The following is a 57,671-nucleotide window of genomic DNA, read 5'->3' as shown; positions in this document are numbered from 1 at the left end:
ACTCTCCCATAGATAAAGAAAAAGGTAGTGAACTCACTACCTTTTTTAATGCCTTGAGCTTATCACTCTAACGGCTCTGTCGGAGCTTGATTCCCCGGTTTTGCCGCAGCGAAGGGAATATGATCAAGTTGATTGGCGTTGCCGTCAATCAGCTCGCCAAAATGAAGAATACCGTATTCTCCCGGTTTCATTCGATGCCATTGCTCATTGTCGGTCAGTGGTTGTGTGGCTATAACGGAAACCACATCTCTTGGTGTCGTCTCTTCTTGAAAGTTGATTGTGACATCTTCATCAATCAAGGTCGCCTTTCCAAAAGGTGCACGGCGTGTTATCCAGTAAAGGTGATTGGTGCAATAGGTCATCACATACTCACCGTCTGACAGCAGCATGTTAAATACACCCAACTCTTTGAGTTCATCACAACACTGAGCGATAAAACGAAAAACACCGACCATGTCCTGCGGTGGCTCTGGGTATTGCTGCTCCATCTTGTTTAATAACCAACAAAATGACAGCTCACTGTCTGTTTGCCCTACAGGTCTATGGCGTCCCGTTTGCAACCCTTGAAAATTACTCAGTTGCCCGTTATGAGCAAATGTCCAATATCGCCCCCACAACTCTCGGGTAAACGGATGGGTATTTTCTAGGTTCACTCCGCCACGGTTAGCCTGACGAATATGGCTGATAACCGCGCAACTCTTGATCGGATAGTTTTGTACCAACTCGGCAATTTTCGACTCACTACTCGGGTTAGGATCTTTAAAGTTACGAAACCCTTTACCTTCATAAAAAGTGATACCCCACCCGTCTCGGTGCGGGCCAGTATTGCCACCACGTTGCATCAATCCTGTAAAACTAAAACAGATATCTGTTGGCACATTTGCGCTCATGCCGAGCAGTTCACACATGGTTCAATTGACTCCTTTACTCAAACCCTTGCGACGACCTAGTGGAAACTGATTAAGCTTCCATCTCCTTTTCGATCAGTTGAATCACGATGTGAATGATCTTGATATGGATTTCTTGGATGCGATCAGCATAACCAAAGTGAGGAACACGAATTTCAATATCCGCAGCACCTGCCATTTTACCGCCATCTTTACCAGTTAGCGCAATCGTCTTCATGCCTTTTGCTTGCGCCGCTTCGATCGCTTTTAGAATGTTTCCAGAATTACCCGATGTCGACAAACCAAATAAAACATCACCTGTCGAACCTACCGCTTCCACGTAGCGAGAGAACACATAGTCGTATCCAAAGTCATTACTCACGCACGATAGGTGGCTAGGATCAGAAATCGCAATGCCAGCATAGCCAGGGCGGTTTTCACGGTAACGTCCAGTCAACTCTTCGGCAAAGTGCATTGCATCACAGTGAGAGCCACCGTTACCACACGAAAGCACCTTACCACCCTGCTTGAATGAGTCTGCGATCATTTTTGCTGCCGCTTCAATCTGAGCAATATTGTGATCGTCACTAAGGAACTTGTTGAGTACGTCTGCCGCTTCGGTCAATTCGCTTTTAATTAGATCCTGGTACATAGGCTATCTCTTCATTGTTATTTGTTGCCGCCACCTTGGCGTTTCTTTCGAGTTTACTCACTCAAAACGTTCTGTCGATAGCATAGGCGAAAGAATGGGCGAATAAGTGACATGTTCGTGCTCTGCTGGACAAAAATACGCCAGCCTAATTTTACTATTTGGAGTAAAGGCTCGATTTAGATCACTTTTTATTCAATTCTGACTTGAGCAAGATGTTAACAAAATGTTTAACTATAATTACCATTACTGGTTAGACCAGTAATTAAAATAATACGTATAAACCAACATGTGCCTCTGTAAGGAAACATTATGGAACTCTTGCTCTCTACACTCGTCATCCTCTTTGCGGTCAGTTACGCCCTCTATCAAAGACTCTCTTTGATGACAGGACTCATAACAACCGCAGCTGCAATGCTTGTCACCACACTTTTTGGTTCAACCGGTAGTATCACTTGGATTGTATTTGCGGCTATTGCAGCAGTACTGACAGTACCCAGCATTCGCTACTCACTATTTTCTCGTAAAGCACTGTCGGTTTTTCGCAAGGTTCTGCCAGCGATGTCTCAAACAGAAAAAGAGGCACTCGCCGCAGGCACGGTCTGGTGGGAGGCCGAACTATTCAAAGGCAAACCGAAGTGGGATGACCTACACAGTATTTCTGCTCCGCAATTGACCGCTGAAGAGCAAGCCTTTCTTGATGGTCCTGTCAATGAAGTGTGTGCAATGGTGAATGATTTTGAGGTGACTCATGAGCTGGCGGATTTACCTCCTCATGTATGGCAATACTTAAAGGACAATAAGTTCTTTGCCATGATCATCAAGAAAAAATACGGTGGCTTAGAATTTTCAGCGTACGCCCAATCTTTAGTACTGCAAAAACTCAGCGGCGTGTCTGCTGTGCTTTCATCTACTGTTGGCGTACCAAACTCTCTCGGCCCTGGTGAGTTACTGCAGCACTACGGCACAAAAGAACAACAAGACCACTACCTACCACGATTAGCTGAAGGTAAAGAGATCCCTTGTTTCGCTCTAACTAGCCCAGAGGCAGGTTCTGATGCGGGTGCCATCCCTGATTTTGGCATTGTGTGCAAAGGCCAATGGGAAGGGAAAGAAGTTTTGGGTATGCGCCTAACTTGGAATAAGCGATATATCACTCTAGCGCCTGTTGCCACTGTGCTTGGTCTCGCCTTTAAGCTGCGCGATCCTGAAGGATTATTGGGTGACACTGAAGATCTTGGCATCACTTGTGCGCTAATTCCGACTCACCTTAAAGGAGTTGAGATAGGTAACCGCCACTTCCCACTGAATGTCCCCTTCCAAAATGGCCCTACCCGTGCCAACGACCTTTTCGTACCAATGGATTACATCATCGGTGGCCCTAAAATGGCAGGACAAGGTTGGCGTATGCTGGTGGAGTGTCTCTCTGTAGGACGCGGCATTACACTGCCATCCAACAGCACCGGAGCACTAAAAACCGCAGCAATGGCCACTGGCGCTTATGCGCGCATTCGTCGACAGTTCAAACAACCAATCGGTCATATGGAAGGTATCGAAGCGCCACTGTCACGTATCGCGGGTAACGCCTATGTGATGGACGCGGCGAGTAACCTTACCGTTGCAGGTATCGATCTAGGCCAGAAACCGTCGGTTATTTCTGCCATTGTCAAATACCACTGTACTCACCGAGGTCAACAAAGTGTGATTGACGCGATGGATATTGTTGGAGGTAAAGGTATCTGTATGGGGCCTGCAAACTTCCTTGCGCGTGGCTATCAAGGAGCACCAATTGCCATAACGGTCGAGGGCGCGAATATCTTAACTCGCTCAATGATCATCTATGGCCAAGGCGCGATTCGTTGCCACCCATATGTATTAAGTGAAATGGAAGCGGCCCATTCACAGCACAACAATGCTCTTGACCAATTTGACCATGCGCTAATGGGTCACGTTGGATTTACCATGAGTAACCTTGTTCGCAGCCTGTGGCTCGGCCTGACCGATGGTTATGGTAGTGCTAGCCCAATCAATGACAGTACTAAGCGCTACTATCAAAAACTCAATCGCTACAGCGCCAACCTTGCGTTACTCTCTGATATTTCAATGGCGGTACTCGGCGGCTCTCTGAAACGCAAAGAGCGCTTATCAGCGCGGCTTGGTGATATTCTAAGCCAACTCTACCTAAGCTCTGCGACATTAAAACGCTTCGATCAAGAAGGACGTAAAACAGAAGACTTACCACTACTGGAATGGGGTTTACAAGACAGCTTGTATCAAGCCGAAGTCGCAATTGATGAGTTCTTGGCAAACTTCCCTAATCGAGTTACTGGTCGAGCGCTGCGTGTATTGCTGCTGCCATTCGGGCGTGTTCGTCGCTTACCAAGCGATAAGCTTGATCACAAAGTCGCGCAGTTGATGCAAACACCGAATGAATCGAGAGATCGTATCGGGCGCTTCCAATACCTAGAGCCAACACGCAATAACCCAGCCGGCCGTATCAACGACACACTAAGTCTGATATTACAAGTAGAGCCTCTTTTCGACAAAGTGTGTAAAGCGCGCAAAGAGCGTCGTCCCTTTACTCAGCTTGATACGGTTGCAGAACTTGGTCTTGCTGAAGGGATTTTAACCTCTGAGGAAGCAGATTTATTACGTAAAGCCGAAGCTCGTCGACTTGAAACCATTAACGTCGATGATTTTGAACCTGACTACCTCGCCGCCAAAAAAAGCCCAGCTAAACTGGTAGAGGTCGCATAGTGCCCTGTGCTAATTTGGTACTGGATCTTTAAGTAACCCCCCAAGTAAAAAGCCCAGCAAGTTTACGTTGCTGGGCTTCTATTATTCTTCACATTCAAGTCTATTTCGGCAGGTCTAATTGCATTTCAGGTAACTCTGCTTTTTTCGCTTTGCGTCTGCGTAATAAGAACCACGTCAGTAACCCAATAACAATAACCGCAATGTTCCCCACAATCACCCATATCACTGCACGCTTACGCACCTCGGCTCGGTGTGCCATAAGGTGTTGCTCTTGCTGGCGTTTAAGTTGTTCTTGTCGCTCTAGCTCTTGTAAACGACGAGTTTCCTCAAGATCAATTTCTTCCGCGACAGAATAACTGCGGTTGGCGAAACGAAACTGCAAAGAACGCTTACTGGCCAAGTCGGTCGCAAACACCGTGGTGTCCCAAGTGTAATTACCCAGCGCTCCTTGATAAGGAATTGCCAAGTTGAGCTCAGTCTCATCTGGTTTTGCGACTAACTCAACATGGTTGACTTCTTTGCTAGGGTTTACGTGATCCACTTTAGCAGCCAGCGAGCCGGGCTCAATCATGCCGGACTCACCAGATACCCGCACCTGATGACTTTTCCCTGGCTCTCTGGATTGCTCAAGTGTGACACTCACAGGGGTTGGATACACCAACACCTCTTGCTCAATCGCACGCAAAAAGACACCGTTTCCTGAGGTAATACGCACGCGGTACTTACCCGGCACTGGTGTGATAGGTAGGGCAACGGTAAACCGCCCATCGCCAGCCACTTCATCTAAACCCTGGCCATCATCAGCAAACTCACCGACAACTTCTGGAACGGGTTTTGCTTGTGCGAGCAATTCAGACTCATTCTCGACGTACTTAGTGAAGGTGACTCGCAAGTTCACCCTGTCGAGAAAATCTCGTAACACCAGAGGATCACCATCTGAGGTTAATTCTGCCGTGAACTTAATCTCTTCCCCTTGATAAAGACGGGAGGGCAGTGTATCCGCTCTCAGCTCTAGATGGGAAATCAGCAGAATCTTGTTCTTTGGTGTGACTTTACCCACCGCTTGCCATGGGCCGGGCATTGGGTTGTCAATCGACACAATGTCCATCGCTGACTCTTGATACCAACGAACATTGTCTTCATTTTTCCATGCATAGTATTTTTTACCGTCAGGCCTCACCAACACAACCGGTTGAGAGCGCTCTGCGCGGTAAATTACAAACGTGATCTGCTCGATAGAAGGATCAACACGAAAACGGTTGTCGAGTAGTGACATTGCGCTCTCTTGAGAGGCAAAGCTTATACTACTAAACAGAACTAAAAATAGAGCTATCACCGCCGTTTTCATGAACTCTCCTACTGACGCCAAAGACAAGCACCACCTTTTTCAACGATATCCAATCGAGATTGGTGCGCTTCTAACTCATCGGCAGAAGCATGCAAAACCTTTAGCGGTTTTCGACCAACTAGACGGCGAATCTCTTCGCCTCCTTGCTCGCCATTATCATTGTTGGCATTAAACTGCAGTGCGGTTTGCCCACCAGTCATCGCCAGATAAACATCCGCGAGGATCTCAGCATCGAGCAATGCCCCGTGAAGAACACGCGCAGAGGTATCAATCGTGTAGTGTTTAGCGAGAGAGTCTAGGTTCTTCCTCGCTGGCATGTTGGCCATTTTCTTAGCCATTGCCAGCGTATCGGTCACTTTACATAAGTCAGCCGTAGTCGCGTTCGATGGGTCGAGCTTTGCAAACTCATGGTCCATAAAGCCCACATCGAAGGGCGCGTTATGGGCAATCAGCTCTGCACCACGAATGAAATCAACAAACTCTTGGTGAATCTCATTATATTGCGGCTTATCACGCAAAAACTCGTCCGTGATGCCGTGAACCTCGATTGCATCGGGTTGAATTTCACGGTCTGGCTTAATGTAGACATGGTAGTGACGGCCAGTCAGCTTTCGGTTAATGATCTCTACCGCACCAATTTCGATGATGCGATGTCCTTCATAGTGTGGGCCGCCTTCGCGGTTCATACCTGTGGTTTCTGTATCGAGAACCACGATTCTGTGTGTCGTAGAATTGTCGCTAGTATTCATATCAAATATTGTGTCAGACTATATACTTAGATGAGTCTGCACCAGTCTCTTTTAATCAACGCTGAAACTATAGTATCAAATCATGACAAAACTCGTGGAAATTTTCACTGATGGATCTTGCCTTGGCAACCCAGGTCCAGGGGGCTATGGCATTGTCCTACGCTATAAGCAAACTGAGAAGACTCTCGCTAAGGGATATACCCTCACCACGAACAATCGCATGGAGATGCTTGCTGCGGTTGTGGCGCTGCAAACCCTCAAGCAGCCGTGCCAAGTTATATTAACCACAGACAGTCAATATGTCCGCCAAGGTATTACCCAATGGATTCACAACTGGAAAAAACGCGATTGGAAAACGGCGGATAAGAAACCAGTAAAAAATGCCGACCTATGGAAAGCGCTTGATACTGAAACTCAGCGTCACCAAGTCGATTGGCGTTGGGTGAAAGGCCATGCTGGGCATCGCGAAAACGAAATGTGTGACGAACTGGCACGAACTGCTGCAGAAAACCCAACCGAGGTTGATGAGGGCTACCAAGCTTCTTAACTGTAACCGAGCTTTTTAACCATAACAGGCCCTATCGAGGCCTGTTTTCTTTAATCGTTACGTTATCTTTGATGCTCACGCCCACTTGGGTTATCACGTTCACTCTGGTAATAGTGACGATGCTTGCTGCGATACATATTGTCATCCGCCACTTGAAACATGTCATCTAAGTCAGTATCACAACTGTGCACGGTACCGATTGACAGACTGACCGCATGGGCTTGCCCCTGCACATCGAAGATCACTGTATTTTCTTGTCTGGTCGACATATCTGCTTCAAGAGCCGCGAGTTCGGAATAAGTGATACCAGGCAGCAGCAGAACAAACTCGTCACCACCGACTCGATAAATATTGGACATAAGTTTTGCAGAGCTAATATGAAGTAGTTCACTACACTTGATAATCAGCTTGTCACCTAATTCATGGCCATACTGATCATTGATTGGCTTTAAGCCATTAATATCCACCACTATCAGACCAAGTTGTTGCTCTTTACCTTTCTCAAACTGCTGCTTTAGATAAGCAAAGTCATCATCAAAGGCAAGACGATTAAAGCTATTGGTTAAGCCATCACAACGGGTAATACGCTCTAACTCTACCCAAGAGGCTAGCTGCTGGCAGTAAATATCCATTAGAAGCTGTTCTTCATCCGATAAAATCAATGGATAGTAAGATAAATACCCCTGCACCTTATCTACTGAAGAGAGCAGTTCAACATGGCTACGTTCATGAGGCTGATAAGTAAATGTCACTCGCTCAAACCCAAACAGAGATTTAAGCTGTTGCTCGACTAAGCCGGGTAAACCTCGATAACCAACATGGGAAAAGCGACTAATATGAGAGAGGATGCTATCGAGCAACTTGCGGTGTTTTTCTACCCGAGAGAGTGTTTTCTGCAACACTTGAGTCTTATCAGCCACTTGCTCCTCAAGGCGGGCATTGAAGCTCTCTAGCTGACGGTTTTTTTCCGCGATAGTGATATTCGCATCTTCAAGTTTAACGTTTGAAGCCTCTAACTCAGCGACTTGCATGCCGATACGTTGGCGCTGTGCCTTGATAAGTCGGTCGATATCCCGCAGTTCGGTAAACACAAACTTGAATGGCCTCGCTACGCCGATGACTTCATCACGGGACAGAGCCATCACAACTTGGCTAATACGAGAAAATTGCAGATTAAAGAGACGGTTGACCGCCCATACCACCAGCAAGGTCACTAGTAGGACAACGCCAATCACCCTGCGCATCTGGTATTGGTACTCATTTAATTGAGCGGTTCGTGCACTGTTTGAAAGGTAATAATCCACTTGAACCTCAAAAGGCTGTTCAAGTAACCGATGACTAACACTCAGCGTTCGAGAGAACCCATGCTGAATGTCTAGCCCAACATTTTCCAATTGCTGATGAAAAACGATTGACTCTCCTTCGAGCAATAGCGGGGCGACGCGGGCACTAATGCTACTATAATCTAGTAGTACAACAATATAGCCTTGTGGCTCATATAGGCTGACTTCCTCTAACGTAAATGGCAACAGTGGAGCAATAATTGCCACACCAGCGCCCGCCCCTGTTTTGACCAACTGTGCCTCATTATAAGTCACTGTTAACCCTAGACCCTTAGAGAGGGTTGGCTGCATTGTTTTAAGAACGGAAATCAATGTGCTGTTTTCAAACTGATATAGATTACCGCCAGCCTCATAAGCAATGTCCCAATCACGATCTATAAAATACACCGCTGCATCAATATCCGTGAGATCGACGAAATCGTGAATTTTTCGCTCCATCGGCGCTGAGAACATAATGTTGTTCGCAGCCTGAATAACAAAGCGATCTGATGAATAGAGTGCGATGGTGTCGAGCAAACGTGTTACATCACTGCGAATTGTCGTTATCACCGCGGTTTCGGTGTTGTTCAGCTGACGCTCTTTTTGATCATGCAGGAAAGAAATTTGGTTATTCGTGAAGTAATGACTCACATAGAGCATTGGCAACAATGCGCAACAAGCGACGACGATATACAACGCGAGCTTAATACTAATGGTTGGAAAACGTCGCTTCATTACAATCTCTGTTGATACTTAACGAAAAAGGTTTCAAAGAACGTCGCCGCCTCATCAACGGGCATTCCTTCATTGATGCGCTGTAGAGTTCGAGCAAGCGACTCCCATGCAATACTGAGGCGAGGGTCAACCGGCATCGGCTGAGCTGATAAATATTGTTGATAGAGTGCGTGTTCGAGTTCGGTACGGTTTAAATGGTTCTGATTGAAGCTTGAGTTTGCCGACACATGATATGTCTCTTGCTGCAGTCGACTCAAAAATGCTGGTTGCTGCATCAACTCAATAAAACGCTGTAATGCCGCTTTTTTGTCTTGGTCTGCCATTGCCATTTCAGTCAATGCTACCACCTTCCCCCCAGAAAAAGATTGCATTGCTTTGCCCTGCCAAGTGGGCAAAAGTGGCGCAATGGCAAGGTGTTGCTCAATGTATTCTGCTGGGAAAAGACTCAATGCCCAATCACCGTCAATGAGGTAGTCCACCTCACCACTCACCAACCTATCGCGCCCACACTGATGAGCACAGTTGTCAGCAAGTACACCACTTTGCAATAGTGACTGCACAAAATGGATCGTTTGTGCAGTCGCATCTTGGTTAAACTCAAAACTGACCATAGGTGAGGAGTCGTAAAAAAGTGAGAAAAACGAGCTGAAGAAATAGGCATCTTCCACGCCCATTGCTACAACGGCGTTTGGGGATTCTTGATCGAGCGCTTGCTCAAGCGAGATAAGTTGCTCCCACGTTAACAGTGGTTCACTCACTCTGCGCTTGTCGTAATAGAGCATCAAGTGATTACCTAAAGACAAAGGTAGACCATAAACTTGCTCATCAATCATCAGGGACTCTAAGCTTTTTGGCTCAAAACTCGATTTGTCTACCCATTCAACAGGTAATGCAGCTAGTCCTATGTATTCATGCAGGCCGAGAAAGTCGGAAGGCACCCAAACCATATCGGGCACATAGGTGCCAAACATCTTGGCAATCAGCAGCTCTGAACGGATATCAAACGTTGAGCTGAACTGACGAATAGCGAGTTTATGTCCAGTCTCCTGCTCAAAATGCTGAGCAGCAGTTTGTAACAAATCGCCATGAAACGAAGACCAGACCTCAATGGTCACTCTGGGTTCACGGGCATCAGGAAACTCTCTCGCTTGGCTCGAAAATGCCAACAAGCACGCTATTAGGATGAAAGAAATACGAAAGGGATTTAACAAAAAGACTTACTCAGTTTACCAACTCAACCCTTGTTAGCATCATGTTATGCACACGCACACGTACCGCAAAAAAGATCCAGTAAAGTAACACGTCATTGATGTATTGCCATTAGAATTTTCACCACAATAGTGATGCAACTCAAAGTTACTTACAATTGTGGTCTGGTGTTGACTCGTATACCCACTTTTGAGTAATTGACCAAAGGCGATAAGCGACGTTTTAGCTGCCAATGAGGCTTTATCGGTTTGAGCGGACAGGTACGCTTTCGGGCCACGATAAAGTATAAACTGCCCATCGGGCGACACCATTGACCAAGGCTATTTTCAAGCCAAGTCCAAAAGGTGCGATTGTACTGATAAGGAAACACAGCATAGCTATCGCACTCAATCACCTCGTAATTCAGCACCCCTAACCAGTCTTTGATACGTGATGGCGTAAACATACGTCCACTCCAAGGTAGGTTATGTTTGCGCCAAGGCAATAGGCTCGATATCCCCGTGAGGCTTAAAGGGTTAAACCCCGTAAGGATCAAGTAACCATCATCAATCATCACGCGGTCGATTTCTCGCAGCAATCGATGTGGGTCATCACAAAAGTCTAATTGATGAGCTAAAATCACCGCATCGAAGCTTTTTTCGACAAAAGGCAACTCGTAAGAGTCAGCAATGACGCTCGCAATCGGATTATCGCGATCAAGATTAACTTGATGTTGAATATTACAAAAACAACTGGCAAGCTCACTGCTTAAGCCACCAAGTTTAAGCAAATGATAACCAAACAATTTTGGGCACCATTCATCTAAGCGAAGTTGAATTGACTCACTCACCCAGTGACCATTTTGTAGTTCACTCCATGTGGTGGGTTTATTAAGTTCCTTTTTACTACGAGCTGGCTTCATTCGTAACCTACATCATCTAGAGATTCAACTATGTTACATGTCAAAAGCATACCTGCATTTAACGATAATTACATCTGGCTAATTCAAAATAGCCAACAAGGATGTGCCGTGGTTGACCCCGGTGATGCTCAACCTGTGATCGACTACTTAACGCAACATAATCTTGAATTAGAAGTCATTTTAATTACTCATCACCACAATGATCACATTGGTGGTGTTGCGGAACTGGTGCGTCAGTTCCCACATGTTGATGTGTTTGGCCCGTTGAATGAACCTATTCCTACCGTGACACAAACACTGCAAGGTGGCGACCAGTTTGAGCTGTTTGGTGAACGCTTTTTAGTCCTCGATCTTGAAGGTCATACCGCCGGTCATATTGGTTTTGTCGGGGATGGTAAACTATTTTGTGGTGATGTCCTCTTTTCTGCGGGTTGTGGGCGCGTATTTGAAGGTACTATGGAGCAGATGTGGCGCTCTCTCGATAAAATCGCTAAGCTGCCGATTGAGACTGAGGTCTACTGCGCTCATGAGTACACACTCAGTAATATCGCTTTTGCTTTAGCGGTTGAACCAGAAAACCCACACCTTCTTGACTATCGTGATGAAGTAATTCGTTTACGCGGTATGGCGCAACCAACGCTGCCAACGACTATTGAGCAAGAAAAGCGCATTAACCCTTTTTTGCGACTTGAAGAGACCGGTGTGATGAAATCCGTGACAAACCGCACTGTTGCAAGCGATCCACTCGCCATTTTTACCGCATTACGTGAGTGGAAAAACGAATTTTGACAATCCTACCCTTGCCTAGTGGATATTGACGAAAGTATTATCAGCAGCCGAATATTAAAAAGGCTGTATTTATGCGCATTATCGTATGTGGTTTGTTAGGAACGATCTTAGTAGGTTGTCAGATCGCTCCCAACGCCGACTCTGACTCACAACCTAAAGAAACATCAAAAGGCGAAGTGAGCCAAGTGGAACCATCCACTGCGCAACAGCCTGTAAAAGAGACCATCAGCGAACCTGAAACGGTTGAAGAGCTGCCAGTTATCACGCCTCAATCTCAAGAAGACGTTTGGCAACGCATTGCGATGCAACTGGAAATGCCGATACCTGAGCACAAAACGGTGGATTACTACCGCACATGGTATCTAAAGCACCCGAGCCACCTACGCACGGTTTCTCAGCGTGCGCAGCCATTTATGTACCTCATTGTAGAGAAAATTGAAGAGCGTGGCCTGCCTATGGAGTTAGCGCTTCTTCCTATCGTAGAGAGCTCATTTGATGCCTTTGCCTACTCTCATGGTCGTGCCGCAGGTCTTTGGCAATTTGTGCCTGCAACAGGCGAAGCGATGGGTCTAGAGCAAAACTTCTGGTATGACGGTCGTCGTGACGTTTCTGCATCAACCGATGCCGCTCTTGATTATCTGACTCAGCAAAGCCAACGCTTTGATGGCGATTGGTCACATGCCATTGCTGCCTATAACAGTGGTGGTGGCCGTGTAAACAGTGCCATACGTCAAAATCGTAATGCAGGCAAGCCAACCGACTTCTTCTCTTTAAACCTGCCTAAAGAGACCAGCGGCTACGTACCAAAGCTACTCGCACTTGCTGACATCATTGCTAATCAAGAAAAATACGGTATTGAGATCCCGTCTATCCCGAATAAGAAAGTCGTTACACAGGTCGACCCACAAGAGCAGCTTGATCTTGCTGTCGCTGCGGAATACGCCGGCATTACCGTCAAAGAGCTGCAGAGCCTTAACCCGGCGTATAACCAGTGGTCAACAGCACCAGAAACACATCACCAACTTTTGCTACCGACAGCCTCGGTTGAACAGTTCAATAAGAATGTCGCTGACAACCGTGGCAAAGGGGTTCGCTTAGTCCGCTACCAAGTCAAATCGGGAGACAGCTTAAGTGTGATTGCACAGCGTCACAACACCACTAGTCAAGTGATTCGCACAGCGAATGGGTTGAGTAATGACAATATTCGAGTTGGCCAACACCTGATGGTGCCTAACTCGGTTAAAGATGATAAGGCTTACGCATTAACCGCTAGTAACCGCCTCAAGAGCACTCAGGCGCAATCACGCGGCCAATACAAGCTTAATCACCAAGTGCAAAGTGGCGAAAGCCTCTGGACTATCGCTAAATCACACAATGTCTCTTACCGCTCACTCGCACAGTGGAATGGCATGGCGCCAAATGACACCCTGCGCGTAGGTCAAAGCCTTGTAGTGTGGAAAGATGGTAAAGAGGGTTCGATTATCCGTACTGTCATCTACAACGTACGCTCAGGTGACACCATTAGCGGAATTGCTGATAAGTTTAAGGTGAAAAGTCGTGACGTGGTGAAATGGAACGAACTGCATAACCAAAAATACCTTCAGCCAGGCCAGCGCCTAAAACTGTATGTTGATGTCACTAAGGTAAGCGTGTAATGACTGGTTCAAGTAATCCACTAACCATGGTGGTCGATATCTTTCGAGCACCTTCTGCCGCCTTCTTAGCTCTGTATCAACGCAGTGCTTGGGGCTGGCAACCTTATATCCTATTGGTTCTAAGCCCGTTCCTGTTCTGGGGCGCGTATTTTGACCTGGCTGACTTTGACACCATGCAACAAGTACTTATTGCGCAATTGTCAAACGCGACACCAGAACAACTCGCGCAACTCGATGCGAACACATTAATGGCCAGTGAGATCATTAGCGATATTGCCGGGCGTACACTAACCATCATTATGCTGGCATTCTGGTTTAACTTGGCCACCAAGAATAACCAGCTTCAGTTGGGTTTCTGGAAGTGGTTTGCCGCAGCATCAGTGATGATCTTCCCTGCGGTCATTGGCGACTTAGCTAGCTATGTGAGTGTGTTACTCAAGCACGGCGACGTGATGATTTATGCCGCAGACCTAAATAGCCTGAACGGCCTGATTAAGCTGCCACTCGACCACAGTTGGTCACAATTTGCCAGCTCGTTCCCACTGCTGATGCCATGGTACATCGTATTAGGCTTTGCAGCGCTTGGCACTTGGACACAACTAGAACGTGGCCCAGCATTGGTGATCGCCACGCTCCCGTGGGTTGCCTTTTATACTATCTGGGCGCTGTTTATTATCATTGCCGGTTAAAGCTGAAATTGCGCGATGAGAGGGTTATGGTCAGAGGCGTCCGTTTTGGGCGCCTTTGCTGTTTTTAGGGTTAAACCTCGATAATAAATATGATCGAGGGGTAAGCCATTGACGAACTGTTTACGATAATCTGGCTCAAACAAAGCTGGCTTCAAGCCGACTTTGTTCAGTGCTTGTTGCATCACTTCGACGCGATCGGCACTCCAACTATTAAAGTCGCCAGCGGCAATAATCGGCCCTTGATGCTTTTGCAGTTGTGCCACCAACCTAGACAGCTGACGATGATACTCTTGAGTGCCGTAGGTGAAGTTCACAGAGTGGATATTGACCACGGCCAAACGCTCTCCATTGGAGAGCGTATACTCAGCATAAAGTGCCGATTTAGGTAGCCTTAACCATGGTTCAAGCTCGATATACGCACACGCCTTTGCAGGTAGCTCTTTAGCGACATTCAACACCCCCGCAGAAACATCAAACGCCTTAAAGGCGTCCACAGCATTGCCATTCCAATGCCCTTGACCAATCCAACCTTGTAGTTCTTTGGTTAAACTTGCCTCTTGTAGCAACACAAGGTGACTATCTCGGCTTAAGCGATCTAGTGTCACCTTCCAGTTATGGCGGTTTTGTTTATAGATGTTCCACACTAAGACATCAATTTGCCCATCGTTGTCCAAAACCTCTGGGGCATGGTTGTTATAGCATTGAATATCAGGAGCGGGCTCTACGGTTTTATCGAATACCACCAACTGCGGCTTTTCTGGAGCAGAAAAAATCATTTCAAAGCCAGCGACGACTGCCGTTCCAGCTAACGCGAACATCACCAAACCAATCGACAAAAATCGCTTCAAAATCATCACTCCATCACTATCAATCTCTTCGAGTATAAACCGAACCTATCAATAGGCACAAAAAAAGGAGCAACTGCTCCTTTTTGTAAACCATCACGATGCAAAGAGGTGGTTAGATCGCCTCTTCGTCCTCTTCACCTGTGCGAATACGAACGATACGTTCGATGTCAGTGACAAAGATTTTACCATCACCAATCTTACCCGTTTGCGCCGTTTCAATAATGGTATCAACGCATTGATCAGCGACATCTGCACTAACAACGATCTCAAGCTTCACTTTAGGCAGAAAGTCAACCATGTACTCTGCCCCACGATAGAGCTCAGTGTGGCCTTTTTGACGACCAAAGCCTTTTACCTCAGAAACCGTCATACCCGTGATACCGACTTCTGCTAGCGCTTCACGCACATCATCAAGTTTGAATGGCTTGATAATCGCTTCAATTTTTTTCATGTTAATCCCTTGAGCCTATTCACTTTAGGGGCATTATATACCACTTGTTTGCGCAAGATGCAGCTCTGTTGCAGAATAAATGTAACGAAGGGGAACAAGATCGCACTCCTGGCATTTAATCGTTTGCGCAAAAGCCCCCTAACGAACAGGTAACTGTGGTTAACATGCTAATTTGCCTCTTATTGGTTACTTTAAGTTGGCGTAGTAGGCCGCTAGGTTGGCAATATCTTGGTCACTCAGCATCGCCGCTTGCGCCTGCATCACTGCAGCAAGGCCGCCTTGACGTTCTTTGTTTTTATAGGCTTTGACTGAAGATATAAGGTATTGTTCGTTTTGACCCTTGAGGTTTGGATAACCCGGAATGGTGGCAATACCATCTGCACCATGACACGCTGCACAAATTGCCGCTTTTGCTTTACCAGCTTCTGCATCGCCAGCAGCCATAACATTCATGCTCATCATCGCTAAGCCCGCGACTACACCTACCATTACTTTTTTCATTGCGCTTCCTTATTGCTTTTAAATTTGCTTCACACGTTTTTTCTATGCTTACTTTTTTACGAATTCTGCTTGAAATTGGATGACTTTAGCCAAGTTAAAGTCAGTGCCTGTCCAGAAAACTGCCGGTCAACGAACAAGTCACCGACAGCAACCACACGCTGTTCCGTTACAATAATCGGGATACGTCGTCGTTGCCAGCTTGGTACGCCATATTCTTGAAATAGCTTCTTTAATTTACGACTATGTTGGCGCGATTCTGGATGAGCAGACAACCCCGTTGGGTCAAATATCACCCGATAACACTCACCCGAGCTAGGCGCTCGCAGAGTTTGAATTCCAATGCGAGTCTCTGAATTATCAACTTGGTTATCACATAAAGATAGCTCACCCAACTCATCAGGAAGCTGGACCGGGGTATTAATGGTTAAAGTTTGTGACCAATGTGAAACATCTACGTGCTCCGCCACCCAATAGAGTGCCCCTTGAAAGCGCCTCACGATTCCGTTCGCTAGTTTCAGCTCTGGGTTGGCATCCACTTTTGCACATGCGACGTTGTGCCAAAGCTGCTGCATTTGAGCCTGTGATGGCATCAGCTCTTGCTGCGTGGCAAGCCACATACGAAGTAGTCTATTTCGATACACTTCTGACTGGGAGCTCAAAGTATCAATCTGCAAGCCTCCAAATTCATTGATGGCCTCTTTAAGCTTGTCACTCATCAGCTCATCAAGCAGACTCTCCTGTTCAGCGCACAAGGTTGCCGTTCTGAGCGTGGACTGAAGTATCGTTGGCCAGCGCTCCTTCAAAGTCGGTGTCACGCTATGACGCAGAAAGTTTCGGTCAAAGCGTTGATCATGATTACTTTCATCTTCCACCCATTCGAGCTTGTGCTCACAAGCCCATGATTCAAGTTCACAACGAGAAAGCCCCAACAATGGGCGAACTTTCAATCCACTCGCAAAATAGGATACGGCCGCCATGGACGCTAAACCTTTCGGCCCGCTTCCGCGTTTCAGAGCAAGCAAAAAGGTCTCTAACTGATCATCACCATGTTGACCCGTCAGTAGAATAGAACGTGGCGTCATCCACTTCGTCAAGGCTTGATAACGTGCTTGGCGTGCAACTTGCTCGATACTCTCACCCTGAGACAAGTCGAGTGTTACTTTTATCACCTCCAGAGGGGTTTCAAGCGCCTCACACCACTTTTGACATGAGCTTGCCCAAGCATCGGCATTGTCACTCAGACCATGATGAACATGAACTGCCCGACAAGCCAAGCCCTGTTGCTGAGCATAACGCACAGACAAATTCAGTAAAGCAACAGAATCAAGCCCTCCGCTTAGCGCAACAACCAACTCGCTATCGGTTGTCACAACAGGCTCTATGACAGTTTGAAATTCAGTTTCGACACGGCTCATTGAGTTAAAAATATCCTAGCAAAGACAACAAAGGGCTGGCATAGCCAACCCTCCATCATCATAACCTGTTTGTTTAAAGAGACAACAGCGCTGAATTAACAGTAACCGTAGCTCATTAGGCGCTGGTAACGGCGCTCTAGTAGCGCTTCATTATCAAATTGCTCGAGCTCTGCCAGTTGCTTCAGCAGCATCTCTTTCATTGAGCCTGAAATTGCTACGTAGTCACGATGCGCGCCACCCAGTGGCTCTTCAATGACTTCATCAATCAGCTCCAGTTCTTTGAGGCGTGGTGCCGTTAAGCCCATAGCTTCAGCTGCTTGTGGTGCTTTCTCTGCATCACGCCACAAAATGGAAGCGCAGCCCTCAGGGGAGATAACTGAATACGTCGAGTATTGCAGCATATTCACATAATCACCCACTCCGATAGCCAATGCACCACCAGAACCACCTTCACCGATAACGTTACAGATAACAGGCACTTTAAGCCCCGCCATCACTTTAAGGTTGGTGGCAATCGCTTCAGATTGACCGCGTTCTTCGGCTCCAACGCCAGGGTAGGCACCTGCAGTATCAATGAATGTCACGATAGGCATGTTAAAGCGCTCAGCCATTTTCATTAGGCGCAGTGCCTTACGGTAACCTTCAGGCTTAGGCATACCAAAGTTACGCTTTACTTTCTCTTTAGTTTCACGACCTTTCTGATGGCCAATCACCATCACAGGGCGGCCCTCAAGACGAGCAATACCACCGACAATCGCTTTGTCATCTGCGTACGCACGATCGCCTGCCAGTTCATCAAACTCTGTGAACACATGCTCTAGATAGTCAAGAGTGTATGGACGCTGTGGATGACGAGCAAGTTGAGCTGTCTGCCATGCGCTCAAATCGCTGAATGTTTTCTGCTTTAGTTCTAAGCTCTTTTTCTCTAGCTGTTTGATCTCTTTGTCTAGATCAACAGTGCTGTCGCCGCCGTGGCGAGTAACATCACGTAGCGCTTCAATTTTTGCTTCTAATTCTGCAATCGGCTTTTCAAATTCTAAAAAAGTTAGGCTCATCTATGGATCCTTGTTTACTCGATTTACCGCAACGAATTCCGTGACAGTCGAGGTTAGTGAAATTCGAGTTCTACCTGGCGTTTGCCAAGTAGCTGTTTTAATTCATCTAGTAGTGTATCGCTTGGGGTCACTCGCCATTGAGTGCCCATCGTAATACGGGTTCGCGCATCTGACCTTTGATAGTATACATGCACAGGCACACTACCGGCCCTATGTGGCTCTAATATCTGACTAAATCGCTCAAAAAATGTTTCATTTATTTGAGATTCATTAATGGAAATGGATAACCCGCGTGCAAATTTCTCTCGCGCCGCGCCCAAATCCATAACTTCGCGCGCCGACATTTTAAGGCCGCCGTTAAAGTCATCAAAGCTGACCTGTCCAGAAACGACCAATATTTTGTCTTTTTCTAGCAATTCTGCGTATTTTTCTAGTGCATCTGAGAATAACATCACCTCAATACGCGCGCTGCGATCATCTAAGGTCATGATTCCGATACGTGTACCGCGCTTGGTAGTCATCACTCGCGCGGCTATCACCAAACCCGATAATGTCACCGTTTGATCTCGACGAGTTGGGGTGGCGTCTTTCAAGCGGCAACTAGTGTACTTACCCAACTCTTTAATATACTCGTTGATTGGGTGGCCAGTGAGATACAAGCCAAGCGTATCACGCTCCCCTTCCAACCATACTTTTTCAGGCCAAGGCGGCACTTGAATGTACTTGTGCTCAACCTCTTCTGGTGCGTCTGTCAACACACCAAACATATCACTCTGACCAAAGGCCTCAGCTTGGTGATGCTGAGCCGCCGCTTTGACGGCATCATCTAACGAAGCCATCAGCGCCGCACGATGTGGGCCTAAGCGATCTAACGCACCTGCATAAATCAGCTTTTCGATAACGCGCTTGTTCACTTTTTTCAGGTCAATACGCGCACAAAAATCGAAGAGATCTTTAAAGTGGCCGTCTTTCTCACGTGATTCAAGAATGGCATCGATTGGGCCTTCACCCACCCCTTTAATCGCACCGATACCATAGACAATCGCGCCTTTCTCATCAACGTTAAAGCGATAGAGGCCCGCATTGATATCAGGTGGCAATACCGTGAGTTTCATGCGCAAGCACTCATCCACTAGGCCAACAACCTTCTCGGTATTATCCATATCCGCGGTCATTACCGCCGCCATAAATTCGGCTGGGTAATGGGTTTTCAACCATAATGTCTGATAAGAAACGAGAGCGTATGCCGCTGAGTGAGATTTGTTAAAACCATAACCGGCAAACTTCTCAACCAAGTCGAAGATTTTCATCGCCAACTCGCCATCGACACCATTGGCAACCGCACCTTCCTCAAAGGTGGCACGCTGCTTGGCCATCTCTTCTGGCTTTTTCTTACCCATCGCACGACGCAGCATATCCGCTCCGCCCAGCGTATAACCAGACAGAACCTGCGCGATCTGCATGACCTGCTCTTGATAAAGGATAATGCCGTAGGTCGGTTCGAGTATCTCTTTAAGTGAGTCGTGCTGCCACTTTTCGTCTGGGTAAGAGACCGCCTCTCGACCATGCTTACGGTCGATAAAGTTATCTACCATGCCCGATTGCAACGGGCCGGGACGGAACAGCGCCACCAATGCGATGATATCTTCAAAACAGTCTGGCTGAAGACGCTTAATCAGCTCCTTCATCCCACGAGATTCAAGCTGGAATACCGCGGTGGTTTCCGAATTTTGTAGCAATCGGAACGATGATTCATCTTCGAGTGGGATAGACTCGATGCGAACTGGCGCAAGCCCTTCACGCTCGAGGCGTGGGTTAATCAAACCCAATGCCCAGTCAATAATGGTCAGCGTACGCAGGCCCAAGAAGTCAAACTTGACCAAACCCGCTGTTTCAACGTCATTTTTATCAAACTGCGTAACCGGGAAATGCCCTTCAGAATCGGCATAAATCGGTGCAAAATCGGTGATGGTGGTGGGGGAAATTACCACCCCACCCGCGTGTTTACCCGCGTTTCGTGTACACCCTTCTAGGATACGACACATATCGATGAGATCTTTAACTTCCTCATCGCGTTCATAAAGCTCAGGCAACGCAGGTTCAGCTTTAAACGCTTTCTCTAACGTCATACCGGGGTCAGGTGGAATCAGTTTAGAAATTCGATCAACAAAGCCAAACGGATGGCCCAGCACACGTCCCACATCACGAATTACCGCTTTTGCTGCCATCGTACCGAAGGTAATGATCTGTGACACCGCGTCACGGCCATACATCTCAGCAACGTGATCAATGACTTGGTCACGCTTATCCATACAGAAGTCGACATCGAAATCGGGCATCGAGACACGTTCGGGGTTCAAGAAACGTTCGAAAAGTAGATCGTATTCGAGTGGATCGAGATCGGTGATCTTTAGCGCATACGCTACCAAAGAACCGGCACCGGAGCCACGCCCCGGCCCAACGGGAATATCGTTATCTTTTGACCACTGGATGAACTCCATTACGATCAAGAAGTAACCGGGGAAACCCATCTGGTTGATCACTTTCAGTTCGACATCTAAACGCTCATCGTATTCAGGGCGTCGCTCTGCCCGGACATCAGGATCGGGAAAGAGGAACTCTAAACGCTCTTCAAGGCCTTCTTGTGATTTCTTGACCAAAAAGTCGGTCTCTTCCATCCCCTCGGTTGGGAAAGCGGGGAGGAAGTACTCTCCTAGTCTGACGGTTACGTTACATCGTTTTGCAATCTCTACACTGTTTTCGAGGGCTTCTGGAATGTCAGCAAACAGTTCACACATCTCCTCTTCACTGCGAAGATACTGCTGAGGACTATAATTCTTTGGTCGACGAGGATCATCGAGAGTAAAACCATCATGAATCGCTGCGCGGATTTCATGTGCATCAAACAAATCTTGCTCAATAAACACCACATCGTTGGTCGCAACAACCGGCAGATCGTGCTGCTCTGAAAACTCTATGGCGAAGTGCAGATAACTCTCTTCATCAGCGCGTCCGGTGCGAGTCAACTCAAGGTAGAAGCGGTCAGCAAAATGTTGTTTGTAGAAGTCAGCACATTGAGCCGCAAGCGCTTGATTGCCTTTAAGCAATGCGCGACCTATTTCGCCGCTCTTACCGCCAGACAGCAGGATAAGCCCTTTGGCGTGATTTGCTAGCCAAGCTTTATCAATGACAGGCTGATGCTGTACGTGTCCTCGTAAATAAGCCTCGGAGATCAGTAATGTGAGGTTCTTGTAGCCATCGTTGTCTGCCGCGAGTACGGTGAGCGATGTTAACTCTTCACCAAACTCATCAGACTGCATGGAAAAATCCGCACCGATAATAGGCTTAATACCCTTTCCATGAGCGTTACCATAGAACTTCACCAAACCACATAGGTTGGTAAAGTCTGTCAATGCCATCGCTGGCATACCAAGCTCGGCAACTTTGTTGACTAAAGGGGGAACTTTGTTAATTCCATCCACCATGGAGAAATCACTGTGAATGCGAAGGTGGATAAACTTAGGGTCAGCCATTAAACGGTCCGGTTACTGTCTAAAATCAGTTTTAGGTGAAATTTTAACGTACTTTCACCTCAAATGTATGCTTGATTGTAGCCAACTGCTTTAAAATCAAACCAGCTGGCGTATTGCTACTCTATCCCTAGCGCACGTTTGACGGGTTTAAAGCTCTTACGGTGTTGATCAATCACACCATGCTTCTCAATCGCTTCAAAATGCGCCTTGGTCGGGTAACCTTTATGTTTGGCAAAACCAAACTCTGGATGCTGCTTATCAAGCTCTTCCATCTCTTGATCGCGCACCACTTTAGCGATAATTGACGCGGCACTAATCTCTGCGACACGCAGGTCGCCTTTTACCACCGCTTGGCTGTCCATCGCGAGCTCTGGACATCGATTACCATCGATCAGTGCCAAGTCAGGCTGAACCGCAAGGCCAGCAATAGCTCGCTGCATAGCAACCATGGTTGCTTGGAGAATGTTGAGCTGATCAATCTCTTCTGGTGAACAGCGGCCTACAGACCAAGCCAGCGCTTTCTCTTTAATCTCAGGCAACAGTGCTAATCGCTTCTTTTCGCTTAACTTCTTTGAGTCGTTTAGGCCTTCTATCGGATTGTTGGGGTCAAGGATAACCGCAGCGGTCACGACATCACCGACTAATGGGCCTCGTCCAACCTCGTCTACGCCTGCAACTAACTGATACCCTGCTGGGTATTCAAACTCTGGAAGTTCTTGTGCTTTTTTTACTGCCATTACGCTGTCTTTCCAATCAAATTCAATACGGCATCCGCTGCTTGTTTGTCTGCATCTTTACGAATCCATTGATGCATCTCTGTAAACTTGTCGATAAGCGGTTGCGTATCGCCTTCAAGTAACTGCTTTACCTCATGATAAAGGTTATCGACGGTGCACTCTTCTTGGAGGAACTCTTTAACCAAGGGCGCATCCGCTAAAATATTAGGTAAAGACACATACGCGGTTTTCAACATGCGCTTGGCCAAAAATCCGGTAATGGCATTCACCTTATAACCCACTACCATAGGGCGCTTAACCAACATGCACTCCAATGCCACTGTACCTGACGCTAACATCACTGCGTCAGACGCCGTAATAACAGTTCGCGCAGTATCATTGATTAAAGTAAAGGGTAACTCAGGGGCGATTTGTTGCCACACTTCTTCAAATTGAACGCGGCGCTTATCATTGACCAAAGCCACAACAAAGCCCAGTGAAGGGTCATCTTGATGTAGCCTTTGGCAAGTTTGAATAAATGGCTCCGCTAGCATCGAAAGTTCACTGCCACGACTGCCCGGCAGAACTGCAAGCCAGCGTTTACTGCTATCGAGACCGAGTTGCTGCTGCGCGGCCTGCTTGTCAGAATGCAGGGGAATAGCATCCGCTAGTGTGTGACCAATAAACTCACACGGCACATTAAACTTATCGTAAAACGCTTTCTCAAACGGCAAAAAGGCAAGAACGAGATTCGTTGCTTTGGCAATGCCATGAATACGGTTTTGACGCCATGCCCAAACCGATGGACTGACGTAATGGACAGTTTTGATTCCAGCTTGCTTGAGATCTTTCTCTAGTCTCAGATTAAAATCTGGCGCATCGATCCCAATAAACACATCTGGAGGATTGTCAGTAAAGCGTTTAACCAGTTCCGCCTTGACATGAAGCAGTCGTCTCAAGCGGCCAAGCACTTCCACAAGCCCCATCACCGCAAGCTCTTCCATATCAAACCATGATTCACAGCCATTGGCGATCATCTTTGGTCCACCGATACCGACAAACTCTGCATCAGGATACTGCTGTTTTATCTGGGCAATCAGGCCTTCACCCAATGTATCTCCCGACAGTTCTCCCGCTACAATTCCTACTCGTAATGGTTTTGCCATAACTCTCTTTCCTTAAAATGCAAAAAGACCGCCATTAAGGCGATCTTTTTCGAATCACCGAAGGTGAGTATTAACGAATAATACCACGCTCAGAATTTTCTAGCATATCGCACATAGGCTGAATTTTTGGTGACTCTTTTGCCATCTCGGCAAGAGACGCTTTCGCCTCTTCAAGCGTTTTACCTGAGCGATAAATTTCTTTGTATGCAGTTTGCAGTGCACGAAGTTCTGCTCGCTCAAAACCATTACGCTTCAGGCCAACAAGGTTCAAGCCAAATGGTGTTGCGTGGTTGCCTTGAGCCAACACGTAAGGCAGAACATCTTGTACAACAGCCGAACAACCACCAATGTAAGCGTAGGCGCCAACACTACAGAATGGGTGAATCGCTGATAGTGCCATGACACCTGCATGATCACCGACCGTTACATGGCCGCCCAAGATTGCATTGTTGCCGATGTGCGTATGATTACCAACAATCACATCATGCGCAACGTGAGCATTCACACACAGTAGATTGTCGTTGCCCACAACAGTTGTACTCTTATCTTGAGTCGTACCGCGATGAATTTGCACACTTTCACGAATCACATTGCGATCACCAACAACAACCGTTGTGTCTTCACCGCCATACTTCTTGTCTTGGTTTTCTTCACCAATAACCGCTTGCGGGAAGATACGGTTCTCATTACCAATGGTCGTGTGACCTTTGATCACAACGTGAGACATGATCTCGTTATTTTCACCGATAACCACATCTTTGGTGATGTAAGTAAAAGGGCCAACAACGGTGTTAGCACCAATCTTTGCACCCTCTTCTACAACTGCAGCAGGGTGAATTTGAGCCGTCTCATGAATCATATCAAAACTCTCTACGTGCACATTTTAGTTCTGCAGAGCAGACAACTTCGCCATCAACTTTTGCCACACCATTAAATGCAGCAATACCGCGACGTTCTTTCAGGAACTCAACTTCAATCACCAATTGGTCACCCGGCGTGACTGGCTTGCGGAATTTCGCACCGTCAACGCTCGCGAAGTAGTAAAGTTCATTACCTTGAGGGGCACCGAACGATTTAAACGCCAACAAACCTGTTGCTTGCGCCATTGCTTCCAGAATCAGTACACCTGGAAAAACAGGAAGTTGTGGGAAGTGACCAGTAAACTGAGGCTCATTCACAGAAACGTTTTTGATTGCCTTAAGAAACTTTGCTTCTTCAAAATCTACTACACGGTCAATCATCAAAAATGGGTAACGATGAGGAAGAAGTTCCTGAATTTCAGTAATATTCATCGTTTTATTTTCTGTCGTCACAGTCCTAATCCTTTCTATTTAAATTCTTTCTAGTATACCCAACAACGGCGTATTTGCGGAAAATCCACATGCATTGCATCGCGATGATGGGCAGGTGATCCCACTTAATGGCATCACCAATATGCGTTATGAACAAAAAGACTCGCTAGTGCGAGCCTTTTTCTCATTGGCTAACTCTACGTTAAGCCGCAGCTTAGCGTGTATAAGTCAGGTTCTTATTCGGCCTCGAGCTTCTTCTCTACCGCTTTCAGACGTTTATTCATATCGTCGATACGATGAACACGTGCTGCGGTTTTGCGCCACTCTTTATTGGTTTGTAGTGGAATACCTGACGAATAAACGCCTTTCTCTTCCACACTGCGCATCACCATGCTCATCCCAGTAATGGTCACGCCATCACCGATAGCAATATGACCGTTGATCACAACGGCGCCACCAATAATACAGTATTTACCTATGGTGGTACTGCCGGCGACAATAGTACCACCAGCCATCGCTGTACCATATCCGATGTGCACGTTATGGGCGATTTGGATCTGATTATCGATAATGACATTATCTTCAATCACAGTGTCATCTAGTGCACCACGGTCAATGGTAGTGCATGAACCAATCTCAACGCGATTGCCAATACGAACGGTGCCAAGTTGAGGGATTTTAATCCACTCCCCCTTCTCGTTTGCGTAACCAAAGCCATCAGAGCCGATAACGGTATTCGCTTGCACGAGACAGTTTTCACCCAACTCAACGCGATGATAGATGCTCACGTTTGACCAAAGTTTGGTATTTGCGCCTAGCTTCGCTTCTTTACCGATAAAGCAGCCTGCACCAATCACAACGTTATCACCAAGCAAAGCACCAGATTCAATCACTGCATTGGCACCGACAGAGACGTTCTCTCCGAGTTTCACGTCGTCAGCAATGACAGCTGAAGCCGCGATTGAACTTGCCGGCGCTGGTGTGGTGTCCAGCGCTTGCGTTACGCGAGCAAAAGCGACATAAGGGTCATCAACAACGAGGGCATTGTTAGGACAAAGCTCTCGCTGCGCCTCTTTCACCATCACTACCGTCGCCGCACATTCATCTAGGTGCTTGGCGTATTTCGGGTTTGATAGGAAAGTGACCGAACCTTCCTGAGCCTTATCCATTGGCGCTACAGTAGAGACAACCGCCTTGTTGTCGCCATGAAGTGTCCCGCCGGTAATTTGGGCTAATTGTTCAAGAGTCAGTGAGGTCATAGAAAATTACTTGATTGCCTTGATAACTTTTTCTGAAATGTTGTATTCAGGTTTCGCGTAAGACACTGCTTGGATATCAATGATCATATCGTAACCTTCGCTCTTAGACACTTTCTCAACCGCGTCTTGGATCAACATAAAGAGTTTTTGCTTTTCTTCTGCTTCACGACGAGCCGTTGCTTTTTCAAGTGACTGGCCTTTTAGACGGAATTCGTTCTCAAGTTGAGCAATTTCCATGCGCGCTTCTTCTACTTGCGCTTGGCTCATTAGCTCACCATCACGCTGAAGTTTTTCCATCTTAGTACGCGCGTTCGCTTCAATCGCTTTTAGCTCATCTGCGCGGTCTTTAAACTCCTCTTGAAGCTTTTGCAGTGTTGCTTCACGTTGAGGCAACTCTTGAAATACTTGTGCTGTATTGATGTAACCGACTTTTTGCGCCGCTTCCGCTGCGTGTGCGAATACAGAAGAAGTTAGAACTACTAGGCTAAGACCAGCCGCTTTAATCATTGATTTCAAAATATCATCCTCGATGTTTTGTCTATCGCAGCTCGTATAAATGCGTTATTGCCGAGCTGCGTAAATGCATAAATTGCTTCTCTAAAAGCAGATTATCGACTTTTAGAAAGTACGTCCAATAGTGAATGTAAAGAATTCGTCATCATCACCTTCGTAAATCTTGATTGGTTTCGCTAGCGAGAAGACCAATGGACCCATTGGCGACATCCACTGTAGTGCGACACCGTAAGACGCTCGGTAGTTCCCCCAGTCAGAGTAATCGTAGTAATACTGACCACCACCGCTGATTGAGCTGTCTTTATTGTAGAAGAACTCGGTATCCCAAACACTTGCCGCATCAATAAAGGCACTGGTGCGAATCTGGCTGCGCGCTTCATCGGATGCAAATGGCGTTGGGAAAATTAACTCAAGACTAGCAAGTGCAATGGCGTTACCACCCACTGAATCATCTGTCGCTGACACCGTACCATTGTTCGAACTACCATAGTTGGTATAAACCGCTTTAGGACCTGCTGTATTAGAACGGAAACCACGCAATGTGGTAAAGCCACCGGCATAGTAGTTCTCGTAAAACGGTAGAATGTTATCACTGTCACCCGTAGTGCCATAACCGTTGCCGTAACCAAGGCGACCACGCATCAAGAGCGAGAAGTCATGCTTTTCGGTTAGAGGCATGTATTGGCGAACGTCGTATTGCACTTTGAAATATTTTGCGTCTGAGCCAGGTGTCGTGATCTTGGCAAAAGCACGTTGGTGGTTACCCGCCGTTGGGAAATAACCTCGGTTAAGGTTATTACGCGTCCACGAAATATTGACGTCAAAGTCATCAGTCGTGATCTCATTTTGACCACCTTGGCCGATACTGCGCGCAAAACGCTGTGCCTGGTCATACGTCGGTACATTACCGATATTGTTATGGGTATAGCCCAAACCAAATTCAAAGCGGTTCAACTCATCAAATGGGAAACCCCATGTTACCGACGTACCGTAACTTTCGTTGGTATAGTCGATGATACCGGCTTCAGAAGCCTCAAACTCGTTGTAGAAGATCGAACCGGCTAAACTCACACCGTCGATGTTCCAGTATGGGTCACGGTAGTCTAAGCTAACGTTCTTCTGGTAATCGTTCATCATCGCGCTAATACCAACGCGGTTACCTGAACCTAAGAAGTTGTCTTGCTGCAGACCAACCTGGAAACTCACACCCGATTCAGTACCGTAACCGACACCGAAATTGACGCTGCCCGAGTTCGCCTCTTTCACGTTGTACACCAAGTCAACTTGGTCATCACTGCCCGGGACACGTACAGTTTGTACATCTACCGTTTCAAAAAAGCCCAGACGGTTCAAACGGTTCTTACTGGTCTCAATCGATTGAGAGTTAAGCCAGCTGCCCTCCATCTGACGCATTTCACGGCGCAGTACTTCATCTTTAGTTGAGTTATTACCAGTAAAACGAATATCACGAACGTAAATACGGTTACCCGCTTCAACGTTGACTAACAGTGAAACCTCTTGGTTCTCATCGTCAAATTCAGGGATAGTTGTCACCTGTGGGTAGGCGTAACCCGCTTCACCAAGAATGCGCTTAACGCTCTCTTCTAAGCCTGTTACTTCCGAGCCGTTGTAGGTATCACCAGATTTAAACGGCACTAAAGCCTTAAACTCAGATTCTTTACCAATCAAGTCACCGCGGAAGTTCACCTCTTTAACCGAATACGGTTCACCCTCAATCAGGCCAAGAGTGATATACACTCCTTTTTTATCTGGTGAGATCGCCACTTGTGTCGAGTCAACTTGGAACTTAAGGAAACCACGGTCTAGATAGTACGAGCGAAGGGCTTCAATATCACCGGCAAGGACCTGTTTCTGATATTTGTCATCCGCTAAAAAGTTCCACCAAGCCACGTTCACATTCAGATTAAAGCGGCTCAAGAGCTCTCTGTCAGAAAACTCTTCATTACCGAGAAAGTTAATCTGCTGGATCTTAGCTGAGACACCTTCACTAAAGACAAATTTCAAGTCGGCACGATTACGCGGTAGTGGCGTGACAACGGCTTGAACCTGCGCGTTGTATTTACCCACACTGTAGTAAAAGTCTTCTAGACCTTTCTCAATCGTTGAGAGTGTTGTGCGGTCAAGTGCTTCACCCATACGAACGCCAGAAGCGTCAAGGTTCTGCTGAAGCTGCTCGTCTTTAATTGCGCTGTTACCAGAAAACGAAATGCTCGCAATCGTCGGGCGCTCAGTCACGCGAACAATCAACACATCGTTGTCACGTAGCACTTCGATATTTTCAAAGTTACCTGACGCGTAGAGTGAGCGAATGATATCAGCAACATCTTGTTCACCAACTTCATCGCCAACACGTACTGGCATATTAAGTAGCGCAGCACCGAGTGCTACACGCTGGAGTCCTTCGATCTGAATGTCTTGTACCACAAAACCTTCAGCTCCATTCGCGGACAGGCTAGTTGCAAGCAGAGTTGCAAGTAGCGTCTTTTTCATCGCCATAAGTTGTTAGTTATTCCTTACTACTTACTATTGCCTTATTTATAGGCGAGCAAAATCGTTAAATATTGCCACTGCCATCAGAGCGAAAATAATCATTCCGCCAATACGATAGCCCATTTCTTGAATCTTCTCTGGCACTGGACGTCGTGTCACAGCCTCAACAGCGAAGAACATCAAGTGACCACCATCAAGCATTGGCAGTGGCACTAAATTAATAATCCCCAAGTTAACACTTATCAGTGCGAGGAAACCAAGGAAATACACCAAGCCGTAATCGGCGGTTGCTCCTGCACCTTGTGCAATTGAAATCGGTCCACTTAGGTTGTTTAAACCAACATCACCCACTACGAGTTTCTTCAACATAGTGACCGTCAAGTTAATCACCTGACCGGTTTTCTCGAATGCTTTGCCAATAGAATCAAATACACCATATTGAAGATCGAAGCGATAGCTTTCTGGCCATTCTGAGACCTTAGGTACGATTCCAGCAAAACCGACTTGCGAACCATCACGCCCTTCACGCGCATCTGGCACTAATGTGTAGCTGGCTTGTTGTCCTTCACTGATAACAGAAAGCTCAATCGGAGTATTCGCACTCGCTTGTATCGCGAGTACAACTTGCTCCCACGTTGGGTTTTCAACCGTATCAACCGCGACAATCTCATCACCGACACGCAGGCCTGCTTTGGCCGCTGCGCCGTCTTCCGAAACGCTGGTTAATATAGGTTGAATCTCAGGAGAGTAAGGTCTAAATCCAAGTGATGTCAGCGCAGATTCTTTTTCAGGGTTAAATTCCCAGGTACTCAAATCCAACGTCTTAACCTGATTTGCGCCAACTTGCTCTGGTGATGTGACAGTCAATGTCATTGAACCATCACCAATATGCGCAATCAGACCCATGTTAACTGATTCCCAATCTCGCGTTTTGACGCCTGAAACTTCGATAAGTTCCATGCCTGGCTGCAAACCTGCTTCAGCTGCGATCGAATGAGGAGTCACTTCGCCAACAACAGGCTTAACAGCCGGTACACCAATAAGGAAAACTAACCAATAGGCAAAGACAGCAAAAGCAAAGTTAAATGCAGGGCCTGCTGCGACAATAGAGGCGCGTTTCCAAAGTGGTTTCTTGTCAAACGCGAAAGCTTGTTGATCGGCAGGAACATCATCGACGCGCCCGTCGAGCATTTTTACGTAACCACCAAGCGGGATAATCGAAATATTGTATTCCGTGCCATCCTTGCCGACTCGAGACCAAATTGACTTACCAAAGCCAATAGAAAAGGTTTCTACTTTGACTCCACATCGGCGTGCCACCCAAAAGTGACCAAACTCATGCACTGCTACCAAAATACCTAAAGCAACAATGAATGAGGCAAAGTTCCACAAAATACCAGTCATAACTACAGTTCTCGTAGTGATTCAATCGCGATTGTTCGAGCCATTCTATCTAGCTCTATCAAGCTTTCCAAGTCATAGCTGCTAGAGAGTCGATTCATTGCACAGGCTTTGTTCAATACCAATGCATTCAGGCGAGCAATATCGGTGAATTTGATCTGCTCATTTAAAAAGGCGTCTACTGCAATTTCATTGGCTGCATTGAGCGCCGTTGTTGCATGTTGCCCTTCGTAACAGGCGTCTATCGCGAGCTTCAAACACGGATAACGGTTGTAATCTGGCTCAAGGAAAGTTAACTCACCGACTTTAGTAAAATCTAGTGGTGCAACACCAGAAGGAACACGTTCGGGATAGGCCATCGCACAAGCGATAGGCGTGGCCATATCTGGCTCTCCCATCTGCGCAAGCACCGAGCCGTCGTTATACTGCACCATGGAGTGGATAACCGACTGAGGGTGAATAATGACCTTAAGCTGTTCTCGAGAAGCATTAAATAGCCACTTAGCTTCAATATACTCAAGGCCCTTGTTCATCATAGTTGCTGAATCAACCGAAATTTTCGGTCCCATTGACCAATTCGGGTGCGCAATAGCCTGAGCAGGTGTCACGCTATCTAGCGTATCGATATCTGAATAACGGAATGGGCCACCAGAACCTGTCAATAGAATCTGGCTAACGCCATTCTCGGCTAGGTCACAATGCCCCATGCGGGTTTGCATATCGGTATTGAGACATTGGAAAATCGCATTGTGTTCACTGTCTACGGGTAACAGCTCGGCACCCGATTGCTGCACTGCGTCAATAAACACCTGACCAGACATCACCAAGGCTTCCTTGTTGGCGAGCAAGATACGCTTACCTGCTTTGACCGCCGCAAGAGTTGGAACAAGCCCTGCCGCGCCAACAATCGCCGCCATAACCGTGTCGATTTCTTTGAGTGTCGAGACCTCGACTAAGCCTTCCACACCTGCAAGAACTTCAATTTTGAGCTGATGCTGCGCAAGCAGTTGCTCCAGCTTTAAGGCCGCCTCTTTGTCCGCCATCACAGCATACTTAGGCTGCCACTTTAGGCAAAGTTCGAGCATTTTTGGGTAATTTGAGCCAGCAGCAATCGCTACTACAGAATAAGCAGAAGGGTTATTTTCAATTACTTTGAAGGTACTGGCGCCAATAGAGCCTGTCGCGCCAAGAATCGTTAGCTTTCTCATCGTAACAACCGATTTGAACAAGAGCAGGCCCGAAGGCCTGACTTAGAATACGTAATATAGGAAAGCAAAAACCGGGAACGCAGCGGTAAGGCTGTCAACGCGGTCCAGAATGCCACCGTGGCCAGGGATAAGGTTGCTGCTGTCTTTAATGCCAGAAACACGCTTAAACATACTTTCGACCAAATCACCTAATACAGAAATAGTCACTGTAAAGAAGGTAATGATAAGCATGGTCGTCATGCTAGCAAATTCAAGTTCAAAGCCCTTTGCCGCGGCAATAGCGACAATAAAGGCCGTAACAATACCACCAATTAAACCTTCGATGGTTTTATTTGGGCTCACATGCGGGGCCATTTTACGGCGACCAAAAGCACGTCCTGCAAAGTAAGCACCGCTATCGGCGGCCCAAACAATAAAGCATACAAACAGCACAAGTTTTGAGCCGTAGTATGGCGTTTCAACAATGCTATCAGCGCGGAGAATGATGATACTCCAAAGGAATGGAATCAGTGTCAGTATGCCAAATAGATGGCGCAGAACGACAGAGCCAGACCAGGTTGCGCTCGATTTAGGGTAAGTCAACGCGAGGCCTGAAGCCACTATCCACCATACAGAGCCAATGGCTAATACAGCCGAATGACCAGCATCCAGTTCATTGAGGCTCGCGGCATCAAAAGGGAGTAACAAAAACGATAGCGCGGTCGCCACAACAGGAGGGATCATGGCAAGAATGCGTGACTGAGTATTGACGAACTGTGTCCATTCCCAAAAACCCAATAACGATACGATGGTAATAGCGGATACAAAATAGGCCAGAGGCAAAAAGAAGATGCCCAAAATGACAAGAGGAGCGAGTATCAACGCGGTAATTATTCTTTGCTTCAAACTAGGGGTCCTTAGCTATGATGACGTCATGAGAGCTTTCACTTGCTCTCCAGTGCAACCAAAACGGCGTTCGCGGTTAACGAACCACGTGACAGCTTCAACAAGGTTATCCTCACCAAAGTCAGGCCAATATACCGGAGTAAAGTACATCTCAGCATAGGCCAATTGCCACAACATAAAGTTGCTAATTCGACATTCACCACTGGTTCGAATCAGTAAATCAACTTCCGGCAAATCTGACATCGTCAAATGCTGGGTGATGACTGCTTCATCTATCTCTTCCGGTGCTAACTCACCACTGGCTACAAGCTTAGCAACGTTACGCGCTGCCTCAGTAATATCCCATTTACCGCCATAGTTGGCTGCAATGTTAATCACCATACCAGTGTTATTCTCGGTTAGCGCTTCCGCCTTGGCGATTTTTTCTTGCAGGCGCTCGCTAAAACGTCGCTTGTCACCAATAACACGTAAGCGTAGATTATTTTTGTGCAGTTTTTTTACTTCGGTAGACAATACCGTGATAAACAACTCCATCAACACACCCACCTCTTCTTGTGGGCGAGCCCAGTTTTCGCTACTAAAGGCAAACAATGTGACGGCTTTAATGCCAAGTCTACTGGCTGATGAAATGGTTTTTCTTACGGCTCTGACACCATTCTTATGACCAAACACTCTCGGCTTGCCCTGCTCTTTTGCCCAGCGGCCGTTGCCGTCCATTATGACGGCAATATGTTGAGGAAGGCTATCGGTTGAAAGTTGGTTTGTTTGCATAAGAGTCATAACTGGAAGTGATAGATAGGGTGTTTCTAGAAGAAACGCTGTGTGAAAACACACAGCGTTTTAGGGAGAGAGTAAAGGAGATTAAACTTCCATCAACTCTTTTTCTTTTGCTGCTAATACTTCGTCAACTTTCTTAACAGCAACGTCAGTTAGCTTTTGAATCTCGTCTTGAGCTTTACGATCTTCATCTTCAGAGATTTCTTTGTCTTTAAGCAGCGCTTTTAGATCGTTGTTTGCGTCGCGACGAATGTTACGGATAGCAACACGGCCACCTTCAGCTTCGCCACGTACGATTTTAACTAGGTCTTTACGACGCTCTTCCGTTAGCGGTGGAAGAGGTACACGAATGATAGTACCCGCAGACATTGGGTTTAGACCTAGGTCTGAAGTCATGATCGCTTTTTCAACTTTTGGCGTAAGCTCTTTGTCGAATACCGTGATCGCTAGAGTACGTGCGTCTTCAGCAACAACGTTTGCTACTTGGTTTAGAGGCGTTGGTGCGCCGTAGTACTCAACAGAGATACCCGCCAATAGGCTTGGGTGTGCACGACCAGTACGTACTTTAGAAAGAGTGTTACGAAGAGCTTCAACGCTCTTGTCCATGCGCTCTTGAGCGTCTTGTTTGATCTCGTTAATCACAATCTCACCTTAATTATCTTGTTTCTATGCCTGTGCTCATCAATTAAGCCACACAGGAAGAATTAGGGTCTAATAGAACTGAATTACAGCATTCTATCAGAACTCAAAGGCTTGGGGGAATCTCCACAAGCCTTTCTTGTCATAGTTTATTCTGCGTCACTAATTAGAGTGCCTTCAGTTTCACCCATCACAACACGGCGAAGCGCACCTGGCTTGTTCATGTTGAATACGCGAATTGGCATTTTGTGGTCACGAGCAAGAGTAAATGCAGCAAGATCCATTACTTTCAGCTCTTTATCTAGCACTTCACCGAAAGACAAGTGAGACAGAAGCTCTGCATCTGGGTTGGCAACCGGGTCAGAAGTGTAAACGCCATCGACTTTTGTTGCTTTTAGAACAACATCCGCTTCAATTTCGATACCACGTAGACAAGCTGCTGAGTCCGTCGTGAAGAATGGGTTACCCGTACCTGCAGAGAAGATAACCACGCGGCCAGTGCGAAGTTGGCTGATCGCGTCTGCCCAGTTGTAGTCGTCACATACGCCTTTCAAAGGGATCGCTGACATGACACGAGCGTTCACATACGCACGGTGCAGTGCGTCACGCATTGCTAGGCCGTTCATTACTGTTGCTAGCATACCCATGTGGTCACCCACAACACGGTTCATACCCGCTTCAGCTAGGCCAGCACCACGGAATAGGTTACCACCACCGATAACCACACCCACTTGAACACCCAGTTCAACCAGTTCTTTTACCTCTTGAGCCATACGATCAAGAATCGTTGGATCAATACCGAAACCTTCTTCACCTTGAAGAGCTTCACCGCTCAGTTTTAATAGAATACGTTGATATGCTGGTTTAGGGTTTGTAGCCATGGAGTTTACCTTCCAGTAGAGAGTGATTGATTAACAGTCATAAATTGAGACTGAGGCAATCTCAATTTATGACCGCTAAGCACAAAGCATAGCTATCTCACAAAAAGACCGCAGCCAAGGCTACGGTCTAATAATTGCGCAATTCAATAAGGATTAACCTTTTTGTACCGCTGCAACTTCTTCTGCGAAGCTCATTTCAGCTGCTTTCTCGATACCTTCGCCTACTTCTAGACGAACGAATGTAGAAACTGAAGCGCCTTTTTCTTTCAGCATTTCGCCAACAGATTTCTTAGGCTCCATGATGAAAGCTTGACCTGTTAGAGAGATTTCGCCCGTGAATTTCTTCATGCGGCCAACAACCATCTTCTCAGCGATCTCAGCTGGCTTGCCTTCGTTCATAGCGATTTCAACTTGAACAGCTTTCTCTTTTTCAACTACGTCTGCTGGTACGTCTTCTGGGTTAACGAAGTCAGGACGAGAAGCAGCAACGTGCATTGCAACGTGCTTAAGAGTTTCTGCATCGCCTTCACCAGCAACAACAACACCGATTTTCTCGCCGTGACGGTAAGAAGCTAGTGCTGCACCTTCAACGTATTGTACGCGACGGATGTTGATGTTTTCGCCGATTTTAGCAACTAGAGCAACGCGAGTTTCTTCGAACTGTGCTTGTAGCTCTTCAGCTGTAGCTTTAGAAGCTACTGCAGCAGCTGCAACTTCTTCTGCGAATGCAGTGAAGCTAGCATCTTTTGCTACGAAGTCAGTTTGACAGTTAACTTCAAGAAGAACAGCAACGCCGTTTTCTTCTTTGATGATGATTGCGCCTTCAGCAGCTACGTTACCTGCTTTCTTAGCAGCTTTAGCAGCGCCAGATTTACGCATGTTTTCGATTGCTAGTTCGATGTCAGCGTTTGCTTCAACAAGCGCTTTTTTACATTCCATCATGCCTGCGCCAGTACGTTCGCGCAGTTCTTTAACTAGAGCAGCAGTTACAGCCATTCTCTATTCCTCGGTTGATTCTGGATAAGGTAAAAATCAGGGGCCAATTGGAGGCCCCTGATACTAACTATAACTCAGTTTGTGTGAACAGATAATTGCACTCAAACTAAGTGTGACAGAGAGCCGCTATTATTCAGCTTCTACGAAACCGTCTTTTTCAGCTACTTCAGCTACGTCTTGGTTGCGACCTTCAGTAACCGCAGATGCAGCAGCGTTTAGGTAAAGCTGTACTGCACGGATTGCATCGTCGTTACCTGGGATAACGAAGTCAACGCCGTCTGGGTTAGAGTTAGTATCAACAACTGCGTATACTGGGATACCTAGGTTGTTTGCTTCTTTAACAGCAATGTGCTCGTGATCAGCATCGATTACGAATAGAGCGTCTGGTAGGCCGCCCATATCTTTGATACCACCAAGAGATTTCTCTAGCTTCTCCATTTCGCGAGTACGCATTAGAGCTTCTTTCTTAGTTAGCTTCTCAAAAGTACCGTCTTGAGCTTGAGCTTCTAGCTCTTTTAGACGTTTGATAGACTGACGAACAGTTTTGTAGTTCGTTAGCATACCGCCTAACCAGCGGTTGTTAACGTAGAACTGGTTGCTTGCGATAGCAGCTTCTTTAACAGCTTCAGATGCAGCGCGTTTAGTACCTACGAATAGAACTTTACCTTTCTTCTCGCCAACTTTAGCTAGTTCAGCTAGAGCTTCGTTGAACATTGGTACAGTTTTTTCTAGGTTGATGATATGAACCTTGTTACGAGCACCAAAGATGAATGGCTTCATTTTTGGGTTCCAGTAACGAGTCTGGTGACCGAAGTGAACACCAGCTTTTAGCATATCGCGCATTGATACAGTTGCCATTTTAAAATCCTCTATGGGGTTAGGCCTCCACATCCCCCATGTATCCGACCCTGCCTTAATGGCGGGCACCCCGGAACATGTGTCGGAATGTGTGTGAAATAATAAATGTGTGTAGAATCTCTCACTGTATCGCCAAAAATGAAGACATCAGTGAAGATTCCGGCGCGCTTTATACCATATTTTTGCGTATAAAAGCCAGAAAAAAATGATTTCGCTAACGCTTAAACACCGGTTGTGGGCAATGCGTACGCTTCTCACTTACACCAAATAGGTTATGCTGTTAGTATACTCCGCAGAAACTACTCTGCTAAAGCAGTCTATTGAGAAAGATCTATGTCAATCAAAATCAAAACAGAACAAGAAATCGAACGTATGCGTATAGCGGGTAAGCTCGCTGCAGATATTCTTGAAATGATCGAACCACACATTCAAGTAGGTGTGACGACTGAAAAGCTTAACCAGATTTGTCACGACTACGCTCTTGAGCGCGGTGCCTACTCTGCACCACTCGATTACCACGGTTTCCCGAAATCTATCTGTACATCCATCAACCACATCGTGTGTCACGGCATCCCAGCAACACAAGATGAAAAAGGCAGCAATGGCCAAATGAAGCCTGCTGTGTTGAAAGATGGCGATATTATCAATGTCGATATCACGGTGATCATCCCTGATGACGAGAATGCTGACTTGAGCACACGCCCAGCCGGTTATCATGGCGATACATCAAAGATGTTCTTGGTTGGCGATGTGTCGCCCGCTGACAAACGTCTATGCATGGTGGCTCAAGAAGCACTTTATATCGGTATGCGCAAGGTTAAACCTGGCGCAACGGTTGGTGACATCGGTACTGCGATTGAAAAGTACATTAAAGAAAACAATAAAAAGAACCCACGTAATAAGTTCTCTATTGTTAAAGACTTCTGTGGTCATGGCATCGGTAATGAGTTCCATGAAGAACCACAAGTTGTTCACTACAAAAACGCAGACCGACGTGTACTAAAAGAAGGCATGTGCTTCACTATCGAGCCAATGATCAACGCGGGCAAATTCGGCTGCTCTGTTGACGCAGAAGATGACTGGACGGTGTACACCGGTGACGGCAAAAACTCTGCGCAATGGGAGCACACCATCGTTGTCACGAAAGAGGGCTGTGAAGTCCTGACTCTTCGTTCAGACGACACTATCCCACACCTGATGAAGAACGCGTAAACCTCACATCAATCAATACTCAATATCCCCTCCTTGGGGATATTTTTTTATCTACAAACCTAACAAGCTTTTGATAGAGTAAGTTATCTTTGCTTGCATGGAACGCACTTATGTTGCTTCAATCACCTTCAACATTAGAAGATCAGCAGATCTCGATAGCGGTCTTGAAAGACCAGTTAGAGCAATTCGCTCTACACCAAAAACAACAATTTCTTGAACACCAACCTGTCACTGAGTTGGTTCTCGGTCGCTCTAATTACATGGATACGTTACTTGAGCGCCTATGGCAACACTACGACTTTCATACCCTACCCCATATTGCTCTAGTTGCGGTTGGTGGTTATGGCCGCGGTGAACTCCACCCTCTTTCGGATATTGATATCCTGATTGTCTCAAAGCTCGCGTTGCCAAATCATCTAGAAGCTAAAGTCAGCGAGTTTATTACTCTGCTGTGGGACTTACGCTTAGAGGTGGGTCACGCGGTCCGTACCGTCAAACAGTGTGCGGATATTGCTCGCGACGATCTGACGGTCGCGACCAATTTACAAGAAGCGCGACTGCTTTGTGGCTGCCAAGAGACCTTTTCACTGCTCAACCAAGAGATCGACTCCGATGATTTCTGGCCGAGTGAGGTGTTCTACCAAGCGAAAGTTGAAGAGCAGAGAGAGCGCCATGCCCGTTATCACGACACCACTTACAACCTAGAGCCTGACATCAAATCAACGCCGGGTGGGCTTCGAGACATTCATACCTTGAGTTGGGTAGCCCGCCGCCACTTTGGCGCGACCTCGCTACTAGAGATGAGTCGCTATGGTTTTTTAACCGACGCTGAATATCGCGAATTAGTGGAGTGTCAGGATTTCTTATGGCGAGTGCGCTTTGCACTGCACATTGACTTGCGCCGTTATGACAACCGTCTCACCTTTGCTCACCAAGCAAATGTTGCGGAGCATTTGGGCTACGCTGGCGAAGGAAACCGTGGCGTTGAGATGATGATGAAAGAGTTCTATCGTACGCTTCGCCGCGTGGCAGAACTCAATAAAATGCTACTCAAGATTTTTGATCAAGCCATTTTGAACAATGGCATCGCAGCAGAAGCTATCGTGTTAAGCGATGATTTTCAGCGCCGGGGTAAGTTGATTGAGGCTCGTAAACCCGCGCTATTTCAAGCGCGCCCAGATACCATCCTTGATATGTTTATCCATATCGCCAACGACTCAACAATTGAAGGGGTCGCTCCTGCCACCATGCGTCAATTGCGCACCGCAAGACGCCGCTTGAACAAGTTCTTGCATGAGATCCCTGAAGCTCGTGAGAAATTCATGTCGCTGTGTCGACACCCCAACTGCTTGCACAAAGCCTTTAGCCTGATGCATAAGCTCGGCGTACTCTCTGCTTACCTTCCGCAGTGGAGCCAAATCGTTGGCCAGATGCAGTTTGACCTTTTCCATGTCTATACCGTTGATGAGCACAGCATTCGCCTTCTCAAGCATATTAATGGCTTTAGTTACGCTAAAAACCGAGAAAAGCACCCTATTTGCTGCGAAGTCTTTCCTAGACTGCAGAAAAAAGAGCTTCTTATCATCGCGGCGGTATTCCACGATATTGGCAAAGGCCGCGGTGGTGATCACTCTGAGATTGGCGCTGTTGAAGCGTATGATTTCTGCATAGAGCACGGTTTATCCAAGCCAGAATCAAAGCTGGTGTCATGGCTAGTACAAAATCACCTATTGATGTCGGTTACCGCTCAGCGTCGTGATATCTATGACCCAGAAGTCATTACTGAATTTGCCAAAAAGATCCGTGATGAAGAGTATCTCGAATACCTTGTGTGTCTGACTGTAGCGGATATTTGCGCCACCAACCCTGAGCTGTGGAACAGTTGGAAGCGAACCTTATTGGCTGAACTGTTTTACTCTACCCAGCGCGCCTTGCGTCGTGGTCTAGAAAACCCAGTAGATGTGCGCGACCGTATTCGTCACAACCAGCACTTAGCCTCTGCGATTTTGCGCAAAGAAGGCTATCCCGCGAGAGCGATTGAGGTGCTTTGGCAGCGGTTTAAAGCCGATTACTTCTTGCGCCACACCCACAAACAGATTGCTTGGCATGGCAGCCATCTGCTAAGTCATGAAAGCCCTGAGCAACCGCTGGTGCTGATCAGCAAAAAACCAACCCGTGGTGGCACCGAAGTGTTCGTCTATAGCAAAGATCAAACCGCGCTGTTTGCAACGGTTGTTGCTGAACTTGATAGACGCAACTTCAACGTGCATGACGCTCAAGTCATGCTGAGTAAAGATGGATTCGTATTAGATACCTTTATGGTTCTTGACCAGCATGGCTCTCCGATTGACGAGTCTCGTCATAAGGCAGTCATTAAGCACATTACGCATGTTTTAGCTGATGGACGCCCAACAAAAATTAAGACACGCCGCGCCCCACGTAACCTTAAACACTTTAAGGTGAGAACGCGAGTCGATTTCTTGCCGACAAAGAGCAAGAAACACTCACTAATGGAATTTGTGGCACTTGATACACCCGGGCTGTTGGCCAAGGTGGGTGCGACGTTCGCAGAGCATAACGTCAACATTCACGCAGCAAAGATCACCACGATTGGTGAGCGAGCAGAAGACTTTTTCATCATCACTGGCCCTAATGGCGGTAAGCTTGATGAAGAGCAAATGGCAACACTAACAGAGAGTCTCAAGGAGCGAGTAAAAGAGCTTATCCCGGAATAAGCGATCTCGTGCACAACTTGTTGGATTTGGTAAATTAGAAGTGGGTTGACTCTATCGTGCTCCCACTTCTACTGTTACAGTTAACTTAATCATTCAACAACCGCAACAACCCATTAAGCACGTTTACAAAAGCGTTGTTAGAAAAATAGTCAGTCACAGAGAGGTCCGTTTATGTTTCCAAACCTCACCGGTTTAGGTATTCAAGATCCAAAACAAATCGAGCGCTACTCTTTGCGTCAAGAAGCACACAAAGACGTACTCAAGATCTATTTCAAAAAGCAAAAAGGCGAACTCTTTGCCAAAAGTGTCAAATTCAAATACCCACGACAAGTGAAGCATGTACTCGTCGACAGTAGCAGCCATCAATACAAAGAAGTGACTGAGATTAACCGCAATCTCACCCTTGTCATCGATGAGTTGAACAAAATCACCAAACCGGCAAAACCTCAAGAACTGGATGTGAAAGAGAAAATTTTGAGTGACTTACGTCATCTTGAGAAAGTAGTGTCGAGCAAGATCGCAGAGATCGAAGCGGATCTAGAAAAACTCAAATAAGCTGAAGTGATAAATTAATGAGGAATACAGAGTTCAGAATGCAGAGGAACTAGTTGCGTATTCTGTATTCTGTATTCTGTATTCTGTATTCTGTATTCTGTATTCCAGATTATCCCACCAACATCACATCCAGCCGGCGAAATGCCCCACTGCGACCAATGCCACCGCTGACATCACACCCGCGACAATATCATCGATCATAATGCCTAAGCCGCCGTGAACGCGTTTATCAAGCCAGCCAATCGGCCAAGGCTTCACCATGTCGAAGAAACGAAATAGCACAAAGCCCGCCCCTAGCCATTTCCAATCAAAAGGGGACAGTGACAACAAAGGCACCACTAACATGGTAATCCAGAAGCCTGCAAACTCATCCCATACGATAGAGCCATGGTCGTGTACGCCCATATCGTCGGAGGTCTTTTGACAGATGGTCACACCGATAAAACAAGACGCGATCACTATTGCGATGTATAACCAAATAGGTAGCTGGACAAGCACAAGATAAAAAGGGATCGCAGCCACGGTGCCCATGGTACCTGGGACAATGGGAGATAACCCGCTACCGAAACCTGTCGCTAATAAATGCCAAGGGTTACGCATTGAGAGGTGTTGTTTAGGGTTGGTCATTATGATTCCTTGAAATGATCGTAACCAGAGACTGACCAATCCAAAGGCTCTCCACTGGCATGTAATTCAAAATGGTTTTGAGGGCGTATCTGTCCAATACAGGTGACTTGCACACCGCAATGTGCCGTTGCGGTATCTACTGCCCCTTTGTGCTCTTCCGGTACTGTAAAGCACAGCTCATACTCTTCGCCACTGGTAAGCGCGTACTGCTGTGCGGTCGCCTTATCATCGACAAACTGGATTAGCTCTTTCGACAGTGGCAGTGCATCCACATCGAGAGAAACACCAACATGAGACGCTTTTAAGATATGCTGAATATCGGATATCAGGCCATCAGAAATATCAATTGCAGAGCTTGCGTACGGCAGCATCGCCTGCCCCACCAGCACTCTCGGTGTGGCATGAAAGTGTCGATATAGAAGCTCTTGGGCAAACGGCTTGGTTGATTTGTTTGGGTCAAGTACCACATCAAGGCCTGCTTGACTATCACCAAGCTCACCCGTCACATAGACCCAATCACCAACACTAGCCCCACTGCGGCGCAAGGCCTGTTCTTTAGGTACAAAGCCCTGCACGGTAAGAGTGATGCTCAGAGGGCCTTTGGTTGTATCGCCACCGATCAGTTGCACACCGAAGTAATCAGCCAAATCAAAAAATGCTGAGCAAAAGGGTGCTAACCACGCTTCATCTGGCTCTGGCATCGTCAATGCAAGTGATACCCATGCAGGTGTCGCCCCCATCGCAGCCAAATCACTCAGATTCGAGGCCAGCGCTTTATGAGCGACCCATGCTGCTGGTGCATCGGCTAAAAAGTGCGTGCCCGCAACCAAAGTGTCTGTGCTAATTGCGATAGAGACATTCTCTGGCATCTCCACCAGCGCGCAGTCATCCCCTGCCGCTAAAATCACATCTTTGCGCTGCGCTTGGCGGTCGACAAAGTATTTATTGATAAGGTTAAATTCACCCGTCATTGGGATTTGTTCCTATCGCTCAATCCGATGCGTCATTGTAACGAGCCCAATAGCGACAAGAAACCGGTTTTGGTGACAAATTGTAGCAATGAACATGCTATGAACATGTTTTAGCGAGTCCAGATAACAAAAAAGGCCAGTGCAAGCACTGACCTTTCCAATTACTCTACTCAGTTAACTGAGTGGTATCCGTAATTACTTCTTCTTACGAACATGTGGCGCAGCTTTATCAAGTACGCCGTTGACAAACTTATGGCTGTCTTCTGAGCCAAACGCTTTAGCAAGTTCGATCGCTTCGTTGATAACAACTTTGAAAGGCACGTCTTCACGGCGTGTCATTTCGTACATTGCTAGACGTAGCAAAGCAAGTTCCATTTTGTCTAGATCTTGCATTGGACGAGAAGTGTAAGGACGGATCTTACTGTCCAGTTCGTTGTGACTCAGTACGACACCAGTCAGAAGATCACGGAAGTACGCCACGTCAGTTTCAGGTGCAGACAGTGCAGGTTCAGAGGCGTGGTGCTCCTCTTCTTCGTATTTACCACCTGATAAGAATTGCTCTTCGATGTTAGCAACATTTTCTTTTGTAATTTGCCAAGAATAAATTGCTTGTAGAGCAAATTGACGTGCATTACGACGTGCGGCTGGTTTCACACTGGCCCCCATTAGGAATCGATTTCTGAAAGAACGTTAATCATTTCAAGTGCGCTTAGTGCAGCCTCTGCACCTTTATTACCCGCCTTGGTTCCCGCGCGCTCAATGGCTTGGTCAATAGTATCTACAGTCAGTACGCCGAATGCCACTGGCAGGCTGTACTCTAGAGATACTTGAGCTAGACCTTTGTTACATTCACTGCAAACATAGTCAAAGTGTGGTGTACCGCCACGAATTACTGTACCAAGAGAAACAATCGCATCGAACTTGCCTGTTTTAGCAACGCGCTGAGCTACCAATGGTAGTTCAACCGCACCAGGACAACGAACAACGGTAATGTTCTCTTCACTAACTTGTCCATGACGCTTTAAAGTGTCGATAGCACCAGACAGTAAGCTTTCGTTAATAAAGCTGTTAAAACGAGAAATAACGATCGCAATTTTTGCATTTGGAGCTGGGAAACCACCCTCGATCACTTTCATAAGCCTTCCTTTAACTACATTCATCAAGTGAGAATCGCCGGATTCTATCACAATTTTGTGACACATATCTAATGGAATATCGTGTCCGGCAAATACTAATTAAGTCTTGGCTGATAATCACCCACTACCACTCATAGTGGTTGTGTGCTCTATCATCAGCCAACTGTTTCAGTTTATTCGCAAACGTACTCTACAACGTTCAAACCAAAGCCACCTAGCGCGTGGTATTTTTTATTGGTTGAAGAGAGAAGACGCATATCGTGTACACCCAAATCAGCCAAGATTTGTGAACCCACACCCACGCGGCGTGATGTACCTTGCTTCTTCGCCAGTGTTGGCGCTTCACCTTTGTCTTGAGCTTCAAACATCTTCACGCGGTGGATAAGCAGATCCGTAGACTCTTCGTGGCCTAGTACCACAAGCACCCCACCCTCTTGACCAATACGCTGCATCGCCTTGTCCAGTGTCCAGCTGCGCTCCGCATTGCGATCACTGTGAAGCAGGTCAGTGAAGATATCTTGCAGGTGAACACGGACTAGAGGTGGCTGCGATGTGAGATCGCCATTACATAGAGCATAGTGCACTTCGTTATCGATCGTGTCGCGGTAAGTAACTAGCTCAAACTCACCAAATTCTGTTGGCAGGCGGCATGTTGCCACACGCTCAATCGTGGTCTCAGTGTTGTTGCGATACTCAATCAAGTCTGCAATCGTGCCTAGCTTAATGTCATGCTTTTCTGCAAACACCTCAAGATCAGGGCGACGAGCCATTGTGCCGTCATCGTTAAGGATCTCGACAATCACAGAAGCAGGTTCACAGCCTGCTAGGCGAGCTAAGTCACAACCCGCTTCGGTATGACCAGCACGCGTCAATACGCCACCTTCTTGCGCAGCGAGTGGAAAAATATGGCCAGGCTGTACCAGGTCAGCCGCTTTTGCGTCTGGTGCGACTGCCGCTTGCACAGTACGTGAACGGTCTGCCGCTGAGATGCCTGTCGTTACGCCCTCTGCGGCTTCAATCGATACCGTAAAGTTTGTGGTGTACTGCGCGTTATTGTCTTGCACCATTGGTGGCAAGCCTAGTCGCTCACAACGCTCTTTGGTCATCGTCAAACAGATCAAGCCACGACCAAACGTTGCCATAAAGTTGATGGCTTCCGGCGTTACGTGCTCTGCAGCCATGATGAGATCGCCTTCGTTCTCACGATCTTCGTCATCCATCAGGATAACCATTTTTCCTAGGCGAATATCTTCGATAATTTCTTGAGGCGTACTAATTGGCATCTTTTCTACCTTTTTATTGTGTTTGTTCTTGGCTTAAGCGAAGCCGTTTTGCTGCAAAAATTCCATCGTCAAACGAGACTTAGGCTCTTGTGCTGCTTGCTTATTCATTAAACGTTCCATGTAGCGAGCAAGAACATCAACCTCAAGGTTTACCTTGCGTCCTACCTGAAAATCTTCAATCGTAGTCTCATCAGAAGTATGAGGAATAATCGTCAACTTAAACGTATTGTCGCGAATGTCATTGACCGTCAAGCTAATACCATCCACCGTAATTGAGCCTTTTTCGGCCACATACTTCTCAATATCTTCTGACATCTCAACCCATAGGTCGATTGCACGGCCTGAAGGAGAGCGCTCAACAATCTCACCCACACCATCAACATGGCCGGAAACAATGTGACCGCCAAAGCGTGTGGTTGGCAGCATAGCTTTCTCTAGGTTCACCTTACCGCCGACTTGATAGTCGACAAAGCCGGTTTTTTTCAGAGTTTCAACAGATAAATCTGCGCTGTATGACGAACCTGTAAAATGCGTCACCGTTAGGCACACCCCATTGGTGGCAATACTGTCACCCAGCTTCACATCTGACATATCCAGTTTGCCGACATCAACCGTGATGCTGATATCTTGACCTTTCTGCTCGATTGCCGACAGTGTTCCTACGGCTTCGATAATTCCTGTAAACATGGAAATAACTTCTTATTGATTGAATTTAGGCTCAGCGATGATACGAATATCAGGACCAATCTGACGAACATCTTTAAATTGCAGCTCTGTCACGTCACTCATACTTTCTAAGCCGAGTGCGCCCAGCAGCCCACGACCATCGCACCCCATTATTTTAGGCGCTAAATAGACAATTAGCTCATCAACCACTTGTGCTTGAATAAAAGCACTGGCTAAAGTGGCACCAGCCTCTACCCAGATATGATTGATATTGTGTTTATCAGCGAGCATTTGACAAAGCTGCTCAATATTAAATTGACCAGCCTCATCGAGTAGTGATTGCTCTTGCTCTGTTAGCACTAATACCTCGCCATCGGTATTAGACAGTTTAAGATCGGCGGTTAGCTTGTTTTGGCGGTCTAATATCACTCGCAACGGTTGGCGTAACGTTTGAGGTGCCATCGTGGCTATTGCTTCATCGCCAAGCTCGTCTGCACGAACATTTAACGATGCGTTATCGGCAATGACTGTCTGACTAGTAGAGAGAATCGCACCAGACAAAGCACGGAATTTTTGCACATCTTTACGCGCTGCAGCCGATGTAATCCACTGACTTTGACCATTCGCCAACGCGGTTTGACCATCAAGACTTGCCGCCATTTTTAGCTGCACAAATGGCTTGCCAGTACGCATGCGTTTTAAAAAGGCTGGGTTGAGCGCTTGGGCATCTTGCTCGAGCAAACCGACTTCAACCTCAATGCCCGCCTCTCGCAGCATCGCAATACCGCGTCCGGCAACTTGAGGATTTGGGTCTTGCATCGCACAAATCACTTTCGCTACACCCGCGTCGATCAAGCCCTTGGCGCAAGGGGGTGTACGGCCATAGTGAGAGCAAGGTTCAAGAGTGACATACGCTGTCGCGCCACGAGCTAACTCGCCTGCGGCTCTGAGCGCGTGCACCTCGGCGTGTGGCTCGCCCGCGCGTTGATGGTATCCTTCACCGATGATTTCACCATGCTTGGTGATCACACAGCCTACATTCGGGTTCGGGGCTGTGGTGTAACGACCGCGCCATGCTAACTGAATAGCGCGATTCATCATGTCATAATCCAATGACGTAAACGGGATCATCCGCTTGCTCCCTAGTTTTCTAGTTTCGCGATCTCTTCGCCAAACTCACGAATATCTTCAAAGCTACGGTAAACCGATGCAAAACGAATGTAGGCAACCTTATCGAGCTCTTTTAATTGCTCCATCACCAAATTACCAATCATATCGCTTGGCACTTCACGCTCGCCCGTCGCACGCAGTTTAGATTTGATTAAGCTGATGGCCAACTCAACAGAATCGGCACTGACTGGGCGTTTTTCCAGCGCACGTTGCAAACCGCCCACCATTTTGTCTTCGTTAAATGGTTCGCGATTGCCATTCGATTTAATGACCTTAGGCATCACCAACTCAGCGGTTTCAAATGTAGTAAAACGCTCACTACAAGCCAAACACTGGCGACGTCGGCGTACTTGGTGACCGTCTGCTACCAGTCGGGAGTCAATCACCTTAGTATCGTTTTCGGAACAAAAAGGACAATGCATATCACCTCCAAATTAATCGGACTAGTGTAGCGGAATAAAGGCTTTGAAGAAAAGAAAAAGGGGCGAAGAACGCCCCTTTTTTCACTATGATTAGTAAGAGATTGTGATGAGTGACAGCGTGATATTTAGCTGCGTGCAAGGTAATCTGCTTTACCTACCCATTTATAGCTGGTGAGCTCTTCTAGTCCCATCGGGCCGCGAGCGTGCAGTTTTTGCGTTGATACCGCAACTTCTGCGCCAAGACCAAACTGCGCACCATCAGTAAAACGCGTTGACGCATTAACATAAACCGCAGCAGAGCCAACTGAATTAATAAACAGCTCTGCATTTTGTAGACTGTTCGTCATAATCGCATCAGAGTGGCTCGCATTGTGTACTCGCATATGATCTATGGCTTCACGCACATCTTTTACCACACGGACACCTAACGTGTAACTTAGCCATTCTGTATCGAAGTCACCCTCTTGTGCAGAGCGTACCTCTTTGGCATTGGCCAGTAGTTCACCCACCGACTCATCAGCCACAAATGCCACACGTTCGGAAAGCTGAGACGCCAGTTTAGGTAATAATTCTGCCGCAACATCTTGATGAACCAATAAGGTATCAAGCGAGTTACACGCCGATGGGCGTTGAACTTTTGAGTTTTCGACCACAACTAAAGACTTGTCGATATCTGCGCTTTGATCCACAAAGATATGGCTGATACCAAAGCCGCCGATAATCACTGGAATCGTGCTGTTTTCTTTACACATTTTGTGCAAGCCCGCACCGCCTCGTGGGATAATCATATCCACGTAGTCGTCCAGTTTAAGAAGCTGTGAAACCAGTTCACGGTCTGGCTTTTCAATGTATTGTACCGAGGCCGCTGGCAGCTCAGCTTTAGCCAGTGCAGATTGGATTATTTTGACCAACTCCATGTTCGAGAAGAAGGTCTCTTTACCACCACGTAAAATACTGGCATTGCCCGTCTTCAAACACAAAGCAGCTATATCAATCGTCACATTTGGGCGCGCTTCGTAAATCACTCCCACCACACCGAGTGGTACGCGGCGACGAGAAAGCGACATGCCGTTCTCAAGTACTTTGCTATCGATTTCACTGCCGACCGGGTCGTTTAAGTTGATCACGTTACGCACATCATTCGCGATCTCTCGCAAGCGCTCACTGTTCAACAATAGGCGATCAAGCAGTGCCTCTGTGAGACCTGCCTCACGACCTAGTTGGATGTCTTGAGCATTTGCTGCGAGAATCGTCGCTTCATTCGCTTCTAACTCATCTGCAATCAACGCTAACGCGCGGTTCTTTTGCGAGGTTGAAGCCGTTGCAAGGTGGAAAGCAGCCTCTTTTGCTGCTTTCCCCATAACTGTTAAGTCCATGCTTAAAATCCTTTGCTGTTACTCTTGGATCAAGACTAAATCATCACGGTGGATCACTTCTGCACCGTAGTCATAGCCAAGAATAGAAATAAAATCTTTACTGTGCTGGCCGATGAGCCTCGCTAAGTCTTCGCTCGAATAACTCACGATACCTTTTGCGATAAGCGCACCTTTTGCGTCTGTTACGCGGGCGACATCACCGCGCGAAAAACGGCCTTTGATCGATGTGACACCCTTTGCCAATAGGCTACTTCCGGTGCTGCTCAAGGCTTTCACTGCACCATCATCAACAATGATGTCACCAGTTATTGATGGGCCTGCCAGAATCCAACGCTTGCGGTTCTCCAGCGCCTCTTCACAAGGTAAAAAACGAGTGCCTTGCGGCGTATCACTGAGCGAATCAAACACCACATTGGGCGCACTGCCTGCGGCAATAATCACTTCAATACCGGCTCGGCGCGCGACATCTGCGGCTTGTAACTTGGTCGCCATGCCGCCAGTACCAAGGTTGGTGCCGCTGCCACCCGCTATTTTACGCAGCGTATCATCGATGGTTTTCACCTCTTTGATCAACTCTGCGTTCGGGTCTTTACGCGGGTCTGCCGTAAACAGGCCTTTTTGGTCAGTGAGTAGCAATAACTTGTCGGCACTGCATAAGATGCCAACAAGAGCCGACAGGTTATCGTTGTCGCCAACTTTGATTTCGGTCGTTGCAACGGCATCATTTTCATTCACGACCGGTACAATGCCGTTTTCAACTAAAGCATGAATAGTGTCGCGTGCATTCAAGAAACGCTCACGATCTTCTAAGTCGGCGCGAGTAAGCAACATCTGGCCAATTTTGATGCCGTAAATAGAAAAGAGTGCTTCCCATGTCTGAATCAATTGACTTTGACCTACCGCAGCAAGCAGTTGTTTACTGGCCATTGCATTGGGGAGTTTGGGGTAGTTCAGGTGCTCACGACCTGCGGCAATCGCACCCGATGAAACCAAAACAACCTGATGACCCTGTTGTTTTAGCTGCGCGCATTGACGAACCAACTCTACCATATGGGCGCGATCTAGCGCCTGAGTGCCTCCGGTGAGGACACTGGTACCCAATTTAACGACAATTGTCTGCTTTTTTAGCGCAATCTCTTGCTGCTGAGTAGAAATCATAATGTTTAATTCAAATGAATCATGGTTAAAAATGAAAGATTCATTGTTTTAACAATCAATGCACCAATAAACAAGAAAAAGGTGCCAAAGGCACCTTTTTCATTTTCTTTCGCCGAAAAATCTACACAAATTCTTCAGATTCTTGGTCTAACGTGACGCTCAATGAGAATGGCTCTAAAACAGTAAGCAACTTCTCATGGAAGTTCACTTGCGTCTTCACGACCTCTTGCACTGCTGTCGCATCCACTGCTTCTTCCGACCAAGTGCCAGCGAGCGTATAACGTCCCTTGTGATATTTGGCCACAAACCCACCTTCAACCACAGCCAACGTTAGCCACCAACCCCAAAACTCGCGCTCTTCAGGTGACTTACTGTCATCCACACATGAGGCAAGACAATCAAACAAGAATCGCTCTTTTGAGCACTCCTGCTCGCGTAAATAAGGGCCAATCGCTTTAAACGTTGAGAGTAAACGGTAGTGAGTCGGGCTTTTCGTCATCTCTGACATAGCAGACACTCCTTTGCTTTTTTTGTTATGTATCGTTCGTAACGCCTTGTCACTTAACCATCATTCAACATTTTAATCACAAAGTCACCTTAGAAGTTCACTTTCCATCCACTTTATCGCTAATTCGAGGGATTGCTCATACCCTTTTGAGATATTGTCAGATTTTATCTTTTTCGCTTTACCGCCCAAACTATATAACGCGACTAGCTGATTATCAGACTCAGGACAGATCGGATCATTCTCCATGCTCATCGCTAAAATAGGGACTTTTGTACGGCGAGTATTAATAATCCCTTGTACTTTCAATGACCACTTCATCATGAAGTAGCTCAATGACGACACATCTACCATGGTTTTACCCAAGCGAGAAGCCAGCATATCAAGATACATCTTTGGCATGCTCTTGATGCTCTCGGGTGTCGAGAGTACTTTGTGTACCGGTGCGCCAATCGCCACACAAGCTGACACCTTCTCTTGCTCTAGGAATGACAAACGAATCATACTATTACCGCCAAAGCGGAAGCCGAGCAAACCCACACGGTTATGCGATACCCAAGGAAGATTTGGCAACTCATTCAACACCGCTTGGTGGATCTCTGAACTGTCTTCATTGAGCGTCCAATGGCTACATGCACCGACTGATGGCATATCGACAGTAATCATGCCAATACCACGCGGCCGTAAGTAGTCACGATACAAACGCCACATGTCGGTCTGCAAAGAATCCAAACCCGCACTGACCACAACAACCGGAAATGGGTGCTGAGTATGCGGTACATGCAGTCGTGCATCGAAATGGCGGTTTTGGAATGGGATCTTTAACGTGCGGACAAAGTTGCTTGTCGCTTTAGCCCCTTCATCATAGGCGGCATTGGCTAGCACTTGAGCTTGAACAGACAGATTATCGCTCTTGAGGTGGGGATAACCCGCAATGGAATAACATAGAGAAGCCGAGAAATGCTTATCAGCTTTGGTTTCACCCTCAAGATTGACCGCCTCTTTTTGATAGTGAGCGCCCAATTTTGTCCACTCATAAGCCCAGTTACCTGAGCGATAGCCCATAACAGTATCAAGCCAAAAATCGTGAGTCCTAGAGTTGTCTGAGCCTGCAATTTTCGCCAGAACCTCCTCTTGGTCGAGCGGATCGACACCCTGCCATATCCACTGCATGCGGCGTAATCCACGATACCAACCACTGTTTTCTGACACATGGCGTTCATCGAGCCACGCTTGATCGGTTGGAAGGTAGCGCGTTAACGCTGAGGTTTCTTTCGCTTGTTTGTGAGTAGTGAAGAGCTTTTCAGATAAGTTCTTGGTGGCAGCTTCTTGAGGTTTACCCGACTCTGCAGGTGAAGGTTGTGTATCTTTGGTCATAATGAAGGGGTACCCATTAATTTACTCCGAACCATAGTACATCCTTCATAAAAAAAAAGCTCCCGCGTTTAGCGAGAGCTTAGTTTCAAACTGTAATCAACGTAAGAACTGTAATCTACGTAAGAAACTACTTGTGCTTACGGTTGATAGGTTCGATGTATTGGATTGTCATATCCCAAGGCTGCTCAATCCAAGTGTCTTGAGGGATGTCAACGATATATTCATCAACCAAGTCAACACCAGCTGGCTTTGCACATACAGTGATAAGCTTAGCTTTCGGGTACATTTCACGAATCTTACGTGCAGTGTCACCGCTGTCTACTAGGTCATCAACGATTAGGAAGCCTTCACCATCGTGCTCTGGCGCTTTAAGTACGCTCATATCGCGTTGGTGGTCATGATCGTAGCTAGAGATACATACTGTATCAACGTAACGAATACCCAGTTCACGAGCTAAGATAGCCGCTGGAACAAGGCCGCCACGGCTAACGCCGATAATGCCTTTCCACTGCTCTGCTGGCATCTGTTTTTCAGCTAGCTGACGGCAGTAATTCTGCATGTTATCCCAAGTGATGATGAATTTATTGCTCATTATTCAAACCTAAATATTTACTGTGGTATTAACCTACGATGTATTTCACAACGAAGATAGCAGACATAACCCAAACGCTCAAAGAAACGTCACGGCCCTTGCCACTCATCGTTTTGATCGCAGCGTATGAAATAAAGCCTAGCGTGATACCTTCTGCAATTGAGAAAGTCAAAGGCATCAGCAAGCAAGTAACAACAACAGGTGCTGCTTCTGTCAGGTCTCGCCAGTCAATACTAACCAAACCAGACATCATAAGAATAGCAACGTAGAACAAAGCGCCAGCTGTCGCGTATGCCGGAATCATACCAGCAAGTGGCGAAAAGAACAGCGCAAGCAGGAACAAAATACCCACGACTACGGCAGTCAAACCCGTACGACCACCTGCCGCAACACCTGCCGCACTTTCAATGTAAGACGTTGTATTTGACGTACCTAATACCGCACCTACCGACGTTGCTGTTGAGTCTGCAAGTAGTGCGCGATTAAGGCGAGGAATCTTGCCATCTTTATCAATCAGATTCGCTTTTTGTGATACACCTACCAAGGTGCCCGCGGTATCAAACAGGTCAACGAATAGGAAAGCAAACACAACAGAAATCATACCAACTTCAAAAACTGCTGAGAAATCTAGCTGCATGAATGTTGGTGCCAGGCTTGGTGGTGTCGACATAATGCCACCCCACTGAACATCACCAAACACAAGACCAAGTGCAGTAACAGCCAAGATAGCCATCATTACAGCACCTTTGTAACCATGATGTACAAGCGCGATAGTCAAGAAGAAACCAAAAGCAGCCAATACCGCTTGGATAGAGGTAATATCGCCCAACTGCACCAATGTCGCTGGGTTATCAACCACAATGCCCGCATTTTTTAGTGCGATAAAGGCAAGGAAAAGACCGATACCCGCTGAAATACCCGTACGCAATGACAATGGAATCGAGTTGATAATCCACTCACGGACTTTAAAGACACTCAAAAGGATAAATAGAATACCCGAGACAAATACTGCTGCCAGAGCAACTTGCCAGGTGTAACCCATACCGAGAACAACAGCGTAGGTGAAGAAGGCATTCAAACCCATACCTGGTGCTTGCGCGATTGGGTAGTTAGCGACAAAGCCCATGATGAAACAGCCAATAGCAGCGGCAAGACACGTTGCGACAAAAACTGCGCCGCGATCCATACCTGCATCAGCCAAAATAGCTGGGTTGACGAAGATAATGTACGCCATGGTCAGGAATGTAGTGATACCTGCGATAATCTCAGTACGGACATTTGTGCCATTTTCACTGAGTTTAAATAGCCTTTCGAGCATTTTATTAATCCTTTTGCGGAAAAGTAAACGGTTGCGTAAACGATTGGTCGGGATTATAAAGTTATCAAATTGCAAATTCCACTGACATAAGTCATAAGATTTAAGAAAAATTCAATTTACATACTCAAAAGTTCGACTAAAGAGCGGCATATCAATAATTAGATCTTATAAATCATGACTTTATTTTCTACAGTCTATTAACGACAAAATGAGTAAAAAACGCACCATGTTGTAATCTTTCACTCTTATTTTTCAAGGTGAAATGGATTACATTGATGAAATCGGCTTATTGAAATGAAATTTGGCGCACATAGAGAAAATATGCCAGTTGCCGTTTGATTTTTATTCAGGCAAAAAAAACGCCACTCAGTAGGAGTGGCGGTAGAATCGTTCAACCTAAGTTAGGTTGTAATAAAATTCCAAATAAATCGGGGGTTGAACAAAATGTTCAAGTAACAAACTTAGTATCCAAAGCTTGTTGGGTATGCAAAGTCACCGGTGAAAACACCCTTGTTATTCCAGAACATTGCAGAAGGTAAACCTTTCATCGCTATCACCTATCAATCAAAATTAAACAAAAATGATTTCTCGGTTCCCTGGAGGCGATAAATCGGACTCATCCTTTGAGCATTTACAGCTGCCTAAGCAACGGTGATAAATATACCACCCTGAAAATTTATTACAACAATAATAACGATCAAAATCACAAAAACATCAAAATTCGTATGTAAATCGATAATTATGTAAGTAAATTACAAACACCCGTGCGCAACTCATCACCTATGCCATTGATTCAAGCACTGTACCCGCTATTTTGCATCCATCGAACAGAGTGATATGCTAACCCCTAAGTAAAGCTCAGTGTAATCAACCATGCATATGCCAGTGACCCAACAACAATAACTGCATGGTGAGAACACATTTCACTCGCCTTTTAAGGAGCATTCCTGTGACTGATTTCCTCAAACAGATTCAAACTCAGACTTCAAACCCAATCTGGCCTTTCTTTGCCACCATCTGCTCGATCCCGCACCCTTCAAAATATGAAGAAGCGTTGGCAACGCATATTGTCGAGTGGGCTCAAAGCAAAGGCCTTGAAGTCAAGCGCGATCAAACCGGCAATGTCTTTATCAAGAAGCCTGCTACGACAGGGATGGAAAATCGCAAAGGTGTCGTTTTACAAGCGCATATTGATATGGTGCCGCAGAAAAACGAAGACACGCAACACGACTTCACCACTGACCCGATCCGTCCTTATATCGATGGTGAGTGGCTAACGGCTCAAGGGACGACTCTTGGTGCTGACAACGGTATTGGCATGGCTTCCTGCCTTGCTGTTCTTGATGCTAATGATATTGAGCACGGTCCACTCGAAGTGCTGCTCACTATCGATGAAGAAGCCGGGATGACAGGTGCATTCGGCCTTGAATCTGGTTGGCTTGAAGGTGATATCCTGCTAAATACTGACTCTGAGCAAGAGGGTGAAGTGTATATGGGGTGTGCTGGAGGTATCGATGGTGCAATGACATTTACCCTCGAGCGTGAAGCGATTCCAAGTGGTTATGTCACTCAGCAACTGACACTGAAAGGCCTCAAAGGCGGCCACTCAGGTTGTGATATCCACACCGGTCGCGGCAACGCAAACAAGCTGCTTGGCCGCTTCTTAGCAGGCCACGCTAAAGAGCTGGATCTTCGTTTAATCGAATTCCGTGGTGGCAGCTTGCGAAATGCTATTCCTCGTGAAGCATTCGTGACGGTTGCTCTTCCTGAAAGCAACCTAGCCAAGTTGGATGAGCTGTTTAGCCACTACACACAACTGCTAACGCAGGAGCTCGGTAAAGTTGAGACTGACATTGTCTCTTTCAACGAGTCAATCAGCACAGAGCAACTGGCTATCGCGCCTACCTCTCAGGCTCGCTTCATTGCCGCATTGAATGCTTGCCCGAATGGGGTTATTCGTATGAGTGATGAGATTGAAGGCGTGGTTGAAACGTCACTGAACGTTGGTGTGATTACCACAGAAAACGACAAAATTACGGTACTGTGTCTGATCCGCTCTCTCATCGACTCTGGTCGTAGCCAAGTCGAAGGTATGTTGCACTCAGTTGCCGAACTTGCTGGTGCCGATATGAGCTTTAACGGCGCTTACCCAGGATGGAAGCCTGATGCCGACTCAGAGATCATGGCGATTTTCCGTGATATGTATGCAGGCATCTATGGCCATAAGCCAAACATAATGGTGATTCATGCTGGCCTTGAGTGTGGACTGTTTAAGAAGCCGTATCCTGACATGGATATGGTGTCCTTCGGGCCGACGATTAAATTCCCGCACTCACCAGATGAGAAGGTGAAAATCGATACGGTTGACCTTTTCTGGCAACAAATGGTCTCACTACTCGCCGCTATTCCTGAAAAAGCATAAACGCTAACCTTTTTAAGCCGAGCTATCGCTCGGCTTTTCTTTTATTAATTTTCAACAACTTAAACCAAGCTATCACCCCTCCCTCCCCTGTTGCATAAATATTATTTGTCGTCTAGGTAATTTTTATTCGTTAGTCAGTCCGAGTTATCGCTGATAAATTCCGCGCCATCAAGATGAAGTGCTTTACTTAGATTAGTTTGCACTGAACGAAATCACGCTTATTCGCTATGACTTAATCACTATGAATAGGCACCTTAATTTGCATTATTGGTTGACTCCAAAATGAAAGAAAAAATCATCACTGGCTGGCGTGAATACCTAAGCCTACCTCAATTAGGAATTGAAAAAATAAAAGCGAAAGTGGACACCGGAGCAAGAACGTCCTGTATCCACGCATTCAAAGTTGAAACTTTTGACAAACAACAAGACGGCAAAAATCAGCAGTGGGTGAGATTTTGGGTACACCCAAATCAACACGACGAACAAACAGAAATCGTCTGTGAAGCAAAAGTTATTGATGAGCGTTTGGTAAGAGACTCTGGTGGTCACGAAACCATGCGCTGGGTAATAGAGACAGAACTGAAAATCGGTAAACAGAGCTGGCCAATTGAAGTCACTCTCACCAACCGCGACAACATGGCTTTCCGTATGCTTTTGGGTAGAACGGCAATGGAAAACCGTATTTTGGTCGACCCGACCGAATCATTTTTAGTGAAATTTGAGGAGTAATATTAATGAAAATTGGCATCCTATCTCGCAATGCAAAACTTTACTCTACTCGTCGACTAATCGAAGCTGCTCAAGCGCGTGGTCACGAGGTAAAAGTGGTTGATGCACTGCGTTGCTATATGAACATTAACTCTGAAAAACCTCAAATTCACTACAAGGGTGAAGAGCTCATCGATTTTGATGCCATCATTCCTCGCATTGGCGCATCTGTTACCTTTTATGGTACAGCGGTTTTACGCCAGTTCGAAATGATGGGGGTGTATCCAGTCAACGAA

54 protein-coding genes (1 of these 54 running past the window's edge) are annotated in these 57,671 nt (G+C 46.7%); 11 read left to right on the top strand and 43 right to left on the bottom strand.

The window, feature by feature from the left end; translation table 11 throughout:
• Positions 1–62: 62 nt before the first annotated feature.
• Together QWZ05_RS16665 and lpcA are read right to left on the bottom strand one after the other, a co-directional pair.
• Positions 63–908 (bottom strand): class II glutamine amidotransferase, encoded by an 846-nt coding sequence (locus tag QWZ05_RS16665; RefSeq protein WP_264878156.1) that lies wholly within the window; start codon positions 906–908, stop codon positions 63–65.
• Between the two features lie 52 nt (positions 909–960).
• Entirely contained in the window at positions 961–1,539 is a 579-nt protein-coding gene (gene lpcA, locus QWZ05_RS16660; protein WP_264878155.1) for a D-sedoheptulose 7-phosphate isomerase, read from the bottom strand.
• 309 nt (positions 1,540–1,848) lie between these two features.
• On the opposite strand from lpcA, the gene fadE reads away from it, so the two are divergent.
• Positions 1,849–4,293 carry an acyl-CoA dehydrogenase FadE gene (gene fadE, locus QWZ05_RS16655; RefSeq protein ID WP_264878154.1) on the top strand — a complete coding sequence of 815 codons (2,445 nt, stop codon included), beginning with the start codon at positions 1,849–1,851 and terminating at the stop codon, positions 4,291–4,293.
• 100 nt (positions 4,294–4,393) lie between these two features.
• Here the strand turns inward: fadE and QWZ05_RS16650 are convergent, their stop codons facing one another.
• Both QWZ05_RS16650 and dnaQ read right to left on the bottom strand, forming a co-directional pair.
• The gene (locus tag QWZ05_RS16650) at positions 4,394–5,641 is read right to left on the bottom strand and encodes a TIGR03503 family protein (protein ID WP_264878153.1); all 1,248 of its coding nucleotides are present in this window, start codon (positions 5,639–5,641) and stop codon (positions 4,394–4,396) included.
• 8 nt (positions 5,642–5,649) lie between these two features.
• Positions 5,650–6,390, bottom strand: a complete 741-nt coding sequence (dnaQ, locus tag QWZ05_RS16645) for a DNA polymerase III subunit epsilon (RefSeq protein ID WP_264878152.1) — start codon at positions 6,388–6,390, stop codon at positions 5,650–5,652.
• A gap of 82 nt (positions 6,391–6,472) precedes the next feature.
• Between dnaQ and rnhA the strand changes: the two genes are divergently transcribed.
• Positions 6,473–6,937: a ribonuclease HI gene (gene rnhA / locus QWZ05_RS16640; RefSeq protein WP_264878151.1), complete on the top strand. Its 465-nt coding sequence runs from the start codon at positions 6,473–6,475 to the stop codon at positions 6,935–6,937.
• Positions 6,938–6,999: 62 nt separating this feature from the next.
• Here rnhA and QWZ05_RS16635 read toward each other — a convergent pair whose 3' ends face one another.
• The 3 genes from QWZ05_RS16635 to QWZ05_RS16625 all read right to left on the bottom strand — a co-directional run bounded on the left by QWZ05_RS16635 (position 7,000) and on the right by QWZ05_RS16625 (position 11,104).
• Positions 7,000–8,994, bottom strand: a complete 1,995-nt coding sequence (locus QWZ05_RS16635; protein WP_290299544.1) for a sensor domain-containing diguanylate cyclase — start codon at positions 8,992–8,994, stop codon at positions 7,000–7,002.
• Positions 8,994–10,160 carry a sugar ABC transporter substrate-binding protein gene (locus QWZ05_RS16630; protein ID WP_264878149.1) on the bottom strand — a complete coding sequence of 389 codons (1,167 nt, stop codon included), beginning with the start codon at positions 10,158–10,160 and terminating at the stop codon, positions 8,994–8,996. Before QWZ05_RS16630 ends, QWZ05_RS16635 begins: the two co-directional genes overlap by 1 nt.
• Positions 10,161–10,354: 194 nt before the next feature.
• Positions 10,355–11,104, bottom strand: a complete 750-nt coding sequence (locus tag QWZ05_RS16625) for a class I SAM-dependent methyltransferase (protein WP_264878148.1) — start codon at positions 11,102–11,104, stop codon at positions 10,355–10,357.
• 30 nt (positions 11,105–11,134) lie between these two features.
• On the opposite strand from QWZ05_RS16625, the gene gloB reads away from it, so the two are divergent.
• From gloB to QWZ05_RS16610, 3 genes are all read left to right on the top strand, one after another.
• The gene (gloB, locus tag QWZ05_RS16620; RefSeq protein ID WP_290299540.1) at positions 11,135–11,893 is read left to right on the top strand and encodes a hydroxyacylglutathione hydrolase; all 759 of its coding nucleotides are present in this window, start codon (positions 11,135–11,137) and stop codon (positions 11,891–11,893) included.
• 71 nt (positions 11,894–11,964) lie between these two features.
• Positions 11,965–13,548: a lytic transglycosylase gene (locus tag QWZ05_RS16615; RefSeq protein WP_290299539.1), complete on the top strand. Its 1,584-nt coding sequence runs from the start codon at positions 11,965–11,967 to the stop codon at positions 13,546–13,548.
• Positions 13,548–14,237 carry a YIP1 family protein gene (locus QWZ05_RS16610; RefSeq protein WP_290299536.1) on the top strand — a complete coding sequence of 230 codons (690 nt, stop codon included), beginning with the start codon at positions 13,548–13,550 and terminating at the stop codon, positions 14,235–14,237. Before QWZ05_RS16615 ends, QWZ05_RS16610 begins: the two co-directional genes overlap by 1 nt.
• On the opposite strand, the gene QWZ05_RS16605 is transcribed toward QWZ05_RS16610, so the two are convergent.
• The 21 genes from QWZ05_RS16605 to rpsB form a co-directional block, all read right to left on the bottom strand.
• Complete coding sequence (locus tag QWZ05_RS16605; protein WP_290299534.1) at positions 14,234–15,091, bottom strand: endonuclease/exonuclease/phosphatase family protein; 858 nt, start codon at positions 15,089–15,091, stop codon at positions 14,234–14,236. The genes QWZ05_RS16610 and QWZ05_RS16605 overlap by 4 nt on opposite strands.
• Positions 15,092–15,197: 106 nt before the next feature.
• On the bottom strand, positions 15,198–15,536 hold the full coding sequence (gene glnB, locus QWZ05_RS16600; protein ID WP_264878144.1) for a nitrogen regulatory protein P-II: 339 nt from the start codon (positions 15,534–15,536) through the stop codon (positions 15,198–15,200).
• A 186-nt stretch (positions 15,537–15,722) separates the two neighbouring features.
• Positions 15,723–16,037 (bottom strand): c-type cytochrome, encoded by a 315-nt coding sequence (locus tag QWZ05_RS16595; protein WP_264878143.1) that lies wholly within the window; start codon positions 16,035–16,037, stop codon positions 15,723–15,725.
• A gap of 56 nt (positions 16,038–16,093) precedes the next feature.
• Positions 16,094–17,452, bottom strand: coding sequence for a tRNA lysidine(34) synthetase TilS (gene tilS, locus QWZ05_RS16590; protein WP_264878142.1), 1,359 nt, complete (start codon positions 17,450–17,452; stop codon positions 16,094–16,096).
• A 95-nt stretch (positions 17,453–17,547) separates the two neighbouring features.
• Positions 17,548–18,507, bottom strand: a complete 960-nt coding sequence (gene accA / locus QWZ05_RS16585) for an acetyl-CoA carboxylase carboxyl transferase subunit alpha (protein WP_264878141.1) — start codon at positions 18,505–18,507, stop codon at positions 17,548–17,550.
• 53 nt (positions 18,508–18,560) lie between these two features.
• Positions 18,561–22,040, bottom strand: coding sequence for a DNA polymerase III subunit alpha (gene dnaE, locus QWZ05_RS16580; RefSeq protein WP_264878140.1), 3,480 nt, complete (start codon positions 22,038–22,040; stop codon positions 18,561–18,563).
• Between the two features lie 116 nt (positions 22,041–22,156).
• Entirely contained in the window at positions 22,157–22,777 is a 621-nt protein-coding gene (gene rnhB / locus QWZ05_RS16575) for a ribonuclease HII (protein ID WP_264878139.1), read from the bottom strand.
• Complete coding sequence (lpxB, locus tag QWZ05_RS16570) at positions 22,777–23,922, bottom strand: lipid-A-disaccharide synthase (RefSeq protein ID WP_264878138.1); 1,146 nt, start codon at positions 23,920–23,922, stop codon at positions 22,777–22,779. The genes rnhB and lpxB overlap by 1 nt, the downstream gene beginning before the upstream one ends.
• 70 nt (positions 23,923–23,992) lie before the next feature.
• A complete protein-coding gene (gene lpxA, locus QWZ05_RS16565; RefSeq protein WP_290299530.1) occupies positions 23,993–24,781 on the bottom strand; it encodes an acyl-ACP--UDP-N-acetylglucosamine O-acyltransferase in 789 nt (262 codons plus the stop codon).
• 1 nt (position 24,782) lies between these two features.
• Entirely contained in the window at positions 24,783–25,235 is a 453-nt protein-coding gene (fabZ, locus tag QWZ05_RS16560) for a 3-hydroxyacyl-ACP dehydratase FabZ (RefSeq protein WP_164648883.1), read from the bottom strand.
• 215 nt (positions 25,236–25,450) lie between these two features.
• Positions 25,451–26,473 carry a UDP-3-O-(3-hydroxymyristoyl)glucosamine N-acyltransferase gene (lpxD, locus tag QWZ05_RS16555; RefSeq protein WP_264878136.1) on the bottom strand — a complete coding sequence of 341 codons (1,023 nt, stop codon included), beginning with the start codon at positions 26,471–26,473 and terminating at the stop codon, positions 25,451–25,453.
• Positions 26,474–26,479: 6 nt separating this feature from the next.
• Positions 26,480–26,989, bottom strand: a complete 510-nt coding sequence (locus QWZ05_RS16550; protein WP_264878135.1) for an OmpH/Skp family outer membrane protein — start codon at positions 26,987–26,989, stop codon at positions 26,480–26,482.
• Between the two features lie 102 nt (positions 26,990–27,091).
• Positions 27,092–29,503 (bottom strand): outer membrane protein assembly factor BamA, encoded by a 2,412-nt coding sequence (gene bamA / locus QWZ05_RS16545; protein WP_264878134.1) that lies wholly within the window; start codon positions 29,501–29,503, stop codon positions 27,092–27,094.
• 39 nt (positions 29,504–29,542) lie between these two features.
• The gene (gene rseP, locus QWZ05_RS16540; RefSeq protein ID WP_264878133.1) at positions 29,543–30,901 is read right to left on the bottom strand and encodes a sigma E protease regulator RseP; all 1,359 of its coding nucleotides are present in this window, start codon (positions 30,899–30,901) and stop codon (positions 29,543–29,545) included.
• Between the two features lie 2 nt (positions 30,902–30,903).
• A complete protein-coding gene (ispC, locus tag QWZ05_RS16535; RefSeq protein ID WP_290299525.1) occupies positions 30,904–32,106 on the bottom strand; it encodes a 1-deoxy-D-xylulose-5-phosphate reductoisomerase in 1,203 nt (400 codons plus the stop codon).
• A 42-nt stretch (positions 32,107–32,148) separates the two neighbouring features.
• The gene (locus QWZ05_RS16530) at positions 32,149–32,991 is read right to left on the bottom strand and encodes a phosphatidate cytidylyltransferase (protein ID WP_264878131.1); all 843 of its coding nucleotides are present in this window, start codon (positions 32,989–32,991) and stop codon (positions 32,149–32,151) included.
• A gap of 15 nt (positions 32,992–33,006) precedes the next feature.
• Positions 33,007–33,762: an undecaprenyl pyrophosphate synthase gene (gene uppS / locus QWZ05_RS16525; RefSeq protein ID WP_264878130.1), complete on the bottom strand. Its 756-nt coding sequence runs from the start codon at positions 33,760–33,762 to the stop codon at positions 33,007–33,009.
• A 90-nt stretch (positions 33,763–33,852) separates the two neighbouring features.
• A complete protein-coding gene (frr, locus tag QWZ05_RS16520) occupies positions 33,853–34,410 on the bottom strand; it encodes a ribosome recycling factor (RefSeq protein WP_164648891.1) in 558 nt (185 codons plus the stop codon).
• A gap of 146 nt (positions 34,411–34,556) precedes the next feature.
• Positions 34,557–35,288 (bottom strand): UMP kinase, encoded by a 732-nt coding sequence (pyrH, locus tag QWZ05_RS16515; RefSeq protein ID WP_264878129.1) that lies wholly within the window; start codon positions 35,286–35,288, stop codon positions 34,557–34,559.
• Positions 35,289–35,441: 153 nt separating this feature from the next.
• On the bottom strand, positions 35,442–36,284 hold the full coding sequence (gene tsf / locus QWZ05_RS16510) for a translation elongation factor Ts (RefSeq protein WP_264878128.1): 843 nt from the start codon (positions 36,282–36,284) through the stop codon (positions 35,442–35,444).
• A 129-nt stretch (positions 36,285–36,413) separates the two neighbouring features.
• On the bottom strand, positions 36,414–37,142 hold the full coding sequence (gene rpsB, locus QWZ05_RS16505) for a 30S ribosomal protein S2 (protein WP_264878127.1): 729 nt from the start codon (positions 37,140–37,142) through the stop codon (positions 36,414–36,416).
• Between the two features lie 333 nt (positions 37,143–37,475).
• Between rpsB and map the strand changes: the two genes are divergently transcribed.
• The 3 genes from map to QWZ05_RS16490 all read left to right on the top strand — a co-directional run bounded on the left by map (position 37,476) and on the right by QWZ05_RS16490 (position 41,644).
• Complete coding sequence (gene map / locus QWZ05_RS16500; protein ID WP_290299519.1) at positions 37,476–38,354, top strand: type I methionyl aminopeptidase; 879 nt, start codon at positions 37,476–37,478, stop codon at positions 38,352–38,354.
• A 110-nt stretch (positions 38,355–38,464) separates the two neighbouring features.
• Complete coding sequence (gene glnD / locus QWZ05_RS16495; RefSeq protein ID WP_290299518.1) at positions 38,465–41,089, top strand: bifunctional uridylyltransferase/uridylyl-removing protein GlnD; 2,625 nt, start codon at positions 38,465–38,467, stop codon at positions 41,087–41,089.
• 171 nt (positions 41,090–41,260) lie between these two features.
• Positions 41,261–41,644, top strand: a complete 384-nt coding sequence (locus tag QWZ05_RS16490; RefSeq protein ID WP_264878124.1) for a DUF3461 family protein — start codon at positions 41,261–41,263, stop codon at positions 41,642–41,644.
• Positions 41,645–41,767: 123 nt separating this feature from the next.
• Here the strand turns inward: QWZ05_RS16490 and pgpA are convergent, their stop codons facing one another.
• From pgpA to vcdP, 15 genes are all read right to left on the bottom strand, one after another.
• Positions 41,768–42,271: a phosphatidylglycerophosphatase A gene (gene pgpA / locus QWZ05_RS16485; protein ID WP_264878123.1), complete on the bottom strand. Its 504-nt coding sequence runs from the start codon at positions 42,269–42,271 to the stop codon at positions 41,768–41,770.
• Positions 42,271–43,242 (bottom strand): thiamine-phosphate kinase, encoded by a 972-nt coding sequence (thiL, locus tag QWZ05_RS16480; protein ID WP_290299515.1) that lies wholly within the window; start codon positions 43,240–43,242, stop codon positions 42,271–42,273. Before thiL ends, pgpA begins: the two co-directional genes overlap by 1 nt.
• Positions 43,243–43,437: 195 nt before the next feature.
• Complete coding sequence (nusB, locus tag QWZ05_RS16475) at positions 43,438–43,908, bottom strand: transcription antitermination factor NusB (protein WP_164648900.1); 471 nt, start codon at positions 43,906–43,908, stop codon at positions 43,438–43,440.
• Positions 43,908–44,378, bottom strand: coding sequence for a 6,7-dimethyl-8-ribityllumazine synthase (ribH, locus tag QWZ05_RS16470; protein ID WP_053408902.1), 471 nt, complete (start codon positions 44,376–44,378; stop codon positions 43,908–43,910). The genes nusB and ribH overlap by 1 nt, the downstream gene beginning before the upstream one ends.
• A gap of 173 nt (positions 44,379–44,551) precedes the next feature.
• Positions 44,552–45,661: a bifunctional 3,4-dihydroxy-2-butanone-4-phosphate synthase/GTP cyclohydrolase II gene (gene ribBA, locus QWZ05_RS16465; RefSeq protein WP_264878121.1), complete on the bottom strand. Its 1,110-nt coding sequence runs from the start codon at positions 45,659–45,661 to the stop codon at positions 44,552–44,554.
• A gap of 33 nt (positions 45,662–45,694) precedes the next feature.
• Complete coding sequence (locus QWZ05_RS16460; protein ID WP_290299510.1) at positions 45,695–46,348, bottom strand: riboflavin synthase; 654 nt, start codon at positions 46,346–46,348, stop codon at positions 45,695–45,697.
• A gap of 12 nt (positions 46,349–46,360) precedes the next feature.
• A complete protein-coding gene (gene ribD, locus QWZ05_RS16455; RefSeq protein WP_264878119.1) occupies positions 46,361–47,458 on the bottom strand; it encodes a bifunctional diaminohydroxyphosphoribosylaminopyrimidine deaminase/5-amino-6-(5-phosphoribosylamino)uracil reductase RibD in 1,098 nt (365 codons plus the stop codon).
• A gap of 11 nt (positions 47,459–47,469) precedes the next feature.
• The gene (nrdR, locus tag QWZ05_RS16450) at positions 47,470–47,919 is read right to left on the bottom strand and encodes a transcriptional regulator NrdR (RefSeq protein WP_164648904.1); all 450 of its coding nucleotides are present in this window, start codon (positions 47,917–47,919) and stop codon (positions 47,470–47,472) included.
• A gap of 125 nt (positions 47,920–48,044) precedes the next feature.
• Entirely contained in the window at positions 48,045–49,295 is a 1,251-nt protein-coding gene (locus QWZ05_RS16445; RefSeq protein WP_290299505.1) for a glutamate-5-semialdehyde dehydrogenase, read from the bottom strand.
• Positions 49,296–49,313: 18 nt separating this feature from the next.
• The gene (proB, locus tag QWZ05_RS16440; protein WP_264878117.1) at positions 49,314–50,453 is read right to left on the bottom strand and encodes a glutamate 5-kinase; all 1,140 of its coding nucleotides are present in this window, start codon (positions 50,451–50,453) and stop codon (positions 49,314–49,316) included.
• Positions 50,454–50,574: 121 nt separating this feature from the next.
• Positions 50,575–50,961, bottom strand: coding sequence for a sigma factor-binding protein Crl (gene crl / locus QWZ05_RS16435; RefSeq protein WP_290299502.1), 387 nt, complete (start codon positions 50,959–50,961; stop codon positions 50,575–50,577).
• An 84-nt stretch (positions 50,962–51,045) separates the two neighbouring features.
• Positions 51,046–52,335 carry an esterase FrsA gene (gene frsA / locus QWZ05_RS16430; protein ID WP_264878115.1) on the bottom strand — a complete coding sequence of 430 codons (1,290 nt, stop codon included), beginning with the start codon at positions 52,333–52,335 and terminating at the stop codon, positions 51,046–51,048.
• Positions 52,336–52,462: 127 nt separating this feature from the next.
• Complete coding sequence (gene gpt, locus QWZ05_RS16425; RefSeq protein WP_164648909.1) at positions 52,463–52,927, bottom strand: xanthine phosphoribosyltransferase; 465 nt, start codon at positions 52,925–52,927, stop codon at positions 52,463–52,465.
• Positions 52,928–52,955: 28 nt separating this feature from the next.
• The gene (locus QWZ05_RS16420; RefSeq protein WP_264878114.1) at positions 52,956–54,245 is read right to left on the bottom strand and encodes an NCS2 family permease; all 1,290 of its coding nucleotides are present in this window, start codon (positions 54,243–54,245) and stop codon (positions 52,956–52,958) included.
• 461 nt (positions 54,246–54,706) lie between these two features.
• The gene (gene vcdP / locus QWZ05_RS22425) at positions 54,707–54,793 is read right to left on the bottom strand and encodes a small protein VcdP (RefSeq protein WP_494338390.1); all 87 of its coding nucleotides are present in this window, start codon (positions 54,791–54,793) and stop codon (positions 54,707–54,709) included.
• Positions 54,794–55,194: 401 nt separating this feature from the next.
• Here vcdP and QWZ05_RS16415 point away from each other — a divergent pair, with 401 nt between their 5' ends.
• The 3 genes from QWZ05_RS16415 to rimK form a co-directional block, all read left to right on the top strand.
• A complete protein-coding gene (locus QWZ05_RS16415; protein WP_264878113.1) occupies positions 55,195–56,667 on the top strand; it encodes an aminoacyl-histidine dipeptidase in 1,473 nt (490 codons plus the stop codon).
• 282 nt (positions 56,668–56,949) lie between these two features.
• Entirely contained in the window at positions 56,950–57,396 is a 447-nt protein-coding gene (locus QWZ05_RS16410; protein ID WP_264878112.1) for an ATP-dependent zinc protease family protein, read from the top strand.
• Positions 57,397–57,401: 5 nt separating this feature from the next.
• A protein-coding gene (gene rimK / locus QWZ05_RS16405) for a 30S ribosomal protein S6--L-glutamate ligase (protein WP_264878111.1) crosses the window boundary here: on the top strand, positions 57,402–57,671 show its beginning. Its footprint extends 636 nt past the window's final position; 270 of the gene's 906 nt are visible here — the first part of the coding sequence; the start codon lies at positions 57,402–57,404; its stop codon lies beyond the right edge, outside the window.

The sequence above is a fragment of the Vibrio agarivorans genome, assembly GCF_030409635.1.
GTDB lineage: Bacteria > Pseudomonadota > Gammaproteobacteria > Enterobacterales > Vibrionaceae > Vibrio > Vibrio agarivorans.
This window is presented reverse-complemented; position numbering and strand designations above follow the sequence as displayed.

Coding starts and splice junctions, on each gene's coding strand:
- lpxA (WP_290299530.1), bottom strand. CDS start 24,781: ATGATTCATGAGACGGCTCAAATTCACCCTGCTGCAGTTGTAGAAGAG.
- tilS (WP_264878142.1), bottom strand. CDS start 17,452: ATGAGCCGTGTCGAAACTGAATTTCAAACTGTCATAGAGCCTGTTGTG.
- QWZ05_RS16460 (WP_290299510.1), bottom strand. CDS start 46,348: ATGTTTACAGGAATTATCGAAGCCGTAGGAACACTGTCGGCAATCGAG.
- QWZ05_RS16420 (WP_264878114.1), bottom strand. CDS start 54,245: ATGCTCGAAAGGCTATTTAAACTCAGTGAAAATGGCACAAATGTCCGT.
- QWZ05_RS16665 (WP_264878156.1), bottom strand. CDS start 908: ATGTGTGAACTGCTCGGCATGAGCGCAAATGTGCCAACAGATATCTGT.
- QWZ05_RS16445 (WP_290299505.1), bottom strand. CDS start 49,295: ATGGACTTAACAGTTATGGGGAAAGCAGCAAAAGAGGCTGCTTTCCAC.
- QWZ05_RS16595 (WP_264878143.1), bottom strand. CDS start 16,037: ATGAAAAAAGTAATGGTAGGTGTAGTCGCGGGCTTAGCGATGATGAGC.
- frsA (WP_264878115.1), bottom strand. CDS start 52,335: ATGACCAAAGATACACAACCTTCACCTGCAGAGTCGGGTAAACCTCAA.
- ribD (WP_264878119.1), bottom strand. CDS start 47,458: ATGATCCCGTTTACGTCATTGGATTATGACATGATGAATCGCGCTATT.
- pyrH (WP_264878129.1), bottom strand. CDS start 35,288: ATGGCTACAAACCCTAAACCAGCATATCAACGTATTCTATTAAAACTG.
- rnhB (WP_264878139.1), bottom strand. CDS start 22,777: ATGGCAGTAAAAAAAGCACAAGAACTTCCAGAGTTTGAATACCCAGCA.
- rpsB (WP_264878127.1), bottom strand. CDS start 37,142: ATGGCAACTGTATCAATGCGCGATATGCTAAAAGCTGGTGTTCACTTC.
- nusB (WP_164648900.1), bottom strand. CDS start 43,908: ATGGGGGCCAGTGTGAAACCAGCCGCACGTCGTAATGCACGTCAATTT.
- thiL (WP_290299515.1), bottom strand. CDS start 43,242: ATGACGGGTGAATTTAACCTTATCAATAAATACTTTGTCGACCGCCAA.
- map (WP_290299519.1), top strand. CDS start 37,476: ATGTCAATCAAAATCAAAACAGAACAAGAAATCGAACGTATGCGTATA.
- pgpA (WP_264878123.1), bottom strand. CDS start 42,271: ATGACCAACCCTAAACAACACCTCTCAATGCGTAACCCTTGGCATTTA.
- fadE (WP_264878154.1), top strand. CDS start 1,849: ATGGAACTCTTGCTCTCTACACTCGTCATCCTCTTTGCGGTCAGTTAC.
- accA (WP_264878141.1), bottom strand. CDS start 18,507: ATGAGCCTAACTTTTTTAGAATTTGAAAAGCCGATTGCAGAATTAGAA.
- gpt (WP_164648909.1), bottom strand. CDS start 52,927: ATGAGCAATAAATTCATCATCACTTGGGATAACATGCAGAATTACTGC.
- QWZ05_RS16410 (WP_264878112.1), top strand. CDS start 56,950: ATGAAAGAAAAAATCATCACTGGCTGGCGTGAATACCTAAGCCTACCT.
- QWZ05_RS16635 (WP_290299544.1), bottom strand. CDS start 8,994: ATGAAGCGACGTTTTCCAACCATTAGTATTAAGCTCGCGTTGTATATC.
- bamA (WP_264878134.1), bottom strand. CDS start 29,503: ATGGCGATGAAAAAGACGCTACTTGCAACTCTGCTTGCAACTAGCCTG.
- vcdP (WP_494338390.1), bottom strand. CDS start 54,793: ATGAAAGGTTTACCTTCTGCAATGTTCTGGAATAACAAGGGTGTTTTC.
- QWZ05_RS16615 (WP_290299539.1), top strand. CDS start 11,965: ATGCGCATTATCGTATGTGGTTTGTTAGGAACGATCTTAGTAGGTTGT.
- QWZ05_RS16650 (WP_264878153.1), bottom strand. CDS start 5,641: ATGAAAACGGCGGTGATAGCTCTATTTTTAGTTCTGTTTAGTAGTATA.
- lpxB (WP_264878138.1), bottom strand. CDS start 23,922: ATGGCAAAACCATTACGAGTAGGAATTGTAGCGGGAGAACTGTCGGGA.
- proB (WP_264878117.1), bottom strand. CDS start 50,453: ATGATTTCTACTCAGCAGCAAGAGATTGCGCTAAAAAAGCAGACAATT.
- gloB (WP_290299540.1), top strand. CDS start 11,135: ATGTTACATGTCAAAAGCATACCTGCATTTAACGATAATTACATCTGG.
- glnB (WP_264878144.1), bottom strand. CDS start 15,536: ATGAAAAAAATTGAAGCGATTATCAAGCCATTCAAACTTGATGATGTG.
- nrdR (WP_164648904.1), bottom strand. CDS start 47,919: ATGCATTGTCCTTTTTGTTCCGAAAACGATACTAAGGTGATTGACTCC.
- glnD (WP_290299518.1), top strand. CDS start 38,465: ATGTTGCTTCAATCACCTTCAACATTAGAAGATCAGCAGATCTCGATA.
- QWZ05_RS16625 (WP_264878148.1), bottom strand. CDS start 11,104: ATGAAGCCAGCTCGTAGTAAAAAGGAACTTAATAAACCCACCACATGG.
- QWZ05_RS16490 (WP_264878124.1), top strand. CDS start 41,261: ATGTTTCCAAACCTCACCGGTTTAGGTATTCAAGATCCAAAACAAATC.
- crl (WP_290299502.1), bottom strand. CDS start 50,961: ATGTCAGAGATGACGAAAAGCCCGACTCACTACCGTTTACTCTCAACG.
- rseP (WP_264878133.1), bottom strand. CDS start 30,901: ATGACTGGTATTTTGTGGAACTTTGCCTCATTCATTGTTGCTTTAGGT.
- QWZ05_RS16605 (WP_290299534.1), bottom strand. CDS start 15,091: ATGATTTTGAAGCGATTTTTGTCGATTGGTTTGGTGATGTTCGCGTTA.
- ribBA (WP_264878121.1), bottom strand. CDS start 45,661: ATGCCAATTAGTACGCCTCAAGAAATTATCGAAGATATTCGCCTAGGA.
- dnaQ (WP_264878152.1), bottom strand. CDS start 6,390: ATGAATACTAGCGACAATTCTACGACACACAGAATCGTGGTTCTCGAT.
- QWZ05_RS16610 (WP_290299536.1), top strand. CDS start 13,548: ATGACTGGTTCAAGTAATCCACTAACCATGGTGGTCGATATCTTTCGA.
- lpcA (WP_264878155.1), bottom strand. CDS start 1,539: ATGTACCAGGATCTAATTAAAAGCGAATTGACCGAAGCGGCAGACGTA.
- rnhA (WP_264878151.1), top strand. CDS start 6,473: ATGACAAAACTCGTGGAAATTTTCACTGATGGATCTTGCCTTGGCAAC.
- ribH (WP_053408902.1), bottom strand. CDS start 44,378: ATGAAAGTGATCGAGGGTGGTTTCCCAGCTCCAAATGCAAAAATTGCG.
- lpxD (WP_264878136.1), bottom strand. CDS start 26,473: ATGACCTCACTGACTCTTGAACAATTAGCCCAAATTACCGGCGGGACA.
- tsf (WP_264878128.1), bottom strand. CDS start 36,284: ATGGCTGTAACTGCTGCTCTAGTTAAAGAACTGCGCGAACGTACTGGC.
- uppS (WP_264878130.1), bottom strand. CDS start 33,762: ATGCAAACAAACCAACTTTCAACCGATAGCCTTCCTCAACATATTGCC.
- ispC (WP_290299525.1), bottom strand. CDS start 32,106: ATGAGAAAGCTAACGATTCTTGGCGCGACAGGCTCTATTGGCGCCAGT.
- dnaE (WP_264878140.1), bottom strand. CDS start 22,040: ATGGCTGACCCTAAGTTTATCCACCTTCGCATTCACAGTGATTTCTCC.